Consider the following 51,982-nt stretch of genomic DNA (forward strand, 5'->3'; position numbering starts at 1 on the left):
GAACATCAGGTCCCCTATGACCTGCCGGCCAACAAGACCCGCAGCGTGTTCAAGACGCTGAGCAGCCCCGGCGGCGACGGCTTCAACGAACTGCGCATCGAAGACAGAAAGGATCAGGAACAGATTTTCATCCACGCCCAGCGCGACTGGGAGCAGAACATCCAGCACAACCAGAGCATCCGCGTCGGCCACGAACGCCACGACCGCGTCGAAGCCAACAGCTATAGCGAACTGCTCGCCGAGGAACACCATACCACCCACAGCGACCGCCGCACCGAAATCAAAGCCGACGACCACCTGACCGTGGCTGGCAGTCAGCACGTCAAGCTCGGCCAGAGTCAGTTCATCGAAGCCGGACAGGAGATTCACCTGTCCAGCGGCATGAAGATAGTGCTCGAAGCCGGTAGTGAAATCACCTTCAAGGTCGGCGGCAGCTTTGTAAAACTCGATCCAAGCGGTGTGACCTTGGTTGGCCCGAGTGTGAAGATGAATTCGGGTGGGAGTGCGGGCAAGGGGAGTGGGGCGGCGCCGTTGTTGCCGGGACAGGCGGCACTGGCGGAGGCAGGTCAACCGGGCAAGCCGACTGAAGCACTCATCAAACAAAGCCTGGTGATGCGCCAGGCGGCAATCACTGGTCAAGGTATTTGCGAGGTCTGCGAAGCGACTAAGACCGTGGGGGCTAGCTGATGCGAACAGACGGATATCTGCTATACGATGGGTGCTGGGTGGAGCGAGCACTGCGCTGGCATTACACCAACTTACCAGACCACCAACCATTACCCGTTTTACTCGATACGGATTACCACGCACTGGCAGAACTGGGACCTGTATTGATTCAAGCCAGTGTCGGTGATGCGGCGGATCTACTGTGGCAGGGTCCGGGCAGCCCTATTCGTCATGGGGTGTGGCTGGAATCCCAGCTCTCTCCCTTGGCAGTGCTGGACTTCATTCAATCACGCCTGCAGGTATCCAACGCTCACAGGCAGGACTACTGGCTACGTCTTGCGGATAGCCGTCCCTTAAAACGGGTATTTGACTCTCACAACCGCTGGCCAGATGGTTTCTGGGACGGCATTGATGCTATTTGGCTCAATACTGATCAAGGGCCGAGTGAGGCCTGGCGGGCTCCGCCAGAGCGCCTCGATAAAATACCGAACCAGAAAAGCCTCGGGCGCATCACTTCATTCTTCACGCTGGGGCAGCACCTTCTGGACAGCTTGGCTGGCACGGACAAGGAGAGTCAGGCATGAATGCACCAGTAAACCCGATGCAAACATACCCCTATCCAGCACAAGGAGCCGTGTGCCCCCTCCTAGTCGCAGTCTGGCCTTTACGCTACGCAATCGGTGCTGACCGGGGTGTTGATGCTGGCGCTCTTGGCCTGCCTGCCCTGACTGGTACCTTTCCGACGCTGGAATCTGGTGTGCCGTCTGGTAGACCCATGCAATACAGCCAACGTTTACTGAGAGATGGCTGGTTATATCTTTGGCTGGAGAACCAAGGGCGCCTGGCGGAGTACGGCGTAAACAATGCCAGCCTCGCAGAAACTGATCGGGGTGGACCGGTGATTGACGGGCGCAATCTGCCCTATTTCATCATCCCTGCGGGCGAGGGCGGAAAACTCGTATGGTCCCCGGTGCGCTGGACGGACACTCAATTTGATACTGCAAAAAGCCGCGCTGACGTTCGGAACAGAATCATGCGCAGCGTCACCCTCGGCGGTGCACCGAACAGTGACTTTATTACCCGGCAACCGGCGAATTTACTCATTGGTGATTATTCAAGTCCCGACGGCTATGGCTGGAGCACTGCGCCGGATACCGGGAGCCGTCCTGACATGGTTAGAACCATCTTCGCCATGAACCACTGCGAGCAACAGGCATGGGCGATAGTCGACGATCCTTGGGGGATCGTCCAGGACCTCGCCGCGCTGACCCGTCTTCGTCACCAAGCGCATGATGTTTATCTCAAGGACAACGCGGAAGACTGGGCTACTGCCGGGGTGTTGCGGAGCCTGGCTAAGAGCGATGATCAACTCGGCCAAAAGATGAACCGGATTGCCGATACTCGGCGATTGAATGAAGTGTGGCAGGCCATGGATACTGCAGAAGACGGCTACGCCGAGGAAATTGCCTCTCTCACAGGTTATTGGGCCGACTGGTTTATCACCGTACATGGGCAAGGGCCTTCCAGTCTGGATACCGCCTGTGGTCATTTCGATATCACCATAGCCGAACATCGTGATGCACTAGAAGATCATTTTGCAGCGGCTTGTCTTGGGCCATCAGACAAACCTGAAGGCATCGTTGCGGTTCGGAAAATCATGACGCTACCACCCGAACCACAGAAGCCGTGGTTACTGTGGTCATTGCTTGGGTTGAGAGAGCGTCTGGATGCAGGCAGCCTCGCTTCTATATTGGGGGTAGCGGAGAACATAGCGGATGCGACCCCAGAGATGGCGCAAGAAGCCACCCGCCTTACCCAGGCATTAACCTTGAGTGCTGCAATTAATTTGAGCGCAATCAAGATAAAAGAGTTAGGACCTACAGCTCCCAGGCAACACATGTTTGCTGCGATGGCTCCCGCAGCAGCTCTCTCCATGAGAAGCTGGCCTCAAGAGGCAGACTCACCAAGTAAAATCTTTATGGCTGCGGCATTGGCCCGGAGCGGGCAGCAATTGGAAGTCGTACCCGCCAGCCAGAAAGAAATTGGCATGTGGTTGGGTGAGATAACCGGCAGTAAAGCGCCGACCACTGCCAAGTTACCTTCAACCGGTGATGCAGCGATACCTCACTTCACGCTGAAAGCTTCTAGCACAGCCGTTACGCCTCCCAACCCGCTTTCGCCAGCGTCCCCGCAGGCATCAACGCCCTTGCCGGGACCAGCAGCGAATAGTGTTCAATCAATGCCGCGCAGCCCTCAGCTGTTGAATCTCAGCACAAGGGCGATCCAGGACGCTCCGGTCCGGAGTGCGATTGCTGTGTTGGCGGCAGTGAATTTGATTATTTCCACGGATCATCTATTAGAAGAAAGAAAAATAGGAACCTTAAGCCAGTTTGTGGGTGCCGGTTTTAGTTTCATCGCAGGGATGGCAGCTGTGGTGGAAAAGCTTTCGAACGTAGACTGGAAACAACAAGTTCAAATATCGGGAGTGCTAGGAGGAGCAACGAAGCGCCAGCTTGCTAATGCACTTACCGCCGCTGCATGGTCGCAAAGCTTCAGCGGTATCGTATCGGCCGCTAACATAGTGTTTTTTGGCACTGAGGCGGTTGATGCTTACCGCCATGGCGACCTGAATACAGCCGGGCTCGATGTCGGGTTGATGGTCGCATCAGCAGGCCAACTTGCCTTACAAGTCAAAGCTTATCGCACCTACCGCCTCGCACGAGCAGCAGTAATGTTAGGCCAGGTAACAGCGATCAGGACTGGCACTGCGGTACTCGGAGGACCACTTACTTTTGCGCTTACCAGTGTGGCAGCGTTGATCGTTAGTGGCGTGATCGTCCGTCAATATACTCAAAATACTCCCCTGGAACGCTGGGTAGCCAATACTCGGTATGGTGTTAAGCCAGAACCTTGGTCTGGCAGCCACAGAGGTGAAATGGAAAAGCTTTATGCGCTGTTGTACCCCGTTACCCTTAACCTCCAGCGCTACCCCGAGCTGAACCCGCGCACCGGAGCCCATATTGAGGTTACATGGTTAATCCTACGTCTCGAAGGCCAGAAAGGGATCCGTGACGGTATGCTTCGCTTTGAAGGCAAGGAAATTTGGAGTGGTACGGGCTGGTTCGACCGGTCACTCGAGCCTATAACTGTGAATTGGACAGAGTCGGACTTTGAAGTAGATGGGGGTACACGCAGGCCACAAGAGGCGGGTGTCACCCGATACCGGCGCGTATACCACCAGGAGCCTGACAAAGGACGCTTGGTTGAAGTGGAGGGCACACTTTTCTACTCACCTATCGAGGGGTTCGAATTGCCATCGGTTGAGATTAAGGACTCGGCATGGATTTAAAGGCAGCCACGTTACTGCGATCCCATGCTGCACAGCATAAGCTCAGTTTAATCCTGAGCTCATCAGACCAAGGCAAAGTTGCTCCGATGATGCCAATTGAGGTTCAGGAGCAAAACGAGAAGCTGTTATCGCTTCGGCCTAACGATGGAATGCTCAAAGGTATATGGACAGGTGCATTGGGAGGATATGGTGGGACGATGTGTTTGTTAATTACTGGCTATCTACTATTCGATGGAGACATCGAATTTGCTTGGCAAGTTTTCTTGGTAGCCATGGCTATGTTGATTGTTCCTTTCCTCTGGGAAGTATTAACTCCTTCTTCGGCTCCAATCCTCCTAAGTCGCCGAACCCGAGAGATCTATTTCCAGCATGAAGGAGAGCTCTACCACACCCCCTGGGACGACATCAGAGCCTTAGCTTACGAATATAAAATGGTGCACCAGAATATCGGTGCCATGACCAACAGCACGCTTGAGATACTGATGCAGCGCTTTGGCAAACCTGACGACCACATTTTTGTTGCCCTGGGCTTACCAATGGGTAAAACGCTGGAACTACAACAGCACGTCTGGGCTTACCTGCAGTCTTATATGGATCGTGGTCCGTGGCTTGATGAGCAGGGCAACACCACAAGCTCACCTGAATATGTGAAACAGCAGATCAAGCTTAACCAACATCATCGGCGAGATGACATAAAGCTTCCATGGAGAAGTTTCAAAGAAACGCGCAGTGCAGGTCATCTGTTCCAGGTCTGTTTTTATATCATTCTCTATCCTGCTTCTGCCCTCTGGGACTTTACCCGCGACACCGCTATCAAGCGCAGCCACCATACCTGGCCTGACGAAGTACTGGAGCGCTTGAAGCCGGACGGTCCAACCAGCCGGCTGATTGATATCGAGAGCGAGCTAGTGCAGTCGAGCAGCTCAGGGGACACGCGCTAAGTTTGGCAGAGCAATTCGGATGGGATATTTGCGTCGGGATTTCCTGCCGGTTCCCTATGAGACGAGCTGCAAACGTCTTTCTCTTGCTTTGGCGGTTTATTAGCTAACATCCATAATTTATGCGCGCGCCTAGCGCAATCACCCAATCTCCCCCGCATCCTCCGTAATCTCCCCACGCGGCCTGGGAAATCCGGCAATAATCGCCACGATGGCAACAGCGCCCAATAGCCAGCAGTAATACACCTGACCCGCCAGAATCAGCGGCGATACGCCGGCAAGGGAGCCTGCCAGGAGAATTTGAGCGCCGTAGGGAATCAAGCCCTGGACTACGCAGGAAAATATATCCAGCAGACTGGCGCTGCGGCGGCGGTCGACGTTGTAGTGGCCGGCCAGGTCGCGGGCGACGCTGCCGCTGACGATGATGGCGACGGTGTTGTTGGCGACGAACAGGTTGGCCAGACTCACCAGCGCGGCTATGGCAGCTTCGCCACTGCGGCGGCCGGCATGGCCCAGTTTTGCGGTTATGTTCTGAATGCTCTGACGCAGCCAGGCGAGGCCACCTTCACGCTTCATGACGGCAGATAGCCCACCGATGAACATCGACAGCACAGCAATTTCCAGCATGCCTTCGAAGCCTTTATAGATATCGTTGCCCCAGCTGGCGACGGAATACGCATCGCCCAGGAACATGCCGGTGAATCCCGAAAGCACGATTCCGGTCATCAAGACGGCGAATACGTTCAACCCACTCAACGCCAGAACCAGTACCGCGATATAGGGCAGCACGAGCATGAACTGGTAGTCGGCCAGCGCAGGCTCGGTGGCTGTGTCTCCGAGTATGAACAGCAATATCAGGGTCAACACTGCAGCGGGCAGCGCGATCAGCAAGTTGAGTTTGAATTTGTCCCGCATGGCGACGCCCTGGGTGCGGGTGGCAGCAATGGTGGTGTCGGAGATGATCGACAGGTTGTCGCCGGCCATGGCGCCGCCTATTACCGCGCCCATGGCCAGCGGAATGGAGATGCCGGTGGCTTCTGCAAAGCCTAGCGCAACGGGGGCGACCGCACCGATGGTCCCCATGGAGGTGCCCATGGCAGTGGAAATGAACGCAGCAATCAGGAACAGACCGGGCAGCACGAAAGCCGGCGGTATGAAGCTCAGACCCATGTTCACTGTTGCCGTCACGCCACCAATCGCACCGGTAACAGTGGCGAAGGCGCCAGCGAGGAAAAAGACCAGCACCATGGTGATGATGTTGCTGTTGCCGATGCCAGAGATGAAGGTATCCAGGCTGCGATTAAGTCCCTCTCGCCCGAGCAGAATCGCCAGTACGATGGCTGGCAATATCGCGACGGGTGCCTTGATCTGGTAGAACGCGAACTCGGTCCCGATCAGCGAATAGTAGGTCCCGCTGCCAAGAAAGATCAGCAGAAACAGCAGTAACGGGAGCAGGGCGATGGCGCGGGGCTGGGGACGTTCTTTCATGTGGATTCCGTCGGGACGCAAAGGACGCAAGTGTAAGCAGCATTGTGCGTATAGGCCAGTGTTGCGGACCCTGGCGCAGCGCAGGCGCACTACACCCCCGGGGGAGAACTGCCTGTGATTTGAAAGTAAGAAAAAGCTGAAGGGGGGTGGCCGCCCCGGAGCCGGGGCGGCCAGAAGTACGTTACTCAGCCATCGCCATGCTTGTGAGGGCGGGGGTCATTACGATCTCGACGCGACGGTTCTTGTGGCGGCCGGTTTCGGTGCTGTTGTCTGCACGGGGTTCTTCTTCGCCCATGCTACTGAGCTGCAGGCGCTTGCGGCTGACACCGCCTAACATAAGGACATTGGCGACGGCCTGAGCACGCTCAAGGCTTTGATCTTCGTTCAGCTCCTCTGCGCCGGCGCTGTCGCTATGGCCGATCACGGAGAAAAAGGTTTCTTCGTCGTCCCGGATCGCCTGGGCAATCTTGCTCAAGGGAACCAGACCTGAAGGTAGCAGAAGGGTACGCTTGGGATGGAAATTGCCATCCACCGGAATGATCAGGCGAATCTGCTCGCCTTCGCGTTCTATTTCATAACCCTGAGATTCGGCTACTTTGGTGAGATGCTCCACGCGGGGCTCAGCCCACGGCTTGGCAACGACGGCAACAGGTACTGGGGCCTTGGAAGAACAGGCTGTCATGGCGAAGCTGAAGGCGAAAACGGCAACGACTTTTATGGTTTTCATGCACGCGTCCAAAAATCAAGAGCTTGGGAGAAACAACTGGAGTTTAATCTAGACTCCACATTGCCGAAGGGTAGCATTCTGGCGCAACTCTGTGACCAATTGTAGCCAGTCTTTTCCTAGATGAAAGCGTTATTAGAGAAGGGGTTCACATATGCGTCCTGGTTTAAGGGCTGTTTGCCTTGCGTTGTGCGGCAGTTCTGTTTTGCTGTCCGGCTGTTCATCGTTGCCCTGGTCGTCCGGGGAGAGTGAGAGGGTGGTCGGGCTTCTCGAAAAAAACGGGGATAGCTGGACGATCGAGCGATGCCGCGAGGGTTCCCGCGTTGGCCTGGAAGAGGCGAGCGCTCTGGATCAGTTGTTCCAGCGCGTAGCGCAACCGGGACAGCTCGCTATCTTTGCCGATATTGAGGGCAGCGTTCGTGGCGAGGGTAGGCTGCACCCCACTCAGGTACTGCGTATGCAGTCCAGTGGCCGCGGCTGCGCTGAGGAACCGCAGAGTGGCCAGTGGATAGCACGGGGGCTTGATGAGTCCTGGCGTCTGGTAGTGGATCAGCAGGGTATCCGCTTCGACGGCCTGGAGGATCAGGACTCCGGGCCTGTGCGGATAATCGCCGAAAGCCTGCCGGATGGCTCAATGAGCTTTCGAGGCGCGGAGGATACGGATCTCGAACTGTGGCTGTACCCGCAGGCCTGCTTCGACAACAGTGGCGACTACCGCCACCTGAAGGCAACGCTGTCGTTTAATGGAAAACGTCTGAACGGCTGTGCCTATAAGGGTACCGACGCGGCGCCATGATCAGCCGCCCAGATAGGCGCTGCGCACTTGCGGGTTGGCGAGTAGTGCCTCGCCGGAATCCTCCAGCACAATGTGGCCATGCTCCATGACGTAGCCGCGGTCGGCGAGCTTGAGCGCCTGATTGGCGTTCTGCTCAACCAGGAAGATGGTCACGCCGTTGCGCCGCAGCTGCTCGATGATCTCGAATATCTGCTGGATGATGATAGGCGCAAGCCCCAGCGACGGCTCGTCCAGCAAGAGTAGCCGGGGTTTACTCATCAGCGCGCGACCTATCGCCAACATTTGCTGTTCGCCACCTGACATGGTGCCGGCGCGCTGCTGGAAGCGTTCCTTGAGGCGCGGAAACAGCTCCAGGGTATTCTCGAGTTGCTCAGCGAACGCATCGCCCCGGGTGAAATAGCCGCCCATGGACAGATTCTCCTCGACTGTCAGCCGCGAAAATACCCGTCGGCCCTCCGGGACGATGGCGATGTCCTTGCGCATGATCTGCGCGGTGGTCAGGCAGGTCAGCTCCTGGTCCTCATAACGAATGCTGCCGCTGGTGGCGCGCGGGTCGCCGCATAGCGTCATGAGCAGCGTGGTCTTGCCGGCACCGTTGGCACCGATCAACGTGACGATTTCGCCGGATTGCACCTGGATATTGATGTCGTGCAGCGCCTGGATCTTGCCGTAGTGGGTCGAAACGTTTTCAAAGTAGAGCATGCAGCGTCCTCAGGTTTCGCCCAGGTAGGCCTTGATCACATCGGGGTTTAGCCGGATTTCCTCCGGTGTGCCCTCGGCGAGTGGGCAGCCCTGATTGATCACTACGATGCGATCGGAAATGCTCATGACCAGTTTCATGTCGTGCTCGATCAGCAGAATGGTCAGATTATGTGCGCTGCGTAGCTCGGCGATCAGCTCCTTCAGGTCCTCGGTTTCGCGCGGATTGAGCCCGGCCGCGGGTTCATCCAGCATCAACAGCGTGGGCTGGGTGACCATGCAGCGGGCAATCTCCAGTCGCCTTTGTTGCCCATACGCCAGGGTATTGGCCTTGCGATTGGCGAATTCGAGCAGATTGACGCGCTCCAGCCAGTAGGCCGCACGCTCCATGGCCTCCTTCTCGCTGCGCCTGAAAGCTGGAGTCTTGAACAGTCCGGCGAGCATATTGGTGTTCATGTTGTGGTGCTGGGCGACCAGCAGGTTCTCGGCTACCGACATTTCCTTGAACAGTCGCACGTGCTGGAAGGTACGGACCATGCCCTTGCGCGCGACCTTGAAGCCCGGCAGCCCCTGAATATCTTCTCCGCGGAACAGGATGCGCCCGGCGCTGGGCTTGTAGAACCCGGTCAGGCAGTTGAATACCGTGGTCTTGCCCGCGCCGTTAGGGCCGATCATGGAGACGATCTCCTGCGGCATGATTTTCAGCGCAACGCCGTCGACCGCCAGCAGGCCGCCGAAGCGCATGGTCAGGCTGGTTACATCGAGCAAGGGTTGAATGGCGCTCACGTCCGTAACTCCATGTGCGGGCGTTTCATCGGCAAAAGTCCCTGCGGGCGCCAGATCATCATCAGCACCATCAGCAGGCCGAACAGCAGCATGCGGTACTCCTCGAACTGGCGGGCCACTTCCGGCAGGAGCGTCATGATGATTGCCGCCAGAATGACCCCCACCTGCGACCCCATACCGCCCAACACAACGATGGACAGAATGATCGCCGACTCAATGAAGGTGAAGGATTCCGGACTGATGAAGCCCTGGCGCGACGCGAAGAAACAGCCGGCGAACCCGGCAAAGGTGGCGCCGATGGTGAAGGCGTTGAGTTTGATGGCCGTGGGATTGATGCCCAGCGATCGGCAGGCGATCTCATCTTCGCGCAGCGCTTCCCAGGCGCGACCCACTGGCATACGCAACAGCCGGTTGATCACATAAAGCGTGATCAGCACCAGCACCAGAGCCAGAAAATACACAAACATCACCCGGTGCACCGAGCTGTACTCGATGCCGAAAAATTCATGAAACGTCTGCATGCCGTCACCGGCGCGGCGGCTGAATTCCAGACCGAACAGGGTCGGCTTGGGAATCCCGCCTATCCCGTTCGGACCGTTGGTCAGCCAAGTCATGTTGTTCAAAAGGATACGGATGATCTCGCCAAAGCCGAGCGTCACGATCGCCAGATAGTCGCCGCGCAGCCGCAGGACCGGAAAGCCCAGCAGGAATCCGAACAGCGCCGCCATCGCGCCGGCGGCAAACAGCCCTGGCCAGAAGCCGATGTCGAAATACATCGCCAGCAGGGCATAGGTATAGGCGCCGACCGCGTAGAAGCCGACATAACCCAGATCCAGCAGGCCGGCCAGACCCACGACGATGTTCAGACCCAGCCCCAGCATGATGTAGATCAGCACCAGGGTCGCCAGATCGGTGCCGCCTCGATCAGCGTAGAAGGGCCAGATCAAGGCCGCGGCAATGAGAAAACACCAGAACAGTCTGCGCATGACCGGCTTTTCGGTTACCGCCGTCAGCCCGGCGGGACTTTTGGGCATGCCGGGCAAGGCTCGCCACAGCGCATTCAGCTGATTGCGGAACAGGTTGAACAGAAACATGAACAGCGCAGCGGCGGCGATCTTCCAGTACACGTCCGGCCCGGCACCGGTGATGATCAGACCACCGCCGGACTGACCGAGGCGCACACCCATGAGCAGACCAGTGAGCGCAACCACGACGCCCGCAGAGATAATTGCTGCTTTCAGGTTATAGCGGCTCATACCTTTTCTACCTCCGGCCGACCGAGAATGCCGCTGGGGCGAAACAACAGCACCAGTATCAGCAGGCTGAAGGCGACCACATCCTTGTATTCGCTGCTGAAATAGCCCGCAGTCATGGCCTCGGTTACGCCGAGCAACAAGCCGCCCAGCACCGCACCGGGGATACTGCCGATTCCGCCGAGGACCGCAGCAGTAAAGGCCTTGAGTCCGGCCATGAAACCGATATGCGGATTCACCACCCCGTAATACATACCCAGCAGCACGCCAGCCACCGCCGCCAGCGCAGCGCCGATGATGAAGTTCAGCGCGATGATGCCATTGGTGTTGATGCCCAGCAGATTGGTCATCTTCAGGTCTTCGGCGCAGGCGCGACAGGCGCGGCCCATGCGCGAGCGGGTAATGAACAGCGTCAACAGCGTCATGGATATCAGCGTGACCGCGAAGATGATCATCTGCATGTAGGAGAGCGTCGCGCTGAAGCCCTCCTGCGGCCCGATATTGATGCCGCCGGGGATGAGGTTCGGCATGGCAATATCACGCGAGCCCTGTGCCAGGCGCACGACGTTCTGCAGGAAAATGGACATGCCGATGGCGGAGATAAGCGGAATCAACCGGTTGCCGCCGCGCAATGGACGGTAGGCGACGCGTTCGATGCTATAGCCGTAGGCGCTGGTCACTATCATGCTGATGAGAAAGGTGCCGATGATCATCAGCGGCAGGAAGTCGATACCGAACATCGCCAGCGCTGCGATCGAGATGAAGGCGATATAGCTGCCGATCATGTACACCTCGCCGTGGGCGAAGTTGATCATCCCAATGATGCCGTAGACCATGGTGTAGCCGATCGCGATCAACGCGTAGGTGCTGCCGACGGTCAGCCCGTTCAGCAGTTGCTGGATGAAGTAATAAAGCGAATCGGGCATGGCCACAACACCTGGAAAGGGACAGGACGGTCAATGCGGGTAGCGCTATGTGCACACAAGACAGGCCCGGATAGCGGGCCTGTCAGGTTTTGCATGTTACTCGGAGAGTGCCGTTTTGCTGGAGTCGGCGTGCCACTCGTAGACCACAAAATTGAAGTCCTTGAGATCTCCCTTTTCATCGAAGCTCAGCGTGCCGGTGGGGGTCTCGAAGCTGTTTGAGCGCAGCGCCTCGGCTACATCGAACGGGTCAGTGCTGCCCGCCAGCTTGATGCCATCAGCAATTACCTGCACTGCGGCGTAGGCGGGGAAGACGAATGCGCCGGAGGGGTCTTCGTTCTTGTCCTTGAAGGCTTGCACCAGATCAGCGTTCTTCGGATCTTCATCGAATGCCTTGGGTAACGTGACCAGCATGCCTTCGGAGGCTTCGCCGGCAATCGCTGAAATATCGGTATTACCCACGCCTTCGGGTCCCATGAACTTCGCCTTCAAGCCCTGCTCTCTGGCCTGACGCAGAATCAGCCCCAGCTCCGGGTGATAGCCGCCGTAATACACGAAGTCGACATCGGCCTGACGCAGTCTGGAGATCAGTGCGGAGAAGTCCTTGTCCCCGGCGGTGATGCCTTCAAACAAGGCTACTTCTATATCGTTCTCGCGCAGTACATCGCGCACAGCCGTCGCAATGCCTTCGCCGTACTGCTGCTTGTCATGCACCACAGCCACCTTCTTCGGCTTGACCTGTTCGGCAATGTACTCGCCGGCGGTCGGGCCCTGCAGGCTGTCCAGGCCGATGGTGCGGAAGATCAGTTCATAGCCGCGTTCGGTGATTTCCGGGCTGGTGGAGGCCGCGGTGATCATCAGGATGCCTTCGTCTTCATAGATATCGGAGGCGGGCTGGGTAGAGCTGGAGCAGAGATGGCCGACCACAAACTGGATGTCGTCGTTGACGATACGGTTGGCTACGGCGACCGCCTGTTTCGGATCGCAGGCGTCATCGAATATCACGCCCTCGAGCTGGCTGCCATTGACCCCGCCAGCGGCATTGATCCGCTCGATGGCCATTTTCGCGCCCACAAACTGCATGTCACCATACTGCGCGACAGGCCCGGTCACCGGCCCGGCCAGAGCGATCTTGATGTTATCGGCGGCCATGGCAAAACCAGAGGCGCCGGCCATGGCGGCAACTGCAATAATCCGGGAAAGCGCTTTGCTGTATGGTTTTTTCATTGTTCTGCTCACTGTTATCCGTACGATTGAAGGGGCCTGCAGGCTGTCGCAACGCAATGTTATGTGTGAACTCGTTAGCAGCAGTCTAGCAACGGCTTGCGCAGCTGGGAAACCGAGCGGCGAAAAAGTCGCCAAGTGCCAGCAACAGTAGCGCGGACCGCGCGTGAACGCCTGCGAAATAACATCAATATACTGGCGCGCTCTGAATAGCTGGCGGCAACGATCGGGCAAGCTCGTCTTCGCCGCGCCAGAACGTTAATATGCGCGGCACATTTTCCGCCGGAGAAGCCCATGACCGAACCCACTGATACCTACGCAGCCATTCTCGGCGCCACCGCCAGAATCGAATGGAAGACGCTGGAGCCGCATTTTGCTCGCGGCCAGGTGTTGTGGGCGGCAACGGAGCTCGATCTGGTCGAGGTCGCGCAGGCGCTGATCAAGGATGACAGTGCGGCGGTTAAAGGCTGGATGGATCAGAACCTGGTCGCGCTGGCGACGGATGCGCAGGCGCAGGATTGGCACGAGCGTGATCCGGATAATTTGTGGGCGGTGGTGGTGCGGCCATGGGTGGTGGTGCAGGAACGCAACTAGCGCGAGACTGGGCAGGAACGAAGTTCACCGCAACTTCCGCGTTGTCGGTTAGCTTGGTACGAGCTGGTGCTCGGACCTCCCAGAAACCAGGTTAGCCGAGTCGCGCTCGCAGCCAGGCGCTCAAGGCATCCACCAGCAATACCATGATGATCATCGCCAGGATGACGGTCATCGCCCGCGACTGCTGAAACAGACTGAGCGTCACATACAGCATCTGCCCCAGCCCGCCAGCGCCTACGAACCCGAGCACCGCCGCCATACGGATGTTGTTCTCCCACCGATACAGGCTGTACGCGACCCATTGCGGCATCACGTTGGGGAGGGTGCCGTAGCAGAATGCGGCAACCGGGCCGGCTCCCGCGTCGCGCAGCGCCTGCGCAGGTTCAACGGGTGCGTTTTCCAATGCTTCGGCAAACAATCGCCCCAGTACGCCAGCGGTGTGTAGCGCGATGGCCAGCGTGCCGGCAAAGGGGCCAAGCCCCGCGGCCAATACCATCAACGCCGCCCACACCAGGTCGGGCACCGAGCGCAGGGTGTTGAGCAGCAGGCGCGACAGGCTCTTGGTAATGCGCCCAAGCCGGCCAGCCGCGAACAGACTTAACACCGCGCCCGCCAACGCCGCCAATAAGGTGCCGATAGCGGAAATCGCCAGGGTTTCCAGAGCACCGCGCGCGATTTTTGATAGCCAGTCCGGGGCGGTCTCCGGCGGAAAAAATGACTGCGCGTAGCTGAGCATCTGCTCCGGGCTGTCGCCACGAAACAGACCCAGCAGATCCATGCCCAGGTAGCTAAATGAGGCGATCAGCGCTGCGATTATGGCGCTGACCCAGAGCAGCGCTTCGAGCCGCCGACTCATGCCAGCCTCCGGCGCAGCAGCGTGCTCAGTTGATCGGCCAGCAACACCAGCACCAGGAAGGTAAGCAGGATGCTGACCACCTCACCGCCGGCAAACATGCGGATCGACAGGTCAATCATCTGCCCCAGACCGCCGGCGCCAACAAATCCCATAATCACCGAAGCGCGCACGGCGCATTCCCAGCGGTAAATGGTGTAGGACATTAGCTCCTGCGCGGCAGCTGGCACTACACCGTAAAAGAATGCGGCCAAGCGGGAGCTGCCAGCCTGCATCAATGCGCGCGCCGGGCGCTGGTCGACCGACTCGTAAATTTCCGCATACACCTTGCCGAGCATGCCGCTATAGGTAATGGTGATTGCCAACACGCCGGCGGTGGGGCCGAGCCCGACCGCCCGCACAAACAACAGCGCCCAGACGATTTCCGGAATACTGCGCAGCAGAATCAGCAACAAACGCACCGGATAGCGTGCCGCGCTGGCCCAGCGTGAAGGGCGACCGGTCAGCAGGGCGGAAACAGACAATGCACGGCTGGCCAGCAGGCTGAGCGGAATCGCCAATAGCAGCGCCAGCGCCAGGCCGGCAGTTGCCATGGCCAGGGTTTCCAGCGTCGCCTTGCCGAGCATGGCGAGAAATTCCGGGGAGGTGTTGGGCGGCCAGAACCCGGCGAGAAAGTGGCTGAAAACGTCCAGATTGCGTGGATCAACCAGGGCGGCGGGAGCAAATTCAGTGATTACCAGACCGGGCCAAAGCAGTGCGATAGCCAGCACGGTAATAAGCAGGCGGGGCAGGGCGGCCGGGTCGCGATGGGACTGCGCCGATGACGTCAGAAGCATCGCGGCGCTGTCCGGATTAGGTTTTCCTGTAGGGCCGCGATGGTTGGCGCGGATTCGCTAGCGGCGCCTAGCAGGCTGTCGTTTGCATACAGGCCGTTCAGGTCGTTGTCGGTTACATCACTAGCAGCGCAGTCGAACAGGATTTTGCCATCCCGCAGACCGATCACCCGCGGAAAATGCCGCAACGCCAGATCCACTGCATGCAGGCTGGCAACCAGGGTAATCCCGCGTTCATCAGCGATGCGGTTGAGTAGCGCGAGGGTATGGTCCGCCAGCACCGGGTCCATGGCGGATACCGGCTCATCGGCCAACAGCAAATCAGCGCCCTGATACAACACCCGGGCAATTCCCACCCGCTGCAGTTGGCCGCCGGAGAGTTGATCGCAACGGGCATAGAGTTTGTCCGCCAGATCCAGCGGCTCAAGCGCTGCGCGTGCGCCTTCTGCGTCCAGTGGATAACACAGCGATGCGAGGGCACGCGGTAGCGACCATTGTCCGAGTCGTCCGGCCAATACTGCCGTTACCACCCTCTGGCGCGGCGGCAGCGGCGGGCTCTGGTGAATCAAGCCGATACGCGTGCGCAGCGTGCGCAATGTGCGGCCACGCAGCTGCGTCGGATCGTTATCCAACAGACTCAGGCGGCCGGCGCTGGGATTCAGGCCGGTGCCCAACAAGCGTAATAGCGTGGTTTTGCCGGCACCGGACGGGCCGATAATCGCCACCCGTTCACCGGCGGCGATTGTCAGATCAAGCTTTTCAAGTGCCCGAAAACCACCGGGATGGGTCAGACCCACCCCGTCGAGACGGATGCTCACTCAAGCAGGCCGGCAGCGCGTGCAGCTTCCTCGATGCCCTTGTAGTTCTCGGCATTGGTTTCGATAAAGCGCGAGGCGCGTTGCAGGTCGAGGATCTCTTTATGCTCGAGATTTGCCGGGTCCAGCTTGAGGAAGGCTTGCTTGATCTTCTCGGTTAGCTCTTCGCCCAGATCGCCACGCACGGTCCAGTTGTAGTCGAAATAGGTCGGCGTGCGGTTATATACCCGTACCTTGTCGGTATCGACCTTGCCATCTTCAACCAGCTTGTCCCACACCGATGCGTTGAGCACGCCCGCATCCACACGGCCGGATTCAACCCAGGCGACGGTGGCGTCATGCGCGCCGGAGAAGGCGACGCGGCTGAAAAAGTCGTCCGGAGCGATACCGTCCTGCTGCATGAAATAGCGCGGCATCAGGTGGCCTGAGGTAGAAGAAACCGAACCGAACGCGAAGCTCTTGCCTTCTAGGTCAGTGTGCTGGGTAATGGTTTTATCGGCGGTAATAAAGGTGCTGGTGAACACCTCATCCTGCTCGCGCTGTACCAGCGGGATCGCATCGCCGGTGCGTAAACGTGCCTGCACAAAGGTAAAACCGCCCAACCAGGCCATATCCAGCCGCTTGGAACCTAGCGCCTCAACCACGCCCGCGTAATCGGATACTGGCTGGAATTTCACTTCCATGCCCAGCTCTTGCTCGAGGTATTTTCCCAGCGGCTCGAACTTGCGCAGCAGCTCAGTGGGTGCCTCATCAGGAATAGCGGAAACGCGCAAAACCTCGGTATCGGCAGCGTGGGCAACAGGGAAAATGGAAGCAACAGACAGGCACAAACCAGCCATCACGGCCAGCGGACGTTTAATCATCGACATGTATTTCTCCGGTTCAATAGCGGAAGACTCCTGACCGGGTGTCGAGGCCAGCCAGGGCGTGGCGCAAGTTTACTGCATCGCGGAAGGGAGGCAAGCGGTGTGAAAGGCTGAAGACCAAGCCCGTAGACTGAACCTGGAGCATCGTGGCTATCTAACGGTAGGAGCGTCGACCCCGGCGCGACGGCGGCCGAAGGACGCCCCGGGTTAGTACAAACCAGCTGGCCTTAGGGCCAGCATCGCCGCGGGTCGCGCCTCCCACGGGTGAGGGCCAAATCTTTGGGTGTGGTTGGGGTATGAACGTGGTCCGCTATTGATCTCAGTCGTCTGGCTTACGAAGGCGTTAGTCGCGAGGTATCGAAGGATTACAAGGTTAGCAAACCCACTTCACGCCAACCCGTGGGAGGCGCGAGCCGCGGCGATTGCTTTTGACCTTCAAACCCCAGGCCCACACCTCAACACCCTGGCACTGGCCAACGACTCCCCACTGGGCGCTTCCAACCAGCCCACAGTCGACCAGCCCAGCTGATTCACCACCAGCCGATACTCATAACCCGCCTCAAAGCCATCATAATAAACACTCAAAATACAGCTACGCCGCTGGATATCACCCAGCAACCCACTGGCAGAGGCGCGGGCCGAACTCTCATAGCGAAAGCGCACCTGCAGCTCATGCTTCCCCGGTGGAATGTCATCAAATTGCAGGCCACGCACCAGCTCCCCATCAAGCCGATAAGCACTGAGGTGATCGCCGGGGCGCATGGTGTCCAGATTGATGCGCACGACATCCGCTGGCACCGGCTCATACGGTTGAGAGACGCAGCCAGCCAGCAGTAGTGTTAATAAGAGAAACGCACGCATCGCAGTCTCCAAATTTCGCGCGGTGGAGCAGGGCTCGGTTTACCAGAGTTCGATCAATACGCGACCGCCCAGCAAGCATCAATCCAAAAGCACATCCGGGCAATAAGTCATGCTGCTAAAGCTCAATCAACCAGGCGCATAGCAGTAGCCGCCACCGGAACGGCAGGGCATTCTCTCACACCAAATTCGATCAACTGCGCTTTGAATCGTTCAGAGCCCCGTGACAGGAGATTTCACATGCAGGATTTCAAAGGCAAGGTTGCGGTAATCACCGGCGGGGGCAGCGGCCTGGGTCGTGAGCTGGCGCTGTGCTGCGCTGCCCGTGGTATGAACCTGGTGCTGGGCGATGTCGATGAACAGGGCATGCAGGAAACCCTGCGCCTGGTAGAAGAAAAGGCACCCGGCACCGAGTCGGCCACCATGCGTTTGGACGTCTCCAAACTCGAACAGGTGCAGGAATTTGCCGCGCTGGCCAAAAGCCGCTTCGGCGGCGCGCATATCCTGTTCAACAACGCCGGCGTCAGCGTTGGCGGGCCGGTGTGGATGAACACCCAGGCCGATTGGGAATGGGTGATGGGTGTAAACCTCTATGGTGTGGTGTGGGGCATCAAGGCCTTTACCCCGATGATGATCGAGCAGGGCGAAGGCCATATCGTCAATACCGCCTCCGCGGCAGGCTGGCTGAACGGCCCGAGCATGGCGGTGTATAACGCCAGCAAGCATTCGGTAGTTGCTTTGTCGGAAACCCTGGCGCTGGATCTGCACGATGCCGGTGCCGACCACGTCGGCGTCACCGTACTCTGCCCGGCGTTTTTCCCCACTGCCATCCATGAGTCTGCGCGCAACCGTCCGGCTGATATGGCTGACACCATCGAGCGCAATGAGATCGCCGCCGAACGCACCGCCGCAATTAAGTCCGCGGTCGCCAAAGGCCGTATCAAGGCAGAAGATATTGCCGAGATGACGCTCAAGGCGGTTGAGGATGACCAGTTCTACGTCTTCCCACACCGCAAGATCAAGGACCTGATCAGGCTGCGCGCCGAAGCAGCGGGTGCTGAAAAGACCGTATTTGATTCGATGAATCCCTAAGCAGTAACAACCCCGGCGTCGCTTCAATCGGTGCGGCGCTGGGGGCAGTACCTCTCAGCCAACCGAAGCTACCCGTCTGAACGGCACCACGTTCTGCTGCTCTGTCACCGGTGCCGGTTGCTGGACGGGTGTCGGCTTGGGTTTGGTCAGCAGGAATCCCTCAACCGCGCGACGAACTTCCCACCAGGCGGTGCGATGTTCCATCTCCAGAAAGTGCCCGCAATGGCGAATGGTCAGGAACTCCGACTGCGGTGCTAACTCACCAAACTGCCGCGCATCCTCCGGGCTGGTGTACTGGTCCCATTCGCCGTTGATAAATAGCAGCGGCACGTCGATGTTGCCCACACAACGCATATAGTTATCCGCCGTCAGACTCTTGATCTGCCGCACGTGATAGAGCATCTGCTCATATTCGTGGTCGCCCAGCGTACTGACGTGACGGAAATTGCAGCGCTTGAATAGCGGCGGCAGGTACTCGCCAATGGTGCGGTTGATCAGATGGCCGACTTCCTCGCGGTCCAGTGCAGCCAGACAATCCTCAGCCGAGGCCAGGTAATCATGCATGGGCGCGTTGAGTACCGGCGAGAATGAGCTGATCACCGCCTGTTTGATCCGCTCCGGCCGCTGGGCCAATGCCAGCAACGTCGCCACGCCGCCCCAGGAAAACGACATCACCCGGTCGGCTTCGAAATGTTCGATCAGGTCCAGCAGAATAAGCGCCTCGTCTTCCTTGCCGATCAAAGGCGGGCAGGGGTTATACGGGCGCGATTGACCGGCATAGGGCATGTCGAACAGCACCACGTTGAACAGCGGTTGCAGATACCGCAGCGTCTGGCCAAAGGATGCGCTGGTCGCCAGCGAGCCGTTCACCAGAATAATCGTGCTGGTCGCCCCCGCGCAGGGATAGTAGCTGGTGTGCACCTGCAGGTCGCGGTGCACGCGAACGACCGCCTTGTTAGCATTCATGAAGCACCTCCGTCCGGGCGCGACCGTCTGCCGCGCCAATTGAGATGCTCCTAGTTAACGCAATCGGGATGACAGTGGCGTTGCAGAGCGGTCCCGCTGGTCGAACTTCATCTGGCTGTCATATAAGGCGATTGTTTTAAGGTGCGAACAACTCATCCACCAGCTCAACAATCTTCGGCTGCACCTGCACATACTTCTCCGGATGCCCACGCCCCTTGCGCGCATCGTAAATCGCGTGCCCCGCCGGCGTGCCGCCGCGAACTACCTGTATCGCCGCGTAGGACATATAACTGCCCAGATCGACAGACCACCGCGCATCGTAGGTCAGCGCCCAATCACAGGCCTGCGCCGCCGACCTGTTATGCACCAGACGGTAATTCACATCTCTAGACGATAAGGTCAGCAACAAGCTATCCAGCACACCGCTGCGCACGCCGGGATTGTTCACCACGCACAAGGGCGCATCTAGCCGCTTACGTACAGGCTCGATCTGTTGCTGAATGGAACAGCCGAGGAGGGGGAGGGTTAGCGCGAATACAACAAACAGCTTTCCGTGCATCGTAAATCCGTTTCAGACATGGCGGCCGGCCATGATGACGGTGCGGGGGAGGTTTGCCAAGGTTGGTAGGCCCTGTCCTGCCAGTGCGCCCATCGAGCTGGTGCTCGACGTTCCCAGCAAACCAGCAAACCAGCAAACCAGCAAACCAGCAAACAAAGAAGCACATGACCACGCACCGGGTTTCGCTCCTGGGAAGTTCGAGCACCAGCTCGTACTGATTCTTCCCCCAATTAAAGCTTTCCCACCCCCAACCGATGACCCTCCCATCGGCGCGGCGTACGTTTCTTGCTGTACAACCCTTTGTCAAGCCAGCAAAAAATGTTTTTTCAGGAAAAGCCTAAAGCTCTTGGCCACCACGCCGATACAGTAACTGAACGCGAACATAATGGGTGCCTGGAATAGCCGGCCCATGAGTCGCATCAGGCATACCTTTTCGCTCTAATGGAGAATTACCCATGGCACTTACAGTAAACACCAACGTAGCTTCGCTTAACGCCCAGCGTAACCTGGGTACTTCTTCCAGCAACCTGCAGACTTCCCTTGAGCGTCTGTCTTCTGGTTCGCGTATCAATAGTGCCAAGGATGATGCTGCTGGCCTGCAGATCTCCAACCGGTTGACCAGCCAGATCAATGGCCTGGGCGTCGCGGTCAAAAACGCTAATGACGGTATCTCCATCGCCCAGACTGCTGAAGGCGCGATGCAGGAATCGACCAGCATTCTGCAGCGTATGCGTGATCTGGCTTTGCAGTCAGCGAATGGCTCGAATGATGCTAAAGACCGCGAGTCACTGAATAAAGAAGTTGTTCAGCTGCAGGAAGAACTGGATCGCATAAGCACAACCACTTCCTTCGGCGGCCAGAAGCTTCTCAACGGAGACTTCGGCACCAAAGATTTCCAGGTTGGCTCTAACGCCAATGAGACCATCTCGCTGACGGTCGGACAGATGGATACCGCCTCGCTGCAGGGCGATGTGATAACTACTGAGGCCAGCGTGGGCGCTACGTTTACTTCGGCCTTTGCTGCAGTGACTGTAGATGGTGCTGCAACCATTACTTTGGGCTCGAATGACCCTATTACAGTCGACCTGGTTCAGGCTGACGATATCGATACTACGCTTGCTAAAATTAACACGGCAATTACCGATAGCGGCGTTACTGGCCTGAGCGCAGAGAAGAATGGGACGGATATTGTATTCACTTCGTCCCTAGCCGAAGGTACTACAACAACTGACGCAAGTATAACTGTAGCCACTACAGCAACTGGCGGTATCACTGCTGGGACGCAAGCAGGCGCAGATATCGATGAAGTTTCAGAACCCAAATCCGTAAACGCCATCGATATTACTACTCAAGACGGAGCGCAAGAAGCTGTTCAGATTATTGACGGCGCGATTGGGATGATCGACAGCCAGCGAGCTGACCTCGGTGCAATTCAAAACCGCTTCGAGTCGACCATCAGCAATTTGCAGAACATCTCCGAAAACGTATCAGCTGCACGCAGTCGCATCATTGATACTGACTACGCCGCTGAATCTGCCAACATGACCAAGAACCAGATCATGCAGCAGGCCGGTACTGCGATGCTGTCCCAGGCGAACCAGCTGCCACAGGCTGTTCTTAGCCTGCTGGGCTAAGGCAACAGGCGGTAACGATGCGGGGAGAGGGGTGACCTTCTCTCCGCTTTTTCCTATGCGAGGTGAGTACCATGGATATGGGCACTTTCAAACCGTTGGAAATCAACCGTAGCGGCATCAGTGCTGCGCCGGTCGAGGCGGGCCTCAACAGCCGTACGCAGAATCGATCGATGGAAGCGGCGCAGCTCAAATCGGCAATGTTGCCGGTTGGGACGCAATCTCCAACTGCAGTAGAGCAATCCGGTCAAGTTGATCGCAATGCGCTGGATTCGGCCGTGATCGATATTCAGGATTTTACGCAGTCGGTCAGTCGTGATATCGATTTCCAGCTGGATGATTCCACGGGGCAGGTCGTCATCAATGTCACCGAGCGTTCGAGCGGTAACGTGATTCGCCAGATCCCCTCTGAAGACGCGTTGCGTCTAGCAGAGAGTATTTCCGAAATCCGCAGTTTGTTGTTCAAGGCGGAAGCCTGATTTTCTAGCCGGTTTTGCTGGCATGTAACTTGCTGTGTGACCGGTAACGCTGTTCGGATTCAATATCCGTCAAAATTTTGGTCGGAAGGATATCAACATGGCTATTACAGGAATCGGTTCGGGCATGGACATTCAGGGCATGGTCAATGCCCTGGTCAATGCCGAGGCTGCGCCGAAGACCGCGCAGCTCAATCGTCTGGAAAAGGCGACCACCGCTAAGTTTTCCGGACTCGGGCAATTTCGTAGCGCCATGGCTGATTTCCAGTCCGTCGTGAAGGACCTGAACAGTGCCGCGCTGTTCGAGAAGCGTACTGCTACCTCCGGCAAACCCGATGTATTCAGCGTAAGCGCTGACAGCAAGGCGGTTGCCGGTAATTACAGCGTGCAGGTATTCAATGTCGCGCAGACCAGCAAGGTTGCGCTGAAGGGCGTGGATGACCCGGCTGCGTCGCTAGGTTCAGGCAAGCTCAATATCAGCGTGGGTGAACAGAGTCTGGCTGTCGATATTGCCGAAGGCAGTAGCAGCCTGACCGACATCCGCGACGCAATCAATGCTGCCGGTAAGGAGCAGGGGCTCAGCGCGACCATCGTGACCGATCCGGGTGGTACGGGTGGCTCTCGTCTGGTGCTCAGTTCCACCAAGTCGGGCACAGGTAACGACATTTCAGTCGTTGCGAGCGATTACAGCGGAACGCTAAACGACCTTGCTTTTACGCCACCGGCTCCGGACGCAACCTTTACGCCGCCCGACGTTACCGATCCGCGAGCGCCCAAGGTCATCAGTTACGCTCGTGATGCCAATCTGGCCGTGGACGGCATAACGATAAGCAGCCAAAGCAATACCGTTTCTGATGCAATCGACGGCGTAACCCTGACGCTGCAGTCAGCGCAATCTAAGGAAGAAATCGATAAGGCCACTACCGTCAGCTTGACAGTTGGTGAGGATCGCGCGGCGGTAAAGTCTTCGCTGAAGAAGTTCGTTGACGGTTATAACAAATTGATGAGTACGGTCGGCTCGTTGACCAAAGTGACTGCAGTCGGGGGAGATGACGGCACGCCTCTTACGGGGGCACTGGTTGGCGATGCCTCGGTCCGTTCATTCATGTCGAGCATTCGAAGCGATCTAGGTAACCCAGCTGGTACCAGCGAGATGAAGATCCTCGCGGACCTCGGCATCTCAACCCAGCGCGACGGTACTTTGAAGATCGATGACACCCGGCTGGACAAGGCGCTCGATGAAAACCTCAGTCAGCTATCCGGTTTTCTGACCGGCGAAAGCGGATTGATGTCACGACTCGAAAACACCGTTAAGCCTTATACCCAGACGGACGGGATTCTCGAAAGCCGCACCAAGGGGTTACAAAACACACTTAGCAGCGTGGACGACCAGCGTGAGTCTCTTACCCGTCGAGTCGGAAAACTTGAAGCGCGTCTGCTGGCCCAGTTCAACAAGATGGATTCGCTGCTCGGGCAGATGGGCCAGACCAGCGATTTCCTGGTAGGCGCGCTCGCCAACCTGCCTGGCGTTGTCAAAAAGGATAAATAAATGGCAAGCCCGATCGACATCTACAAACAAGTCAATATCGCCCAGGAAGTTTCCCAGTACCGCGCCGTGCAGTTACTGCTTAACGGCGCCATCGAGCGAGTAAAGCTCGCCCGCCATGCCCAGGCTACGGGTAACCTCGAACGTCGTGGTACCGCGGTCAGCAGCACCATCAGTATCATTGGTGCGCTGCAAGGCGCGCTCGACAAGGATATGGGTGGGGAGATTGTCGAGAATCTGGATTCGCTGTACGACTACATGACCCGCAAGCTGGCCGGCGTGGCGCTGGATGGTACGCCCAGGTCGCTGGATGAAGTGCAGGGGTTGCTGGAGGAGATCAAGGAAGGTTGGGACTGGATTGAGCCTAAGTAGGGCTCTGAGTGTTGCTGGAATGTCGAACCCCGGCTTATAGGCCGGGGTTTATTGTTTTTGGAGGGCAATATTTGTGGTGTGGTGCTCCGGGCTGCGTTCGAGCGCGCCGGCGGGGTTTGGTGTGGTTTGCGAGCTCGGCGTAGCGCAGGCGCACTACACCCCCAGGGCGTTCCCATGCTGCAAGGCGGGACGCCAGGTGGCTATGTGGTTGTTCCGGGTTTGAGAGTTGGGAGTGGCTGTGAGCTTGATCGCCGCGGGTCGCGCCTCCCACGGGTTGGTGCCGTGCCGATTTCGAATTCATTGCTGCTTTTCGAACAGCGTCGCCCCTAGAGTTCTGGTTTGACTGTATCTACCCGCAACAAACATCCGAAATACCCTTCAAGTTTTCCCCGTTCTGCCGATATATCAAGCATCTTCAATACACTCCAGGATATTTCGTGATGAACGCTTACGCCGCCATGAAGCAGTACCAGACCGTCAACGTTAACGCCCAGGTGACTGAGGCTGATCCGCATCGTTTGATTCAGATGTTGTTCGAAGGCGGGCTGCAGCGTATTGCTCAGGCCAAGGGCGCGATGCAGTATGGCAATGTTGCGCTGAAGGGTGAGCTGATTGGTAAATCCATTGGTATCGTCAGCGGGCTGCGTGAGTCGCTTGATATCAAGAAGGGTGGCGAGATGGCGGCTAACCTGGATAATCTCTATGCTTTCATGATTCAGCGCTTGAGCCAGGCCAATCTGAAGAATGATCCGGCCGTGCTTGATGAAGTGGCTAATCTGTTGCGCGAAATCAAAGAAGGCTGGGATTCGATCCAGGCCTGAGGAGACGGACATGGCTGTTGCAGTCAAGCAGTTGGAAGAGGCGCACGTAGCGCTGATCGCCGCGGTGCGAGGCGGAGATTGGGACCAGGTCGGTGAGCTGGATGCCCTGTGCCGGTTGCTGGTTGGCCAGGCGATGGAGCAGCCGGACCGCAACGAGCAGGCGCTGGCCGAGACGCTGTCTTCGTTATCCGAGACCTATAAAGAAGTGATTGCGCTGTGCCAAACGGTACAGGGCAAGTTGGCGGACGAGCTGCATGGGCTGCAACGCAGCAAGCAGAGCGCCAGGGTTTATCAGATGTTCAGCTGAAATACCTGTCCTGAAGCGCATACAGGCATTTGGCTTCTATGTCATTCTGGTTGCGCCAACTATTTGACTCCCATCACAAATCTGGCTATCTTTGACCAATATTTCAGAAGGCGTGGCAATTAGCCATCAAGCCAGCGGTCGGCTGCCTGTGAACAGGACTAGTGCACTCCCTTATGCTGCCTAACAATCACATTCTATTGATCGAAGACTGCCCGGAAAGCCGGCGTGACCTGCAGGTCATTCTCGAATTCCTGGGCGAAGACGCGGTTATTACCTGTTCCGAAACATGGCAGGTGGATGTCGAGGCGGTGCTCGACAGCCCCGCCGCGGCGCGCTGTGTCATTGTCGGACGTTGCGACCATGCTCAAGGCACCCAGGGATTGCTGACCCAGCTCGACAAGTGGGACGCTAACCTGCCGGTTATTCTGTTCGATGGGCATGAATCATCGCCCTGGCCCGAGCATCTGCGCCAACGCTTGTTGGCAGTGCTGACGCCTCCGCTGAGCTACAACCAGTTGCTGGATTCGCTGCACCGCGCCCAGGTGTATCGCGAGGTGCTGGATTCGCGGAACAAGCGCGGCAGTCAGCGCGAGCCCAATCTGTTCCGCAGTCTGGTGGGCACCAGCCGCAGCATTCAGTCAGTCAGGCTGATGATGCAGCAAGTTGCCAATACCGAGGCGACGGTGTTGATTCTGGGGGAGTCAGGCACTGGCAAGGAAGTGGTCGCGCGCAACCTGCATTACCATTCCTCCCGTAGAGAAGCGCCCTTTGTTCCGATCAACTGCGGTGCGATTCCGGCTGAGTTGCTGGAAAGCGAGCTGTTTGGTCACGAGAAAGGCGCCTTTACCGGTGCAATTACCACCCGCGCCGGACGCTTTGAACTGGCTCAAGGCGGCACGCTGTTTCTCGACGAGATCGGCGACATGCCATTGCCGATGCAGGTCAAACTGTTGCGGGTATTGCAGGAGCGGACCTTTGAGCGCGTCGGCAGCAACAGGGTGCAGACTGCCGATGTGCGGATAATCGCCGCGACGCACAAGAATCTCGAAGACATGATCGAGCAGGGCAGCTTCCGCGAGGATCTGTTCTACCGCCTCAACGTGTTCCCGATCGAGATGCCGGCGATGCGCGAGCGGGTGGAGGATCTGCCCGTGTTGCTCAACGAACTCATCACCCGTCTGGAACGCGAGAAGCGTGGTTCGATTCGCTTCAGCACCTCGGCAATTCTGTCGCTGTGTCAGCATGATTGGCCGGGTAACGTCCGGGAGCTGGCCAATCTGGTCGAGCGCATGGCGATCATGCATCCCCACGGCGTGATCGGCGTGAACGAGCTGCCGCGCAAGTTCCGTTATGTCGAAGACGATCACGATGACCTGCGTGGTCAGCATCAGAATTCAGAAGACGATGAGCGCGGTGACGCCTTCAACGGACTGGTCGGACTTAACAGTCCTGCCTTCCTGCCCCCTGAAGGGCTGGACCTCAAGGAGTACCTCGGCGGGCTGGAGCAGACGCTGATTCAGCAGGCGCTGGATGAGTGCTCGGGAGTCGTCGCCCGTGCTGCGGAGCGCTTGCGTATTCGGCGTACCACGCTGGTCGAAAAGATGCGCAAATACGGTCTGAACCGTGCTGCCGAAGTGACTGAAGACTGACAGAAGAATGACGCCTCCCTGTGCGGATGGTGTGTAACTAACTGATTTACAAGGATTCACGTCTGCTGGCATAGGCCTTGCTATATCCCCTGTTGAAGCACTATTTCGTCACCAGGGGATTTACATGGTCGTACCTGCTCAGCACTTGGCTCAAGACAATGGATTGCCCGCCGGCAGCGCTGACGCTGAAACCCGGGACGGCGCCAGCCTTGAACAGGCTTACCGGCAGTTCAGCAACCTCTCTGGTCAGCTTACCGAATCCTATGCCCTGCTCGAACAGCAGGTCACGACGCTCAAATCCCAACTCGCCGATGTCAGTCAGCAGCGTACCCGCGAGCTGGCCGAAAAGGCGCGCCTGGCCGGTCGGCTACAGAATCTGCTCGATCTGCTGCCCGGCGGCGTGGTGGTGCTGGACGGTCGTGGTGTGGTACGTGAGGTCAATCCCGCTGCCCGCGAATTGCTCGGCGAACCTATCGAGGGCATGCTCTGGCGCGATCTTATCCGTGAGCGCTTTGCCCCGCGGGAGGACGATTACCACGAGGTCTCACTGCGTAGCGGTCGCCGCGTATCCATGGCGACGCGCTCATTGGTCGGCGAGCCGGGGCAGTTGATCCTGCTTACCGATCTGACCGAAACCCGCCAGTTGCAAACGCAGCTGGCGCGGCACGAGCGGTTGTCGGCACTGGGCCGCATGGTCGCCTCGCTGGCGCATCAGATTCGCACGCCACTGTCTGCAGCGCTGCTGTATGCCAGCCATCTGACTGATCCCGCGCTGGTCGAGAGTAATCGCCAGCGCTTCAGCGAGCGCTTGAAGGGTCGCCTGGAAACCATTGAGCATCAGGTGCGCGACATGCTGCTGTTCGCCAAGGGCGATCTGCCCCTGGACGACCGCCTGAGCGTCAGCGAGCTGTTCGCTGCGTTACGTCAGCAGGCCGAGCCGTTGATGGAGCAGGGCGGTGCAGTGTGTCGGTGGGATAACCGTTGCCCTGATCATCTGCAATTGCGCTGCAACCGCGAGACGCTGGTCGGTGCAGTGAACAATCTTATCGAGAATGCCATCCAGGCCGGCACACCCGCCGCACGGCTGAAGGTCTGCGCGCGTCTGATCGAACATCAGCTGAGTCTCAGCGTGGTGGACGCGGGAGCCGGCATGACCGATGCACAACTCTCCCGCATCGGTGAACCCTTTCATACCACCCGCGCGCAGGGCACAGGGCTCGGTGTTTCGGTGGTCAAGTCCGTTGCCCAGGCGCATGGCGGCGCGTTTTATATGCGCAGCAAGGCCGGGTGGGGCACCTGCGCCGAGATACTCTTGCCCTTCGCCCGACCAGCGCAGGGCGCTGCGTTGTCTGGGGAGGACAGTCAGTGACGCCCCGCATATTGCTGGTAGAGGACGATCGCGGTCTGCGTGAGGCGCTTTCCGATACGCTGATGCTGGGTGGTTATCAGTATCTGGAAGCGGAAAATGCCGAAACCGCACTGAAGTTGCTGGAGCGCGAAGCTGTTTCAATGGTGGTCAGCGACGAGAACATGCCGGGGATGGATGGGCATGATCTGCTGCGCATCCTGAACCAGCGGTATCCGCAACTGCCGGTCTTGCTGATGACAGCTTATGGAACTGTGCAGCAGGCGGTCGTTGCCATGCGCGACGGCGCCGTGGACTATCTGGTAAAACCCTTTGCGCCCAAGGCCCTGCTCGATCTGATTGCCCAACATAGCCAGGGTCGCTTGCAGCCGCTCGATGATAACGGGCCGGTAGCGGTCGAGCCTGCCAGTCAGCAGTTGTTACAGCTGGCTGCGCGGGTAGCAGCCAGTGATTCCACTGTGCTGATTTCCGGCGAGTCTGGAACAGGCAAGGAAGTGCTGGCCCGGTTCATCCACCAGCATTCCCCCCGCGCAGACCAGCCCTTTATCGCCATCAATTGCGCTGCCATTCCGGAGAACATGCTGGAGGCCACTTTGTTCGGCCACGAAAAAGGCTCCTTTACCGGCGCCATTGCCGCGGCACCGGGCAAGTTCGAGCAGGCCAATGGCGGCTCGTTGTTGCTCGATGAAATTTCCGAAATGCCGCTGGCGCTGCAGGCCAAGCTGCTGCGGGTGTTACAGGAGCGGGAGGTCGAGCGAGTCGGCGGGCGCAAGCTGATCAAACTGGATATCCGCGTTATCGCCACCACCAACCGCGACATGCTCGCTGAGGTGGCTGCCGGACGGTTCCGTGAGGATCTGTATTACCGGCTTGGTGTATTCCCGCTGCAATGGGAGCCGCTGCGCAGCCGGCCCGGCGATATATTGCCGATAGCCGAGCGTCTGCTAAATAAACATATGCGCAAGATGAATCAGGCGCGCGTGCAGTTCGCTGATGATGCGCGTCAGGCGTTGCGACAGCATCCCTGGCCAGGCAACGTGCGCGAGCTGGATAATGCCGTGCAGCGCGCCATGATCCTGCAGCAGGGCGGGGTGATTCGGGCGCAGGATTTGTGTCTGGGGATGGTGCCGGGCGGGGCGATTCCGGCTCAGCCGTCTATGCCATCGCATGCCGCGTCCACGCCCTCCGCGTTTGTTGCGGCACCTGTTGCCGGTGATCTGGAGTCGGGCGTCAAAGAGCGGGAGTATCAGATGATTCTGGAGGTGCTGCGTGCGGAACGTGGCCGCCGGAAGGAGGCCGCCGAGCGTCTTGGGATTAGTCCGAGGACGTTGCGGTACAAGCTGGCCAGAATGCGCGATGCCGGGTTTGTGGTTGAGGGGGGTGGGGTTTAATTCGGCGGACTGTTTTGTGTTTTGGTTAAAGCTTTTTTATTGCTGTGTGTCACATCGCCGCGGGTCGCGCCTCCCACGGGTTGGTTGGTGCATTAGATGAGGGCGGGGTTTGGTACAGCTCCATTGTCAATTCAAAGCACGAACCCGCAATCAGCACGCTACCAACCCGTGGGAGGCGCGACCCGCGGCGATTGGGCCTGGCAGCCAATACTTAGCCAGTACCTATCTCAAATCCTAGCAGCATCCCCGCAGAGTTCACGAACCCAACATGAACTCATTTGCACGAGGCACGATCGGATCGCCGCACCGTCGCGGCGATTGGGCCTGGCAGCCAATATTTAGCCAGTACCCAATTCAAAGCCAAGCAGCATCCCAGTGCGGATAATCCCCTACCGTTTCCACCAGTCCGGCACGAACCGGGTTCGCTATGACATATCTCGCCATAGCTTTGAGATTCTCTTCACCTCTAACAGCCCGATCATGAAACCCATCCTGCCAGACACGCTTGCCAAGTTGGGCTGACGCTACACGTTTCACCCTTCGTATCGTTTCCGAAAGACTGGTCTCTTCCAGCTGCAGCAGCCAGTGAAAATGGTCTGGCATGACAACAAAAGCCCAGGTTTGCGCCTGATTTCGGAGTGAGGCTTCTCTCAATATCCTGATAAGCAGCCGAGCAGACTCTAGGTCTTTGAAGATCGGTTGGCGATTAAGCGTGACGGCGGTTACGAGGTAGTAGTGGCCGGGCTCGGATCGTCGGCCTTTGCGTAGGGATTGGGAGTGGGGGTTGGGGGTCATGGGGGGGTGGGCATGTGGGCTGTGAGCTGGTCCAATGGCTCCGGACACCTCGATAGGTGAAACTACACCTATCGAGGAATACACATGACTAAAAAATATAGAAAATTCGACACCAGCTTCAAGCTGGAGGTCGTCAAGATGATCCTGGACCAGGACTTGAGTGTGGCTCAGGTTTGCCGCGATATGGGGTTGGGCGAGACGGCGGTTCGTCGCTGGGTTCAGCAGTACGAAGCTGAGCAACTGGGTGGCTCAGGCATCGGTAAGCCGTTAACGACGGAACAGCAGCGTATCCGTCAGCTTGAGCAGCAAGTGCGCGAGCTGAAGATGGATAACGATATATTAAAAAAAGCTACGGCCTTCTTTGCCCGCGAATTGAAGTAATCCACGAGGTGGTTCATCAATTACGAAGAAAGGCCTACCCGGTGATGCGCTTGTGCCGGGTGTTGCGGGTCAGTCGATCAGGATTCTATGAGTCTCGGCGCCAACGGCAAAGGCCCTCAATTGTCTGCGCGGTTGCAGTCAAGCTTAAGGCTATTTTTTCTGCGACAGATGACTGCTACGGTAGCCGACGTTTACTCAAGGCGCTGCGCACGAGCGGGGTTTCAATTGGACGGTTCAAGGTGCGCCGTTTGATGAAGGAGAATGGACTGCGAGCTGTCTGGAAACGCAAGTTCGTTCACACGACGGACAGCAATCATAATCTCCCGGTGGCGCAGAATCTGCTCAATCGCCAGTTCAATCCTGAGAGGATTAATCATTCCTGGGTGGCAGACATCACTTACATCCGAACGGGTAGCGGATGGCTCTATCTGGCGGCGGTCATGGACTTGTGCTCTCGCAAGATTGTGGGCTGGGCCATGGCACCACATATGCGCTCAGAGCTGGTCTATAGCGCAATGCAAATGGCAATCGCACAGAGGCAGCCCGGCCCCGGTTTGATTGCCCATTCAGATAGAGGCAGCCAATACGCAAGCTTGTCCTATCGTCAGCTTCTAACGAAACACGCCATGCGCTGCAGCATGAGTCGGAAAGGTAACTGTTGGGATAATGCAGTCATGGAGCGATTCTTCTTGAACCTAAAGATGGAGCGCGTCTGGAGAGGCAATTACGCGAACCACGCTGAGGCCACCAAGGACATTACCGACTACATCGTACGCTTCTACAACGACGAGCGACTGCACTCAACGCTAGGCTATTTGCCGCCCAACGGATATGAGCAGCAAGCCGCTTAAAACCACCTATTGAGGTGTCCGAAATCATTTGACCAGTACACTGGGCTTTATTTGATCAGGTTCGGCTTTGCTAGTTGGGTGGTATGGCTCGGGTTTGTGATGTGGGTCTAGGGCAGGTGGCTGTGGTTGCGGAGGCTGTGAAGTGGTTTGGCTTTTTAGGGGGGGCTAGTCCCAATCGCCGCGGGTCGCGCCTCCCACGGGTTAGTTTGTGCTGTGTTGGTAGCGGGTAGTTTCAATCTTGCTTCCGAGTATAGGTCCTAACGGCAACAGTCATCTGGCACCAATATTGCTTCAGTAATCCCAAAGCCGAAAGCGCCGTCAAAATTCTTACGGCTACGGAGAGTGCTATGACTCAGGGTGTTGAGATGAATCGTCTGATGTTGCAGATGCGCAGCATGCAGCTGGAAGCCATGGGCAAGCCCCAGGCGCCGCAGCAGGTTGAGAAGGCCGCCGACGGCCCGGCATTTGACGACATGCTCAAGATGGCATTCAACAAGGTCAGCGAACTCCAGAAGACTACCGGTGATCTGCAGAGCGGTTACGAGCGCGGCGTGCCGGGCATTGATTTGACTGAGGTGATGATCGCTTCGCAGAAATCCAGCGTCGCGTTTCAGGCAATGACGCAGGTGCGCAACAAGATGATCAGCGCCTACGAAGACATCATGAAGATGCCGATCTGACCCTATTCCTGTCACCGTCTGCCGTTGATTGATCGAGGAAAGTTTTCATGGATGCTACGCCTAATACTCCTGCCACGCGCAACGCGCCGGACTCTGCTCCGGATCGTAAGCCCCTGCTGGGTATGGCTTTTCTGGATAACTTGTCGGCGCTGCCGATGCTGCGGCAGTTTGGTTTGCTGGTCGGGCTGGCGGCGAGTGTAGCGGTCGGATTCGCCGTAGTCTTGTGGTCGCAGGAGCCGGATTACCGGCCGCTGTACGGCAGCATGGATAATTTTGATTCGGCTCAGGTGCTTGAAGTGCTGCAGCAGAGCCGCATCGAGTACAAGGTCGAGCCCAACAGCGGTGCTTTGCTGGTGCGCAGTGAAGATTATGCCGACGCGCGTATGCGTCTGGCCAGTTCAGGCGTGACGTCGACTGACCGTAACCTTGGTTTCGAAATCATGGATCGCGAGCAGGGCCTGGGCTCCAGTCAGTTCATGGAGACCACCCGCTATCGCCGCGGCCTGGAAGGCGAGATGGCGCGGACCATTTCCAGTCTGTACAACGTCAAGGCGGCGCGGGTGCATATCGCGATGCCGCGCTCGACGGTGTTTGTGCGCGATGACCGCAAACCCAGCGCGTCGGTACTGTTGGAAATGTACTCAGGTCGCAGTCTCGATCCGTCCCAGGTGATGGCCATCGTCAATCTGGTGGCGACCAGCATCCCCGAGCTGAGCAAGGATCAGGTCACTATTGTCGACCAGAACGGCAATCTGCTTTCTGATCAGGCCGAGCTGAACGAGCTGACCATGGCTGGCCGCCAGTTCGATCATGCGCGGCGCCTGGAGGACACCTATACCCGCCGCGTGCACAATATTCTGCAACCGGTGCTGGGCGATGGCCGTTACAAGGCCGAGGTCTCGGCGGACGTGGACTTCAGCGCGGTGGAATCCACCTCCGAAAGTTTCAATCCTGAGTCATCCATACGCAGTGAGCAGATTCTCAATGAGCAACGTGCCAGTGGCGCGGCGGGTCCGCAGGGCATTCCCGGTGCGCTGAGCAATCAACCCCCGGGCACGGTGAGCGTGCCTGAGCAGGTGTTCGATCCGGAAACCGGCGCGCCGATTATCGCAGCGACGCCGAAGGATATCCGCGAGCAATCGACGCGCAACTACGAACTCGATCGCGAGATCAGCTACACCCGCCAGCAACAGGGCAGGTTGCGTCGGCTTTCCGTCGCGGTAGTGGTGGATGACACCCTGCAGCTGGATCCGCAGACCGGTGAGTCGGTGCGGGTTCCGCTTGCTGAGGCCGACATCCAGCAACTGACCCGCCTGGTTCAGGATGCTGTGGGCTTTAATGAAGCCCGTGGCGACAGCGTGAGTGTGATCAACAGCCGCTTCGTGCCAGTGGGCCAGCCGGAACTGATCGCCGAGCCGCCGTTCTGGACGCAGCCCTGGATCTGGGACCTGGCCAAGCAGTTCCTGGGTATCCTGTTTGTACTGATCCTGGTGTTCGGTGTGCTGCGCCCCGTGCTGAAGAATCTGACCGCCAACAACCGCAGCCCGGCTACCGCCGGGGGGTATCCCGCGACAATGGACGACCTGGGCGGCATGGATGATGACCTGCGCGATGACCGGGTCAGCCTTACCGGATCGAGCTCGCCGACGCCGGCGTTATTGCCTCCTCCCGGCGCCGGTTACGAACAGCAGCTCAATGCAATCAAGGGGCTGTTGGCGGAAGATCCGGGCCGTGTTGCCCAGGTAGTCAAAGAGTGGATAAACGACGATGAGTGATGATGCCAAGCGCCCGCAAAAGCTGAGCAAGCTCGACAAGGCGGCTATATTTCTGCTGAGCCTGGGCGAGTCCGATGCGGCGGCGGTGCTCAAGCATATGGGACCCAAGGAAGTGCAGCGCGTGGGCACTGCCATGGCCGGTCTGCGCACCGTCCAGCGTGAGCACGTGCAGCAGGTGATGGGCGACTTTATCAGTGTGGTCGGCGATCAGACCGGGCTTGGCGTCGGCGCCGACGGCTATATCCGCACCATGCTCACCCAGGCGTTGGGTGAAGATAAGGCCAACAATCTGGTCGACCGGATTCTCCTGGGTGGCAGCACCTCGGGCCTGGACAGTCTGAAATGGATGGAGCCGCGTGCGGTGGCGGATGTGATTCGCTTTGAGCATCCGCAGATCCAGGCCATTGTGGTGGCCTATCTCGATCCTGATATGGCGGCCGAGGTGATTGGCTACTTCGATCACAAGGTGCGTCTGGATGTGCTGCTGCGGGTGGCTTCATTGAACACCGTACAACCCTCTGCATTAAAGGAATTGAACGAGATTCTCGAGAAGCAGTTCGCCGGGAACTCTAGCACCATCCGCGCCAATATGGGCGGCGTGAAGCGCACCGCGGACATCATGAACTTCCTGGAAACCACCACCGAAACGCAATTGATCGATGCCATACGCGATATTGATCAGGACCTTTCGGTCAAGATTGAGGACTTGATGTTCGTCTTCGATAACCTCTCGGACGTAGACGATCGCGGCATCCAGGCATTGTTGCGCGAAATCTCAACGGAGATTCTTATCGTGGCGCTCAAAGGTGCGGATGAAGCGATCAAGGACAAGATCCTGCGCAATATGTCCAAGCGTGCGTCGGAGCTGTTGCTGGATGACCTGGAAGCCAAGGGCCCGGTACGCATCAGTGAAGTCGAGGCGGCGCAGAAGGAAATTCTGACCATCGCACGGCGCATGGCCGATGCCGGCGAAATCGTGCTTGGCACCAAGGGCGGCGAGGAAATGATTTGACGCCCGCGCGTGTCGACCTGAGTGTGCTTGGGCTCGGCAGCTGTTATCCGTCCAGAGGCTCTGCATGAAAAGCAAACAAGACAGTGACCTGATCCGTGGCAGCAAGCCGGAGGCCTTCAGTCTGTGGAATCTGCCGAGCTTTGACGAAGAGCCGAATCAGGTGCCGCTGGTTGTTGAGCCGGACGAGCCCGAGCTGGATAAATCGACGTTGATGGCTGAGCCTGAGGAAGAGATCGAGCAGGCCAAGCCCTTTACCGTCGAGGAACTCGAGCAGATCCGTGAAGAGGCCTACAACGAAGGTTTCTCGACTGGCGAGAAAGACGGCTTTCATTCCGGGCAGCTCAAGGCTCAGCAGGAAGCGCGCAGCAAAACCGACGCCCGCTTGCTCGAGCTGGAAGCCCTGATGGCTCAACTGATGGAGCCGATGAAGGATCAGGATGAGCAGGTCGAAGACATGCTGTTGAGCCTGGTGGAAACCATGGTCCGTCAGGTCATCCAGCGCGAACTCAAGACCGATTCCAGCCAGATTCTTCTGGTCCTGCGCGGCGCGCTCAAGGCTCTGCCGATGGGCGCAGGCAATATCCGTATCTATCTAAACCCTGTCGATTTTGATGCCGTCAAGGCGCTACGTGAGCGCCACGAAGAAACCTGGCGCCTGCTGGAAGATGACGCGCTGCTGCCCGGCGGTTGCCGTATCGAGACAGAGCACAGCCAGCTTGACGCGTCACTGGAGACGCGACTGAAGCTGATCGTGGAGCAACTGTTTGATGCCCGCCTCGAACAGCGCGCGCACCCACCCGAGGCGGATCTGGCGATTCCCGCTGCCTTGAAGGAAAGCCTGCCGGATGCCTGAACGTATCAGCTTTGCCCGCCGGCTGAGTCGTTATCAGCCGGTACTCAATCTCTCATCCGAACCTGTCGTCGAGGGACGGCTGATCCGCATGGTCGGCCTGACGCTGGAAGCCGAAGGCTGCAAGGCGCCAGTGGGCGGACGCTGCATGGTGATCAGCGAGACGCCCCAGGGCAGCACGCAGATTGAGGCCGAGGTGATGGGCTTCTCGGGTAGCAAGATCTATCTGATGCCGGTCGACAACATGCAGGGCCTGCAACCGGGCGCCCGCGTGGTGCCGTCTGCCGGCGGCGGCAAACTGCCGATGGGCTTTGGCATGCTCGGCCGGGTGGTGGACGGTATCGGTCGCCCACTGGATGGCAAGGGCATGTTCAAGGCCGATGATTGGGTCGACCTGAACGGCCCGGTCATTAACCCGCTGAAGCGCCACCCCATTGAGCAGACTCTCGACGTCGGCATCCGCTCGATCAACAGTTTATTGACGGTTGGGCGGGGGCAGCGTCTTGGCCTGTTCGCCGGTAGCGGCGTGGGCAAGAGTATGTTGCTCGGCATGATGACGCGCTTTACTGATGCCGATATCACCATCGTTGGTCTGGTCGGCGAGCGAGGCCGGGAGGTCAAGGAATTCATCGAGCAGATTCTCGGCGAGGAGGGCATGGCGCGCTCGGTGGTGGTTGCTTCGCCGGCGGACGACGCGCCGTTGATGCGCCTGCGCGCCGCGATGTATTGCACGCGCATTGCCGAATATTTCCGCGATCAGGGCAAGAACGTGTTGCTGCTGATGGATTCACTGACGCGTTTTGCGCAGGCCCAGCGCGAAATTGCACTGGCGATTGGCGAGCCGCCAGCGACCAAGGGTTATCCGCCGTCAGTGTTTGCCAAACTGCCGCAGTTGGTGGAGCGCGCCGGTAACGCCGAAGAGGGCGGCGGCTCGATCACTGCTTTTTACACCGTGTTATCCGAGGGTGACGACCAGCAGGACCCGATCGCCGATGCGTCGCGGGCGATTCTTGATGGGCACATCGTGTTGTCGCGGCGCCTGGCCGAAGAGGGGCATTATCCGGCCATTGATATCGAAGCCTCGATCAGTCGGGCGATGCCGCAGATTGTCAGCCGCGAATACCTGCAGCGCGCACAGATGTTCAAGCAGATGTACGCGCGCTACCAGCAAAGCCGCGATCTGATCAGCGTGGGTGCCTATTCCGCCGGTTCAGATCCGCTGACCGATACGGCTATCGCTAGAATGCCGCAAATGCAGGGGTTTCTGCGCCAGGCGCTACATGAAAGCGTCAGCCTGCCGGATAGCCAGGCCGGCTTGGAGCAATTGGTGAGCCATGAGTGACAGTCGGGTACGCCGACTCGCGCCGGTGCTGGATATGGCGCTGGAAGACGAACGCAAGGCCGCCAAACAGCTTGGCGAGGCGCAGAAACAACTCGATACCGCCAGCGCGCGGCTGCAGGATCTGGAGTTCTACTGCGGCGAGTACGAAAAGGGCTGGATCCAGCGGGGCGAACAGGGCGTTGGCCGCGACTGGCTGTTGAATTACCAGCGCTTCATGGCGCAGATGCAGACGGCCATCGAGCAACAACAGAACACCGTGACCTGGCATCTTCGCGCGCTGGACCGCTCAAAGGAGCAGTGGCGTCAGCGCTATCAACGGCTGGAAGCCATGCGCAAGCTGATCGAGCGCTATCAACAGGAAGCGCGCGTCAAGGCCGACAAACAGGAACAAAAGCTGCTGGATGAACTCTCTCAAAGGGCCATCGGCATCCGCCGCGACGTTAGCTGATTGCTCCTGCTATGCTGAGGTTTACCTGTGAACAGCCGAGGAACCCAGTATGGCGATTCAGGCAAGTCATTCCACCGATGGTCAGGTGTTAACTATTCGTGTGAGCGGGCGCTTCGACTTTGGCGTCCATCAGGAATTTCGCGAGGCCTACGAGCGTAGCGGGCTGACGCCGCAACGGTACGTGGTTGACCTGCAGGACACCGACTATATCGATAGCTCCGCGCTGGGCATGCTGTTGTTGCTGCGCGATCATGCCGGCGGGGACGAGGCGCTTATCCAGATCGTGCACTGCAACCCCGACGTGCGGAAAGTGTTCAGTATTTCCAACTTCGAACAGCTCTTCAGCATCGAGTAACCTGTGTCGCTCCCTCTTCAGTCCCGCCAATCCGCCGAGTTGACGGTGCTGGTGGCTGATGACAATCCCGCTGACCGCATGATTCTCGGCCGGCTGGTGAGCCGCCTTGGCCATAGAGTCATCAGTGTCGAAAACGGTATGCAGGCGGTTGAGCAGTTCTCGGCGCGCCTGCCCGATCTGGTATTGCTCGACGCGCTGATGCCGGTGATGGATGGCTTTGCTGCTGCGCGGCGTATCAAGGAGCTGGCGGGCGAGGATCTGGTGCCGATCATTTTCCTGACCAGCCTGAGCGAATCCGATGCGCTGTTGAAATGCCTCGAAGCCGGCGGCGATGATTTTCTTTCCAAGCCCTATAACCCAGTGGTGTTGCAGGCCAAGATCAGTGCCTTCGGCCGCATGCATGAAATGCACAATACCTTGCGAGCCCAGCGCGATCTGATCACCAGCCAGCACCAACGGCTTGTCCGTGATCAGGAACTGGCGAAAACGGTGTTCGACCGCGTTGCGCATGCGGGATGTCTCTCGGCAAGTAATCTGCGCTATCTGCAATCGGCCTTCGCCATGTTCAACGGCGACATTCTGCTGGCGGCTTATAAGCCGTCCGGCGGAATGCATCTTCTGCTGGGGGACTTCACCGGGCATGGCCTGTCGGCGGCCATCGGTGCGATGCCGCTGGCTGAGGTGTTTTATGCAATGAGTGCGCGGGGGTTCAACCTGCGCGACATCATCATCGAGCTCAATGGCAAGCTTGCGCAGATCCTGCCGGTGGGTATCTTCTGTTGTGCGGTGCTGGCCGAAGTCAATCCCGCCAAGGGCCTGGTCGAGATCTGGAATGGCGGGTTGCCGGAGGTACTGATCATCGGGCGTCAGGCCGAGCTGCTACATCGGATTCCCTCTACGCATCTACCGCTGGGCGTCGCCCGGGTCGAGCGTTTCGATCCCAATCCGGTGGTGCTGGCGATGGATCCGGGTGACCGCTTGCTGTGCTGGACCGATGGCGTCATCGAGAGCCGCAATCATAGTGGCGAGCCCTTCGGCGAGCAGCGTGTGCTGCGCTTGCTGGAGGATTATGCTGGCCGGCCACAGCTGTTCTTTGATGGCTTGCTGCGCGCAATCGAAGCCTTCCACGGTGCGCCACAGGACGACATCAGCCTGTTGGAAATGGTGATGCTGGAGCCCGCTCAGCAGCGCCCCACAGCGTCTGCAATGGGCGGCCATGCGAAATCGGCGCAGGACTGGCAGTTGGCCTATACCTTCCGCGCCGCCTCGGTCAGGAATTTTAATCCGTTGCCCTTTCTGCTTGAGGCGCTGATGGATATCCCCGGCCTGCGTCCGCACATTGGCAGCGTTTTTGTCATCCTCAGCGAGCTGTACAGCAATGCCCTTGAGCATGGTCTGCTAAGCCTGGATTCCAAGCTGAAGCGCGACTCCATGGGCTTCGCCCGTTACTACGCTCAGCGCAGCCAGCAGCTCTCGACCCTGCGTGATGGCTGGATTCAGGTGGTGCTCGATCATTCGCCGACCGAGCGCGGCGGCGTGCTGCGAATCGAAGTCGGCGACAGCGGCAAGGGATTTGCCCCAGCGTTAGCCTTTCCCGAGAACGGCTATGCTGGCAGAGGTCTCGCATTGGTGACCGCATTGGCCGACGAGATCAAATACAATGCACAGGGCAACCGCGCCCGAGCTGTGTTTAGCTGGGGTGTCGAGCCCTAGGTTCTGCGGCCGCTTCCCAAACCATCCTCAAGGATCGCCTACCCATGCTGGAAAATCCGCCGGATCTGGACCCCTCTGTTCAGGCATCGCTCAAGGAGCTGATGCAGGACAACTATGAAGTACTGGTGGAGATCTTTCTTAGCGATACCGAGATGCGCCTTGGACTGCTGCGTAGCTATTTATTGACAGAAAACTGGCAGGACTACCGGCAGACTGCGCACAGTTTGCGCGGGAGCTGCGGGAATATCGGCGCGCCGGCTTTGCATCAGGCGGCGGCGCAGGCCGAGCAGGCGGGTGCCGAGGCGGATAGCCAGGCCGCACTGGTTGCCTTCGAGCGGCTTGTGCAGCTGTTCGAACGGGTCAAGCCGCAGCTTCAGCCCATCATTTCAGAATAATCTTCGCTTTGACCTTCATCTGGCCCGCTGTTTGCTTGTAACAGGCAACGGAGCAGTTTGCTCACACGCCATGGAGATCATTCAATGTCAGTTAGCCAAGCCCTGCTGGCGTTATCCCCGTCCGAAGTGCGCCCTGCGGGCAACATCCGCGGCGCCATGTCCTCTACGGCGGGCGACACAGAGGAAGTGGATTTCGCCAACCTGTTGGCCGAGCAGCAGCCGGAACGCCTCGATGCCTTGCTGAAGAGTCTTGAGCAGAGCGGGATGACGGCAATCGAAGACCTTGCACTTGCCGGGGACGGCAAGCCGTTGCCGGACGCCGTGCAGGATTGGCTCGGCCAGTTGGCCGATCTTGGCGATGCCCGCGATGCGTTGTCTGGGATGCCGCAGGACCAATTGCCTGCAGCGACAACGGCCGCGAAACCTGACGAATCCTTGACGGAATTATCCGAACGCTGGATGAAGTGGCTGAACGAGGCGCGCGGTTCCTTGACGCCATCGGAGCCGAAACAGCCCCTCGACAGCAAAGCCGCCCTGGCGTCGCTCGGTACCAAGCTTGAGACGCCGGTAACGGCACAGCTAGAATCGCTGCGCCAGCCGATCGACGCGGCGGTGCCCGTGCAGCGTACTGTCGCAGTTGCGCAGTCGGGTGACATGCAGGCCGCATTCGCCGGGAAACTGGCCGGGCAGCTTGATGCCAAGGCGCTGGGTAACGAGCCACTGCTGACCGATTCGGAGAGTGAGGACGGTCTCAGCCGGCCCGCGATGTCCACGCAGCCAGCTACGGCCCAGGCTGCATTGACTGCGCGACCGGTCAATGCGGCGGCCCAGGCACTCGGGGTACCCTTTGGGCAGCAAAGCTGGGGCGAGGCCGCAGTCGAAAAAGTCATGTGGATGTCCAGTCAGAACCTGCGCAGCGTGGAGATCAAGCTGGATCCGGCAGAGCTGGGTCCGCTCGAAATCCATATCCAGAACCGTGGGCAGGAGCATCAGGTTCAGTTTGTCAGCCAGAATCCGTCGGTACGTGAAGCCCTCGAAGCGCAGATGTTCCGATTACGTGAAATGTTCAGCCAGCAGGGTATGGATCAGGTCAACGTGACGGTATCCGATGGCTCGGCAGGTCAGCAATCCGGACGCGAAGCGCACGCCGGCGCCTCCGGTGAAGGGCGACAGCAGGGCCAGGGCGGGCAGGGCGAAACCTCCGGCCAGTCCGAGTCGCTGTTAACCACCGCAGAGGCGGCAAGAGTGTCGGCCGAACGCCTGGTCGACTACTACGCCTGATTGATTATTGGCCGGGGGTTCCTGGGGCTGTAGCGCGCCTGCGCTACGGCAAGCTCCCAGACACCCTGGCCCGGCAATCCCGCGCCGAAACCCCAGCTTTAGACCTTCTCGAAAATCCGAATCCCCAAAGGCGTCGCGCCCAATTGGCATGCTCAATGCAAGCAATATCCGAAACAGTTGATTTCACGCATTACTGACGGAATATTGGCATGGCCCGACAACAGCCCGAACCTGCCCAAGTGGCGCCCGACAGCCCCCCGGCTAGTCGCAAGAAACTCTTCCTCCTCATAGGCGCTGGCCTGCTTGCGTTACTGCTGTCGGTCGGCGCAGCGGCCTACTTTCTGTTGGCCGGTGAGGACGAAGCCTCGGTGGAAACGCCCGTCGTGGCGACCGCTAAGCCAATGGCCGCCGTCTACCAATCCCTGGATCCGGCCTTTGTCGTCAACTACGTGCATAACGGTCGGCAACGCTATATGCAGGTCAACGTGGTGCTGATGGGCCGCGACCCGCAGCTCATGAGTCAGCTCAGCGCCCACTTGCCGCTGATTCGCAATGAACTGGTCATGCTGTTCAGCAGTGAAGAATTTGACGCGTTGTTCAGTCCTGAGGGCAAGGAAACTCTGCGTGAACGGGCCTCGCTTGCGGTGAAGGCGCTGATGGAAAAAGAACTCGGCAACCCGGTGATTGAGTCGGCGTTGTTCACCAATATCGTTCTGCAATAGGAAACCCCATGGCCGTTCAGGATCTGCTCTCGCAAGACGAAATTGACGCGCTGTTACATGGCGTCGATGACGGCGCGATTGATATGGAAGACGATGCCGAACCGGGCACAGTCAAAAGCTATGACCTGACCAGCCAGGACCGCATTGTCCGCGGTCGTATGCCCACGCTGGAAATGATCAACGAGCGCTTCGCGCGCTACACCCGTATCAGCATGTTCAACCTGTTACGCCGTTCGGCGGACGTGGCGGTGGGCGGCGTACAGGTAATGAAGTTCGGAGAGTACGTGCATTCGCTGTATGTGCCGACCAGTCTCAACCTGGTGAAAATGAAGCCGCTACGTGGCACCGCACTCTTTATTCTGGATGCACGACTGGTGTTCAAGCTGGTCGACAACTTCTTCGGCGGCGACGGCCGCCACGCCAAGATTGAAGGCCGTGAATTCACCCCGACCGAGTTGCGCGTGGTACGCATGGTGCTGGATCAGGCCTTTGCTGACATGAAGGAAGCCTGGCAAGCGGTGCAGGACGTGACCTTCGAGTACGTCAATTCCGAGGTTAACCCGGCGCTGGCCAATATCGTCAGCCCCAGCGAGGTGGTAGTGGTCTCGACCTTCCATATCGAGCTGGACGGCGGCGGCGGCGATCTGCATGTCACCTTTCCCTATTCGATGATCGAGCCGCTGCGTGAAGTGCTGGATTCGGGTGTGCAGTCCGATGTGGATGAGCATGACGAGCGCTGGGTGCGTGCGCTGCGTGAAGAGATTACCTGCGCCAAGGTGCCGCTGAGCGCCACCGTCGTGCGCCGCGAACTCAAGTTGAAGGATCTGCTCAGCATGCAGGCCGGCGACGTGATTCCGGTCGAGATGCCGGATCATATGGTGCTCTGCGCCAATGGTGTACCGACGTTCAAGGCCAAGTTGGGATCGGTGAAGGGCAACCTGGGTTTGCAAATTCTTGGCCCGATTGTGCGGCCGCGATAACCCAACGAATACGTAACGCTAATGTAGAGGAACGGCACGATGTCTGATGACAAGAATTCCAGCGAAATCAGTCCTGAAGAGCAGGCGCTGGCGGATGAGTGGGCTGCTGCGATGGAGGAGGCCGGCGATTCGAGCCAGGACGACATTGATGCCATGCTTGCCGGTAACAATGGCTCCAAACCCATGCCCATGGAAGAGTTTCCCAAGCCAGCCAGAACGTCCGACGATTTTTTCCAGGGCACCGATGGCCCCAATCTGGACGTCATTCTGGATATCCCGGTGACGATCTCGATGGAGGTCGGTGACACCGAAATTACCATTCGCAATCTGTTGCAGCTCAATCAGGGCTCAGTGGTCGAACTCGACCGGCTGGCCGGCGAGCCGCTCGACGTCAAGGTCAACGGAACGCTGATTGCCCACGGCGAGGTGGTGGTGGTGAACGAAAAGTTCGGTATTCGCCTGACCGATGTGATCAGCCCCTCCGAACGCATCAAGAAGTTGCGTTGATATGCGGGCGATCCTGGTTGCACTGCTGAGCGCATTGCCGGCAGGCGTCTTCGCCGCAGAGCCTGCTGCCTCGGCCACCACCAGTGCTGCGCAAACCTCGCTTATCGGGCAATTGACCCAGCTCGGCCTCGGTCTGGTGCTGGTCGTGGGGCTGATTTTTGTCATGGGGTATCTCATGCGCCGCGTCGGCCCTCTGTCGCCACAGGGCGCGCAGCATATCCGTGTAGTCAGCAGTCTGCCGCTGGGCCCCCGCGATCGGTTGATACTGGTGGATGTGGGCGGCAAGCAGATGCTACTGGGCGCCTCGCCGGGACGGATCGGCACCTTGCACGTGTTCGATGAGGCTGTGGCGGAGCTTCCGAGTGGCGCGGTCGACAGCGATTTCGCGCGCAAGCTGCAGTCTCTGCTTAAACGGGAGAACCGCCAGTGATGCGCTGGATGTTGCTGTTTCTGACATTATTGGCGCCGGCGGCGCTGGCCCAAACGGCCGGTGATCCGCTGAGCTTGCCTGCGGTCACCCTGAGCACCGATGCGGACGGCGAGCAGACCTACTCGGTGAGTCTGCAGATTCTGCTGCTGATGAGCTCGCTGACCTTCATTCCGGCGTTCGTCATGATGATGACCAGCTTCACTCGCATCATCATTGTGTTCTCCATACTCCGGCAGGCGCTCGGGCTGCAGCAGACGCCGTCGAGTCAGATTCTTGTTGGTCTGGCGCTGTTCCTGACTATTTTCATCATGGCGCCCATCTTCGAGCGCATCAACGAAACCGCATTGCAGCCTTATCTGGCCGAGGAGCTGGCGCCGCAACAGGCGTTGGAACAGGCCAGTATTCCGCTGCGTGAGTTCATGCTGGCGCAAACCCGGGAAACTGATCTCGAGCTGTTCGTACGGCTGGCGCGGCGTACCGACATAGCCACCCCGGAGGAAGTGCCTTTCCATATCATGGTCCCGGCGTTTGTTACCTCCGAGCTGAAGACCGCGTTCCAGATCGGCTTCATGATCTTCATTCCCTTTCTGATCATTGACCTGGTGGTCGCCAGCGTACTGATGGCGATGGGTATGATGATGCTGTCGCCGCTGATCATTTCGCTGCCGTTCAAGATCATGCTGTTCGTGCTGGTGGACGGTTGGGCGCTGATTATCGGCACCCTCGCGGCCAGCTTCGCCGTTACCTAGGGTCTGTTGCCGTTTCATCGCGGCCGCGACGGAGGCCCGTTTAATGAAGAGCAAGGCGCGAGGAGTGTAATTTGGTTGTTCCAAATGAGCGACGAGTAACGCCGTGCTGCGCTAAACGGGCCCTGTCCCTTCGGGTGGGGCCGCCTAGGTTGCGCGTCAAATGACGCCATGCGGCGTTGCAGGACTTGGCAAGGGAGTAACCATTACCTGCGTCCCGCGCCTTGCGGAACGCCGCCCGGCCTGGCGTCATTTGACACAGCAACGCGGCTCGCGATGAAACGGCAACAGACCCTAACCCAGGAGAAAACATGACGCCAGAAGTAGCGGTTGATCTGTTCCGCCAGGCCCTGTGGCTGACCACGGTCATGGTCGCGGTGATCGTGCTGCCAAGCCTGATGGTCGGCCTGGTGGTGGCGATGTTTCAGGCGGCCACCCAGATCAACGAGCAGACGTTGAGCTTTCTGCCGCGGCTGCTATTCACCTTCATCACCCTGATTGTGCTCGGCCCCTGGCTGGTCACGCAGGTGATCGACTTTACCGAAAACCTGTACCGGGCAATCCCCGGACTGATCGGCTGAATGTTCGAGTTTGCTGCCGCCGAGGTCAGCCGCTGGGTTGCCAGTTACATGTGGGTCCTCTTCCGGGTGGCCAGTGTGCTGATGACCATGCCGGTGTTCGGCACGCAAATGCTGCCGGTACGCATCCGCCTGTATCTCGCACTGATGATCGCCATGCTCATCACCCCCATGATTCCTCCGGTGCCCGCGTTCGAGGCGCTCTCCCTGGCGACCTGGCTGGTCATTGGTGAGCAGATCCTGATTGGCGCCGCCATGGGCTTCATGTTGCAGCTGTTGTTCCAGATCCACGTACTGGCCGGCCAGATTGTAGCGATGCAGATGGGTCTGGGCTTCGCCTCGATGAACGATCCGACCATGGGGATCTCCGTAGCGGTGGTGGCGCAGGTATTCACCATGCTGGTGACGCTGTTGTTTCTGGCAATGGACGGCCATCTGGTGGTGATCGAGGTGCTGGCCGAAAGCTTTATCACCTTGCCGATTGGCGAGGGCTTGCTGGCCACGGATTTCCATACTTTGGTGCTGCGGTTCTCCTGGGTGATGGCCGCTGCGCTGCTGATCGGTCTGCCAGCCATCACCGCGCTATTGATCGTCAACCTGTCGTTCGGCGTGATGATGCGCGCCGCGCCGCAATTGAATATCTTCTCGATCGGTTTCCCGCTGACACTGGTGTTTGGCCTGTTCATTCTCTGGGTCGTGCTGGGTGACGTCGGCACTCAATATCATTCATTGGCTACTGAGACCCTCGAGTGGCTGCGTGAAATGGTGCGGGTGCGCTGATGGCTGATCAACCGGACAGCGGCCAGGAAAAAACCGAAGAACCCACGGAGAAACGCCTCAAGGATTCCCGTGATAAAGGCCAGATCGCCCGCTCCAAGGAGCTGAACACCCTCGCCGTGGTCATGGTATCGGCAGTTGGTCTGTTGATGCTTGGCCCGGCGATGGTCGGCAAGTTGATGAACCTGATGGTCTTCAACTTCAGCCTGGACCGCGAAGTGCTGTATTCCACCGATACCATGGCGCTGCATCTGCTGGCCTCGGTGGAGCAGGGGTTCAGTGTGCTCGGCCCATTGTTCTTCATGGTGCTGATTGCTGCACTGGTGGGGCCGCTACTGCTGGGTGGCTGGCTGTTCAGCGCCAAATCGCTGGCACCCAAGTTCGAAAGGATGAATCCGCTCGCTGGCCTGAAACGGATGTTCTCGGTCAAGGCGCTGGTCGAGCTGCTCAAGGCGTTGGCCAAGTTCCTGGTGGTGCTCACCGTGGCGCTGTTGGTCCTCAACCTGCGCCAGGACGATCTGCTTTCCCTTTCCCGGCAACCCTTGCCTGACGCGATCGCTCATAGCGCCTGGGTGTTGGGTAGCTCACTGCTGATCCTGGCCTGCTCACTGATCCTGATTGCCACCGTGGATGTGCCCTTCCAGCTCTGGGACAACAAGAAAAAGCTGAAGATGACCAAGCAGGAAGTGCGCGATGAGTACAAGGATTCCGAAGGCAAGCCGGAAGTGAAATCGCGGATTCGTCAGCTGCAACGTGAGATGGCCGAGCGGCGCATGATGGACGAGGTGCCCAACGCCGACGTGGTCATCACCAACCCGACGCACTTTGCCGTGGCACTGAAGTACGACCCGATCAATTCCGGCGCCCCGGTGGTTGTGGCCAAGGGAGGAGACTTCCTGGCGCAGAAAATCCGTGAGATCGCTGGCGAGCACGACGTGGTAATCCTTGAGGCACCGCCATTAGCGCGGGCTGTGTTCTACAGCACCGAACTCAATCAACAAATTCCGGCGGGGCTTTATCTGGCCGTGGCCCAGGTGTTGGCCTACGTATTCCAGCTGCGACAGTACCGAGCAGGCGAGGGCAAGCGCCCCGGGCCTGTGCCGGATGTGCCTATTCCGGATGAATTGCGGCGGGACGAGTGAAAGCAAATAGCGAAACGCGAAAAGCAAATAGCGAAAAGCAAATAGCGAAAAGCAAATCCCCCCTAGCCCCCCTTTTTCAAAGAGGGGAATTGTCCGAGACACTGCTCGTGTAAGCGNAGGGGAATTGTCCGAGACACTGCTCGTGTAAGCGTCTGACGCGTGCCCTTGAGTTGTGAGGCTCTCGATGACCACCAGAATCACACCGACATAACCAATAACGCAGAACCGGTCCCCCCTTTGGCAAAGGGGGCTAGGGGGATTTGATTTTCAAGATTGCGAACTCGTAGATCAACCACCGATTTTCCCACAGCCAACTCGAGCTCTAAGTCACGCGGTAGCTCACACCTAAGCAAGACTCAGCCAAGCAACCGCTGCTTAGCCGCCAGATAGTCGCGCTTGAGTTCAGCAATGACCTTCGCAGTCGAAGTAATCTCGCCAATCCCGCCCACGCCTTGACCCGCGCCCCAGATATCCCGCCAGGCCTTACTTTTGTCGCTGCCGAAGGACATTGCGCTCTTGTCGGCTTCCGGAAGGTTGTCCGGATCCAGCCCTGATTTGGCGATACTGCCGCGCAGATAGTTGCCATGCACACCGGTAAACAGGTTGGAATAGATGACGTCGGTGGCGGCGCTGTCGACGATCATCTGCTTGTAGGCTTCGTCGGCGTTGGCTTCGTGGGTGGCGATGAAGCGGGTACCGATATACGCGAAATCCGCGCCCATCGCCTCGGCGGCAAGAATCTGTTTGCCCTGGGTAATGGAGCCGGACAGCGCAATCGGGCCGTCGTAGAATTTGCGAATCTCCGATACCAGCGCGAAGGGGCTGAGGGTGCCTGCGTGGCCGCCAGCACCGGCACAGACCAGAATCAGACCATCGACGCCGGCTTCGATCGCCTTCTCGGCGTGACGTACGCTGATGACGTCATGGAATACCTTGCCGCCATAACTGTGCGCGACTTTCACCGCCTCATGCGGCGCGCGCAGGCTGGTGATCATGATCGGCACCTGAAACTTCGCACAGGCCTCAAGATCGTGCTGGAGCCGATCGTTGGAATGATGGACGATCTGGTTCACAGCGAAGGGTGCGACCTTCTTGTCGGGGTTGGCGGCCTTGTACTCGGCCAGCTCGGTGGTCAGCTGCTGCAGCCATTGCTCCAGCACCTCGGCCGGGCGCGCATTGAGTGCGGGGAAGGAGCCGACGATGCCGTTCTTGCACTGCTCGGCCACCAGGAGCGGGTTGGAGATGATGAACATGGGAGATGCAATAACAGGTATCTCGAGCTGTGCCTTGAGTTCCTCAGCGAACGACATCGTGCCTTCCTCAGTGTGATCAACAGGGCAATCAGTCTAATCGGAACCGGGTCAGCACGACCAGCGACGAGGGCGGGTATCAGGCAATGCAATGGGCGGTCATCAGCAGTGCAGGCACCCGTATCGAGGCGCGCGGTCGCTTTGAAAAGTCCCGCCGTTGTACACTTACCTCCATTCATGTCACCGCTTACAAGTAGAACCACCTTCCAATGCAAAAGACTCGCGTACTCACCGGTATCACCACGACCGGCACTCCGCACCTCGGCAACTATGTCGGTGCCATCAAGCCCGCTATCGCTGCCAGCCAGGATCCCAACGTTCAGTCCTATTACTTCCTTGCCGACCTGCATGCCTTGATCAAATGCCAGGATCCAAAACGAGTTCAGGAGTCGCGCCTGGAAATTGCCGCTACCTGGCTGGCGCTGGGACTGGATACCGATAATGCGGTGTTCTATCGGCAGTCCGATGTGCCCGAGACCACTGAGCTGGCCTGGATGCTGTCGTGCGTCTGCGCCAAGGGTTTGATGAACCGCGCGCACGCTTACAAGGCATCGGTTGCCGAGAACGAAGCTGCCGGTCAGGCCGATCCTGACAAGGGCGTGACCATGGGGCTGTTCGGCTACCCGGTACTGATGGCGGCGGACATTCTCATGTTCAATGCCAACAAGGTGCCGGTGGGGCGCGATCAGATCCAGCACATCGAAATGGCGCGTGACATGGCAGGTCGCTTCAATCACCTGTTCAAGGGGCAGTATTTCACCCTGCCTGAAGCGGTAGTGGACCAAAGCGTAGAAGTGCTGCGCGGTCTGGATGGACGCAAGATGTCCAAGAGCTACGACAACACCATTCCGCTGTTCGCCCCTGAGAAGAAACTGCTCAAGCTGGTCCGCAAGATCAAGACCAATTCGCTGGAGCCGGGCGAGCCGAAGGACCCGGATACCTGCACCCTGTTTCAGATCTATTCCGCTTTCGCTACACCCGAAGAATCCCAGGCCATGCGCGCGCGTTATCTTGAAGGCATCGGCTGGGGCGAGGCCAAGGACGCGCTGTTCGAGTACCTGAACCTCTACCTGCGCGAGCCACGCGAACGATATCAGGCGCTGCTCGAAGACCCGGCGTATATTGAAGGCGTCCTGCAAAAAGGTGCCGAACGCGCCCGCGCTGAAGCCGGTGTGTTGATGGCCAAGGTACGTCAGGCGACCGGGCTGGGCTCCTTTTTATAAACGATATAAGCGCCTCGCGCGGTTACCCCGCTGGCGCGTGATGTCGAAGGCAGAACCAGATAGTCAATAAGAAGAAATGATAGGGAGAAGTCATCATGAGCAAGCCGGTAGTGAACGCAGTTACAGGCATTTTGGCCGCGTTGATCGTTGCTGCAGCGCTGGTGCTGATGGCGATGAGTCTGAAGAGCGGGCTGCTGCAGTTTGGCGGCGCGGACCGTGTGGTGAGCGTTAAAGGCCTCGCCGAACGTAACGTCGAGGCCGACCTGGCGCTGTGGCCGGTCAGCTTTTCGGTAGCGGATAACAGCCTCGACAGCCTGCAGGGCAAGATCGAGGAGCAGCAGGATCTGGTGCGTTCGTTCCTGCTGCTGCGGGGTTTCGTTGAAGACGATATCCAGCTATCCATGCCGAAGATTACCGATCAACACGCCAATACCTATGGCAACACGCTGCCGCCGGAACGCTATCGCGCCGAGGTCACGGTGCTGGTGCGTACCCAGGATATTGAAAGTGTGCAGAGCGGCATGCAGACCGTTGGCGAACTGGTTAAATCCGGCGTTGCGCTGACCCAGAATTACGATAGCCAACCGCGGTTTCTGTTTACCCGGCTGGAGTTGATCAAGGCCGACATGATCGCTGATGCAACGCGCGACGCCCGGGCTGCCGCCGATCAGTTTGCGCGGGATGCCGACGCTGAAGTGGGCAGCATACGCCGCGCTTCGCAGGGGTATTTTTCCATCGAAGATGTTGACCCTTACACGCCACAGGTCAAGCGCGTGAGAGTCGTTACCAGTATCGATTACAGCCTGCGCTGACAGGCAGCTGCGCCGGCTGAACAGCGCCGGCCATTACTTTTCGGGGACACCTTTATGACGCTGTTGCCCTGGGCACACGAAACGAGTGCCGGGTTTACATTGCGCGGCTGGCATACGCCGCCTAGCCACAAACCGCTGTTGCAGTTTTTGCACGGTAACGGGTTTTGCTGCAGAACCTACGAACCCTTTCTCGAACACCTTGCCGAGCATTTTGATCTGTGGCTTTGCGATCTGCAGGGGCACGGCGACAGCGATCACGGTGGACACTTTCTCGGCTGGAACCGCAATGCCGAGCTGGCTCTCGACGCCTTCAATGCAGGTAAGCAGCAATTCGGCGACGTGCCGCATTACGCCTGCGGGCATAGCTTTGGCGGCGTGCTCACCAGCCTGATGCTGGCCCAGCATCCAGGTATTTTCGAGAAGGCGGTGCTGCTTGATCCCGTGTTATTCCCCCAGCAGCAGCTGGTTCTGCGCGGAGCGCTGGGCTTGATCGGGCAGCGCGGCAATGCGTTATCGAAAAAGACACGCACCCGCCGGGATCAATGGCCCGACCGCGACGCCGCCTACAAGGCGCTACACAATCGCGGCATGTTTCGCGGATGGGAGGAGAGCGCCTTCCGTGCGCATATCGAGCACGGCTTGCGACAAGCTGAAAACGGCAGCGTAGAGCTGAAGTGTCAGCCCAGTCGGGAAGCGGAGGTGTTCGAAAGCTGGCCGAGTAAGCTCTGGTACTGGCTGCCCAGAATACACACGCCGACTCTGTTGCTGCACGGGGATGCGACCTATCCCTTTGTTAAGCAGGCCACGCGGCGGCTCACCCGTGTGAATCCGTGCGTGACCGCGCGGGAGTTGCCGGGTGGGCATTGTTTTATGCTGGAGGATTCGAAGCGGGCGGCGGGGGAGGTTGTGGGGTTTCTTGCTGCACCGGTCTCGGTCTGACGATTTGCCTGCGTTTTTTGAGTGTCTCTGATCGTGTTCGGAGTCAGGAGTGGGCCTTGGTGTGGCTGCAGAGATTGGCGTAGCGCAGGCGAGACTG

The 51,982-nt window shown here is 58.6% G+C and carries 53 protein-coding genes and 1 pseudogene; 38 read left to right on the top strand and 16 right to left on the bottom strand.

What is annotated here, in order from left to right; genetic code table 11:
* The 4 genes from FHK95_RS18265 to FHK95_RS18280 form a co-directional block, all read left to right on the top strand.
* Positions 1 to 687 (top strand): bacteriophage T4 gp5 trimerisation domain-containing protein (locus FHK95_RS18265; protein ID WP_408003646.1); only part of this gene is annotated, 687 nt, incomplete at its 5' end.
* On the top strand, positions 687 to 1,250 hold the full coding sequence (locus FHK95_RS18270) for a DUF4123 domain-containing protein (RefSeq protein ID WP_150306083.1): 564 nt from the start codon (positions 687 to 689) through the stop codon (positions 1,248 to 1,250). The genes FHK95_RS18265 and FHK95_RS18270, both read left to right, overlap by 1 nt.
* Before the next feature lie 17 nt (positions 1,251 to 1,267).
* Entirely contained in the window at positions 1,268 to 4,015 is a 2,748-nt protein-coding gene (locus tag FHK95_RS18275; protein ID WP_328592961.1) for a toxin VasX, read from the top strand.
* A complete protein-coding gene (locus tag FHK95_RS18280; RefSeq protein WP_150306085.1) occupies positions 4,006 to 4,956 on the top strand; it encodes a DUF6708 domain-containing protein in 951 nt (316 codons plus the stop codon). The genes FHK95_RS18275 and FHK95_RS18280 overlap by 10 nt, the downstream gene beginning before the upstream one ends.
* A gap of 138 nt (positions 4,957 to 5,094) precedes the next feature.
* On the opposite strand, the gene FHK95_RS18285 is transcribed toward FHK95_RS18280, so the two are convergent.
* Positions 5,095 to 6,441 (bottom strand): Na+/H+ antiporter NhaC family protein, encoded by a 1,347-nt coding sequence (locus tag FHK95_RS18285; RefSeq protein ID WP_150306086.1) that lies wholly within the window; start codon positions 6,439 to 6,441, stop codon positions 5,095 to 5,097.
* Between the two features lie 181 nt (positions 6,442 to 6,622).
* Positions 6,623 to 7,168, bottom strand: a complete 546-nt coding sequence (locus FHK95_RS18290) for an OmpA family protein (RefSeq protein WP_150306087.1) — start codon at positions 7,166 to 7,168, stop codon at positions 6,623 to 6,625.
* Positions 7,169 to 7,421: 253 nt separating this feature from the next.
* On the opposite strand from FHK95_RS18290, the gene FHK95_RS18295 reads away from it, so the two are divergent.
* Positions 7,422 to 7,961 (top strand): hypothetical protein, encoded by a 540-nt coding sequence (locus FHK95_RS18295; RefSeq protein WP_150306088.1) that lies wholly within the window; start codon positions 7,422 to 7,424, stop codon positions 7,959 to 7,961.
* Here FHK95_RS18295 and FHK95_RS18300 read toward each other — a convergent pair whose 3' ends face one another.
* From FHK95_RS18300 to FHK95_RS18320, 5 genes are all read right to left on the bottom strand, one after another.
* Positions 7,962 to 8,663 carry an ATP-binding cassette domain-containing protein gene (locus FHK95_RS18300; protein ID WP_150306089.1) on the bottom strand — a complete coding sequence of 234 codons (702 nt, stop codon included), beginning with the start codon at positions 8,661 to 8,663 and terminating at the stop codon, positions 7,962 to 7,964. It abuts the gene before it with no gap.
* A 9-nt stretch (positions 8,664 to 8,672) separates the two neighbouring features.
* On the bottom strand, positions 8,673 to 9,437 hold the full coding sequence (gene livG, locus FHK95_RS18305) for a high-affinity branched-chain amino acid ABC transporter ATP-binding protein LivG (RefSeq protein ID WP_150306133.1): 765 nt from the start codon (positions 9,435 to 9,437) through the stop codon (positions 8,673 to 8,675).
* A gap of 5 nt (positions 9,438 to 9,442) precedes the next feature.
* On the bottom strand, positions 9,443 to 10,702 hold the full coding sequence (locus tag FHK95_RS18310; protein ID WP_150306090.1) for a high-affinity branched-chain amino acid ABC transporter permease LivM: 1,260 nt from the start codon (positions 10,700 to 10,702) through the stop codon (positions 9,443 to 9,445).
* Positions 10,699 to 11,625, bottom strand: coding sequence for a high-affinity branched-chain amino acid ABC transporter permease LivH (gene livH / locus FHK95_RS18315; RefSeq protein ID WP_150306091.1), 927 nt, complete (start codon positions 11,623 to 11,625; stop codon positions 10,699 to 10,701). Before livH ends, FHK95_RS18310 begins: the two co-directional genes overlap by 4 nt.
* Positions 11,626 to 11,721: 96 nt before the next feature.
* Positions 11,722 to 12,849: a branched-chain amino acid ABC transporter substrate-binding protein gene (locus FHK95_RS18320; protein WP_150306092.1), complete on the bottom strand. Its 1,128-nt coding sequence runs from the start codon at positions 12,847 to 12,849 to the stop codon at positions 11,722 to 11,724.
* A gap of 291 nt (positions 12,850 to 13,140) precedes the next feature.
* Between FHK95_RS18320 and FHK95_RS18325 the strand changes: the two genes are divergently transcribed.
* Positions 13,141 to 13,440: a DUF2288 domain-containing protein gene (locus FHK95_RS18325; RefSeq protein ID WP_150306093.1), complete on the top strand. Its 300-nt coding sequence runs from the start codon at positions 13,141 to 13,143 to the stop codon at positions 13,438 to 13,440.
* A gap of 91 nt (positions 13,441 to 13,531) precedes the next feature.
* On the opposite strand, the gene phnE is transcribed toward FHK95_RS18325, so the two are convergent.
* From phnE to FHK95_RS18350, 5 genes are all read right to left on the bottom strand, one after another.
* Entirely contained in the window at positions 13,532 to 14,296 is a 765-nt protein-coding gene (gene phnE, locus FHK95_RS18330) for a phosphonate ABC transporter, permease protein PhnE (protein ID WP_150306094.1), read from the bottom strand.
* On the bottom strand, positions 14,293 to 15,129 hold the full coding sequence (locus FHK95_RS18335; protein WP_150306095.1) for a PhnE/PtxC family ABC transporter permease: 837 nt from the start codon (positions 15,127 to 15,129) through the stop codon (positions 14,293 to 14,295). Before FHK95_RS18335 ends, phnE begins: the two co-directional genes overlap by 4 nt.
* Entirely contained in the window at positions 15,120 to 15,944 is an 825-nt protein-coding gene (locus FHK95_RS18340) for a phosphonate ABC transporter ATP-binding protein (protein WP_150306096.1), read from the bottom strand. The genes FHK95_RS18335 and FHK95_RS18340 overlap by 10 nt, the downstream gene beginning before the upstream one ends.
* Entirely contained in the window at positions 15,941 to 16,804 is an 864-nt protein-coding gene (locus FHK95_RS18345; protein ID WP_150306134.1) for a putative selenate ABC transporter substrate-binding protein, read from the bottom strand. Before FHK95_RS18345 ends, FHK95_RS18340 begins: the two co-directional genes overlap by 4 nt.
* 438 nt (positions 16,805 to 17,242) lie before the next feature.
* Positions 17,243 to 17,668 carry a PA0061/PA0062 family lipoprotein gene (locus FHK95_RS18350; protein ID WP_150306097.1) on the bottom strand — a complete coding sequence of 142 codons (426 nt, stop codon included), beginning with the start codon at positions 17,666 to 17,668 and terminating at the stop codon, positions 17,243 to 17,245.
* A 237-nt stretch (positions 17,669 to 17,905) separates the two neighbouring features.
* Here FHK95_RS18350 and FHK95_RS18355 point away from each other — a divergent pair, with 237 nt between their 5' ends.
* Positions 17,906 to 18,757: an SDR family NAD(P)-dependent oxidoreductase gene (locus tag FHK95_RS18355; RefSeq protein WP_150306098.1), complete on the top strand. Its 852-nt coding sequence runs from the start codon at positions 17,906 to 17,908 to the stop codon at positions 18,755 to 18,757.
* A 54-nt stretch (positions 18,758 to 18,811) separates the two neighbouring features.
* Here FHK95_RS18355 and FHK95_RS18360 read toward each other — a convergent pair whose 3' ends face one another.
* Both FHK95_RS18360 and FHK95_RS18365 read right to left on the bottom strand, forming a co-directional pair.
* Entirely contained in the window at positions 18,812 to 19,723 is a 912-nt protein-coding gene (locus tag FHK95_RS18360) for an alpha/beta fold hydrolase (protein WP_150306099.1), read from the bottom strand.
* Between the two features lie 136 nt (positions 19,724 to 19,859).
* Positions 19,860 to 20,282: an Sbal_3080 family lipoprotein gene (locus tag FHK95_RS18365; protein ID WP_150306100.1), complete on the bottom strand. Its 423-nt coding sequence runs from the start codon at positions 20,280 to 20,282 to the stop codon at positions 19,860 to 19,862.
* 455 nt (positions 20,283 to 20,737) lie between these two features.
* Between FHK95_RS18365 and FHK95_RS18370 the strand changes: the two genes are divergently transcribed.
* The 9 genes from FHK95_RS18370 (at position 20,738) to FHK95_RS18410 (ending at position 29,841) form a co-directional block, all read left to right on the top strand.
* Positions 20,738 to 21,916, top strand: a complete 1,179-nt coding sequence (locus FHK95_RS18370; protein ID WP_150306101.1) for a flagellin — start codon at positions 20,738 to 20,740, stop codon at positions 21,914 to 21,916.
* Between the two features lie 71 nt (positions 21,917 to 21,987).
* Positions 21,988 to 22,392 carry a flagellar protein FlaG gene (locus FHK95_RS18375; protein WP_150306102.1) on the top strand — a complete coding sequence of 135 codons (405 nt, stop codon included), beginning with the start codon at positions 21,988 to 21,990 and terminating at the stop codon, positions 22,390 to 22,392.
* A gap of 97 nt (positions 22,393 to 22,489) precedes the next feature.
* A complete protein-coding gene (fliD, locus tag FHK95_RS18380) occupies positions 22,490 to 23,938 on the top strand; it encodes a flagellar filament capping protein FliD (protein WP_150306103.1) in 1,449 nt (482 codons plus the stop codon).
* Positions 23,939 to 24,307, top strand: a complete 369-nt coding sequence (gene fliS, locus FHK95_RS18385) for a flagellar export chaperone FliS (protein WP_150306104.1) — start codon at positions 23,939 to 23,941, stop codon at positions 24,305 to 24,307.
* A 440-nt stretch (positions 24,308 to 24,747) separates the two neighbouring features.
* A complete protein-coding gene (gene fliS, locus FHK95_RS18390; protein WP_150306105.1) occupies positions 24,748 to 25,128 on the top strand; it encodes a flagellar export chaperone FliS in 381 nt (126 codons plus the stop codon).
* A 10-nt stretch (positions 25,129 to 25,138) separates the two neighbouring features.
* Positions 25,139 to 25,435 (top strand): flagellar protein FliT, encoded by a 297-nt coding sequence (locus FHK95_RS18395; protein WP_178114846.1) that lies wholly within the window; start codon positions 25,139 to 25,141, stop codon positions 25,433 to 25,435.
* Positions 25,436 to 25,608: 173 nt separating this feature from the next.
* Positions 25,609 to 27,084, top strand: coding sequence for a sigma-54 dependent transcriptional regulator (locus FHK95_RS18400; protein WP_150306107.1), 1,476 nt, complete (start codon positions 25,609 to 25,611; stop codon positions 27,082 to 27,084).
* Between the two features lie 124 nt (positions 27,085 to 27,208).
* Positions 27,209 to 28,453 (top strand): sensor histidine kinase, encoded by a 1,245-nt coding sequence (locus tag FHK95_RS18405; RefSeq protein ID WP_150306108.1) that lies wholly within the window; start codon positions 27,209 to 27,211, stop codon positions 28,451 to 28,453.
* The gene (locus FHK95_RS18410) at positions 28,450 to 29,841 is read left to right on the top strand and encodes a sigma-54-dependent transcriptional regulator (protein ID WP_150306109.1); all 1,392 of its coding nucleotides are present in this window, start codon (positions 28,450 to 28,452) and stop codon (positions 29,839 to 29,841) included. Before FHK95_RS18405 ends, FHK95_RS18410 begins: the two co-directional genes overlap by 4 nt.
* 354 nt (positions 29,842 to 30,195) lie before the next feature.
* Here the strand turns inward: FHK95_RS18410 and FHK95_RS18415 are convergent, their stop codons facing one another.
* Entirely contained in the window at positions 30,196 to 30,636 is a 441-nt protein-coding gene (locus tag FHK95_RS18415; RefSeq protein ID WP_150306110.1) for an REP-associated tyrosine transposase, read from the bottom strand.
* Between the two features lie 84 nt (positions 30,637 to 30,720).
* Between FHK95_RS18415 and FHK95_RS18420 the strand changes: the two genes are divergently transcribed.
* From FHK95_RS18420 to flhB, 19 genes are all read left to right on the top strand, one after another.
* A protein-coding gene (locus FHK95_RS18420; protein WP_150306111.1) for an IS3 family transposase occupies positions 30,721 to 31,868 on the top strand; the annotation gives its coding sequence in 2 pieces (ribosomal slippage) (positions 30,721 to 30,976 and positions 30,976 to 31,868; 1,149 coding nt in all).
* Between the two features lie 347 nt (positions 31,869 to 32,215).
* A complete protein-coding gene (gene fliE, locus FHK95_RS18425) occupies positions 32,216 to 32,548 on the top strand; it encodes a flagellar hook-basal body complex protein FliE (RefSeq protein WP_150306112.1) in 333 nt (110 codons plus the stop codon).
* 47 nt (positions 32,549 to 32,595) lie between these two features.
* Positions 32,596 to 34,323 carry a flagellar basal-body MS-ring/collar protein FliF gene (gene fliF / locus FHK95_RS18430; RefSeq protein WP_150306113.1) on the top strand — a complete coding sequence of 576 codons (1,728 nt, stop codon included), beginning with the start codon at positions 32,596 to 32,598 and terminating at the stop codon, positions 34,321 to 34,323.
* On the top strand, positions 34,316 to 35,335 hold the full coding sequence (gene fliG, locus FHK95_RS18435) for a flagellar motor switch protein FliG (protein ID WP_150306114.1): 1,020 nt from the start codon (positions 34,316 to 34,318) through the stop codon (positions 35,333 to 35,335). The genes fliF and fliG overlap by 8 nt, the downstream gene beginning before the upstream one ends.
* 64 nt (positions 35,336 to 35,399) lie before the next feature.
* Positions 35,400 to 36,188 carry a flagellar assembly protein FliH gene (fliH, locus tag FHK95_RS18440; protein ID WP_150306115.1) on the top strand — a complete coding sequence of 263 codons (789 nt, stop codon included), beginning with the start codon at positions 35,400 to 35,402 and terminating at the stop codon, positions 36,186 to 36,188.
* Entirely contained in the window at positions 36,181 to 37,527 is a 1,347-nt protein-coding gene (gene fliI / locus FHK95_RS18445) for a flagellar protein export ATPase FliI (RefSeq protein ID WP_150306116.1), read from the top strand. The genes fliH and fliI overlap by 8 nt, the downstream gene beginning before the upstream one ends.
* On the top strand, positions 37,520 to 37,975 hold the full coding sequence (fliJ, locus tag FHK95_RS18450; protein WP_150306117.1) for a flagellar export protein FliJ: 456 nt from the start codon (positions 37,520 to 37,522) through the stop codon (positions 37,973 to 37,975). Before fliI ends, fliJ begins: the two co-directional genes overlap by 8 nt.
* Before the next feature lie 49 nt (positions 37,976 to 38,024).
* The gene (locus FHK95_RS18455; RefSeq protein WP_150306118.1) at positions 38,025 to 38,330 is read left to right on the top strand and encodes an STAS domain-containing protein; all 306 of its coding nucleotides are present in this window, start codon (positions 38,025 to 38,027) and stop codon (positions 38,328 to 38,330) included.
* Positions 38,331 to 38,333: 3 nt separating this feature from the next.
* The gene (locus tag FHK95_RS18460; RefSeq protein ID WP_268977575.1) at positions 38,334 to 40,043 is read left to right on the top strand and encodes a fused response regulator/phosphatase; all 1,710 of its coding nucleotides are present in this window, start codon (positions 38,334 to 38,336) and stop codon (positions 40,041 to 40,043) included.
* Positions 40,044 to 40,087: 44 nt separating this feature from the next.
* On the top strand, positions 40,088 to 40,438 hold the full coding sequence (locus FHK95_RS18465; RefSeq protein ID WP_150306119.1) for an Hpt domain-containing protein: 351 nt from the start codon (positions 40,088 to 40,090) through the stop codon (positions 40,436 to 40,438).
* A gap of 84 nt (positions 40,439 to 40,522) precedes the next feature.
* Positions 40,523 to 41,719: a flagellar hook-length control protein FliK gene (locus FHK95_RS18470; RefSeq protein WP_150306120.1), complete on the top strand. Its 1,197-nt coding sequence runs from the start codon at positions 40,523 to 40,525 to the stop codon at positions 41,717 to 41,719.
* A 209-nt stretch (positions 41,720 to 41,928) separates the two neighbouring features.
* Positions 41,929 to 42,441, top strand: a complete 513-nt coding sequence (locus FHK95_RS18475; RefSeq protein WP_150306121.1) for a flagellar basal body-associated FliL family protein — start codon at positions 41,929 to 41,931, stop codon at positions 42,439 to 42,441.
* Positions 42,442 to 42,449: 8 nt separating this feature from the next.
* Positions 42,450 to 43,421, top strand: coding sequence for a flagellar motor switch protein FliM (fliM, locus tag FHK95_RS18480; RefSeq protein ID WP_150306122.1), 972 nt, complete (start codon positions 42,450 to 42,452; stop codon positions 43,419 to 43,421).
* A 39-nt stretch (positions 43,422 to 43,460) separates the two neighbouring features.
* Positions 43,461 to 43,928 (top strand): flagellar motor switch protein FliN, encoded by a 468-nt coding sequence (fliN, locus tag FHK95_RS18485; RefSeq protein WP_150306123.1) that lies wholly within the window; start codon positions 43,461 to 43,463, stop codon positions 43,926 to 43,928.
* 1 nt (position 43,929) lies between these two features.
* Entirely contained in the window at positions 43,930 to 44,358 is a 429-nt protein-coding gene (gene fliO / locus FHK95_RS18490; RefSeq protein ID WP_150306124.1) for a flagellar biosynthetic protein FliO, read from the top strand.
* On the top strand, positions 44,358 to 45,107 hold the full coding sequence (gene fliP / locus FHK95_RS18495) for a flagellar type III secretion system pore protein FliP (RefSeq protein ID WP_150306136.1): 750 nt from the start codon (positions 44,358 to 44,360) through the stop codon (positions 45,105 to 45,107). Before fliO ends, fliP begins: the two co-directional genes overlap by 1 nt.
* A gap of 308 nt (positions 45,108 to 45,415) precedes the next feature.
* Entirely contained in the window at positions 45,416 to 45,685 is a 270-nt protein-coding gene (gene fliQ / locus FHK95_RS18500) for a flagellar biosynthesis protein FliQ (RefSeq protein ID WP_150306125.1), read from the top strand.
* On the top strand, positions 45,686 to 46,462 hold the full coding sequence (gene fliR / locus FHK95_RS18505; protein WP_150306126.1) for a flagellar biosynthetic protein FliR: 777 nt from the start codon (positions 45,686 to 45,688) through the stop codon (positions 46,460 to 46,462).
* A complete protein-coding gene (gene flhB / locus FHK95_RS18510; RefSeq protein WP_150306127.1) occupies positions 46,462 to 47,601 on the top strand; it encodes a flagellar biosynthesis protein FlhB in 1,140 nt (379 codons plus the stop codon). Before fliR ends, flhB begins: the two co-directional genes overlap by 1 nt.
* 356 nt (positions 47,602 to 47,957) lie before the next feature.
* Here flhB and FHK95_RS18515 read toward each other — a convergent pair whose 3' ends face one another.
* Positions 47,958 to 48,911 carry an NAD(P)H-dependent flavin oxidoreductase gene (locus FHK95_RS18515; protein ID WP_150306128.1) on the bottom strand — a complete coding sequence of 318 codons (954 nt, stop codon included), beginning with the start codon at positions 48,909 to 48,911 and terminating at the stop codon, positions 47,958 to 47,960.
* A gap of 209 nt (positions 48,912 to 49,120) precedes the next feature.
* Between FHK95_RS18515 and FHK95_RS18520 the strand changes: the two are divergent.
* The 3 genes and pseudogenes from FHK95_RS18520 to FHK95_RS18530 form a co-directional block, all read left to right on the top strand.
* A pseudogene (locus tag FHK95_RS18520) lies at positions 49,121 to 50,131 on the top strand (tryptophan--tRNA ligase); the annotation flags it as partial.
* A gap of 98 nt (positions 50,132 to 50,229) precedes the next feature.
* Positions 50,230 to 50,946 (top strand): SIMPL domain-containing protein, encoded by a 717-nt coding sequence (locus tag FHK95_RS18525; RefSeq protein WP_150306130.1) that lies wholly within the window; start codon positions 50,230 to 50,232, stop codon positions 50,944 to 50,946.
* A gap of 54 nt (positions 50,947 to 51,000) precedes the next feature.
* The gene (locus FHK95_RS18530; protein WP_150306131.1) at positions 51,001 to 51,885 is read left to right on the top strand and encodes an alpha/beta fold hydrolase; all 885 of its coding nucleotides are present in this window, start codon (positions 51,001 to 51,003) and stop codon (positions 51,883 to 51,885) included.
* The last annotated feature ends 97 nt before the right edge of the window (positions 51,886 to 51,982 follow it).

Origin of the sequence: Pseudomonas saliphila (assembly GCF_008638345.1) — a bacterium.
GTDB lineage: Bacteria > Pseudomonadota > Gammaproteobacteria > Pseudomonadales > Pseudomonadaceae > Halopseudomonas > Halopseudomonas saliphila.

Bases quoted from the DNA above. Each gene is read 5' to 3' on its own strand.
- fliF (WP_150306113.1), top strand. From the start codon at position 32,596: ATGGATGCTACGCCTAATACTCCTGCCACGCGCAACGCGCCGGACTCT.
- FHK95_RS18475 (WP_150306121.1), top strand. From the start codon at position 41,929: ATGGCCCGACAACAGCCCGAACCTGCCCAAGTGGCGCCCGACAGCCCC.
- FHK95_RS18395 (WP_178114846.1), top strand. From the start codon at position 25,139: ATGGCTGTTGCAGTCAAGCAGTTGGAAGAGGCGCACGTAGCGCTGATC.
- fliR (WP_150306126.1), top strand. From the start codon at position 45,686: ATGTTCGAGTTTGCTGCCGCCGAGGTCAGCCGCTGGGTTGCCAGTTAC.
- FHK95_RS18355 (WP_150306098.1), top strand. From the start codon at position 17,906: ATGCAGGATTTCAAAGGCAAGGTTGCGGTAATCACCGGCGGGGGCAGC.
- FHK95_RS18300 (WP_150306089.1), bottom strand. From the start codon at position 8,663: ATGCTCTACTTTGAAAACGTTTCGACCCACTACGGCAAGATCCAGGCG.
- phnE (WP_150306094.1), bottom strand. From the start codon at position 14,296: ATGAGTCGGCGGCTCGAAGCGCTGCTCTGGGTCAGCGCCATAATCGCA.
- FHK95_RS18280 (WP_150306085.1), top strand. From the start codon at position 4,006: ATGGATTTAAAGGCAGCCACGTTACTGCGATCCCATGCTGCACAGCAT.
- FHK95_RS18405 (WP_150306108.1), top strand. From the start codon at position 27,209: ATGGTCGTACCTGCTCAGCACTTGGCTCAAGACAATGGATTGCCCGCC.
- fliO (WP_150306124.1), top strand. From the start codon at position 43,930: ATGCGGGCGATCCTGGTTGCACTGCTGAGCGCATTGCCGGCAGGCGTC.
- fliM (WP_150306122.1), top strand. From the start codon at position 42,450: ATGGCCGTTCAGGATCTGCTCTCGCAAGACGAAATTGACGCGCTGTTA.
- fliE (WP_150306112.1), top strand. From the start codon at position 32,216: ATGACTCAGGGTGTTGAGATGAATCGTCTGATGTTGCAGATGCGCAGC.
- flhB (WP_150306127.1), top strand. From the start codon at position 46,462: ATGGCTGATCAACCGGACAGCGGCCAGGAAAAAACCGAAGAACCCACG.
- fliD (WP_150306103.1), top strand. From the start codon at position 22,490: ATGGCTATTACAGGAATCGGTTCGGGCATGGACATTCAGGGCATGGTC.
- FHK95_RS18515 (WP_150306128.1), bottom strand. From the start codon at position 48,911: ATGTCGTTCGCTGAGGAACTCAAGGCACAGCTCGAGATACCTGTTATT.
- FHK95_RS18350 (WP_150306097.1), bottom strand. From the start codon at position 17,668: ATGCGTGCGTTTCTCTTATTAACACTACTGCTGGCTGGCTGCGTCTCT.
- FHK95_RS18415 (WP_150306110.1), bottom strand. From the start codon at position 30,636: ATGACCCCCAACCCCCACTCCCAATCCCTACGCAAAGGCCGACGATCC.
- fliS (WP_150306105.1), top strand. From the start codon at position 24,748: ATGAACGCTTACGCCGCCATGAAGCAGTACCAGACCGTCAACGTTAAC.
- FHK95_RS18275 (WP_328592961.1), top strand. From the start codon at position 1,268: ATGCAAACATACCCCTATCCAGCACAAGGAGCCGTGTGCCCCCTCCTA.
- FHK95_RS18400 (WP_150306107.1), top strand. From the start codon at position 25,609: ATGCTGCCTAACAATCACATTCTATTGATCGAAGACTGCCCGGAAAGC.
- fliS (WP_150306104.1), top strand. From the start codon at position 23,939: ATGGCAAGCCCGATCGACATCTACAAACAAGTCAATATCGCCCAGGAA.
- livH (WP_150306091.1), bottom strand. From the start codon at position 11,625: ATGCCCGATTCGCTTTATTACTTCATCCAGCAACTGCTGAACGGGCTG.
- fliH (WP_150306115.1), top strand. From the start codon at position 35,400: ATGAAAAGCAAACAAGACAGTGACCTGATCCGTGGCAGCAAGCCGGAG.
- FHK95_RS18290 (WP_150306087.1), bottom strand. From the start codon at position 7,168: ATGAAAACCATAAAAGTCGTTGCCGTTTTCGCCTTCAGCTTCGCCATG.
- FHK95_RS18525 (WP_150306130.1), top strand. From the start codon at position 50,230: ATGAGCAAGCCGGTAGTGAACGCAGTTACAGGCATTTTGGCCGCGTTG.
- fliQ (WP_150306125.1), top strand. From the start codon at position 45,416: ATGACGCCAGAAGTAGCGGTTGATCTGTTCCGCCAGGCCCTGTGGCTG.
- FHK95_RS18455 (WP_150306118.1), top strand. From the start codon at position 38,025: ATGGCGATTCAGGCAAGTCATTCCACCGATGGTCAGGTGTTAACTATT.
- FHK95_RS18285 (WP_150306086.1), bottom strand. From the start codon at position 6,441: ATGAAAGAACGTCCCCAGCCCCGCGCCATCGCCCTGCTCCCGTTACTG.
- FHK95_RS18325 (WP_150306093.1), top strand. From the start codon at position 13,141: ATGACCGAACCCACTGATACCTACGCAGCCATTCTCGGCGCCACCGCC.
- FHK95_RS18360 (WP_150306099.1), bottom strand. From the start codon at position 19,723: ATGAATGCTAACAAGGCGGTCGTTCGCGTGCACCGCGACCTGCAGGTG.
- fliP (WP_150306136.1), top strand. From the start codon at position 44,358: ATGCGCTGGATGTTGCTGTTTCTGACATTATTGGCGCCGGCGGCGCTG.
- fliI (WP_150306116.1), top strand. From the start codon at position 36,181: ATGCCTGAACGTATCAGCTTTGCCCGCCGGCTGAGTCGTTATCAGCCG.
- FHK95_RS18345 (WP_150306134.1), bottom strand. From the start codon at position 16,804: ATGATTAAACGTCCGCTGGCCGTGATGGCTGGTTTGTGCCTGTCTGTT.
- FHK95_RS18370 (WP_150306101.1), top strand. From the start codon at position 20,738: ATGGCACTTACAGTAAACACCAACGTAGCTTCGCTTAACGCCCAGCGT.
- FHK95_RS18470 (WP_150306120.1), top strand. From the start codon at position 40,523: ATGTCAGTTAGCCAAGCCCTGCTGGCGTTATCCCCGTCCGAAGTGCGC.
- FHK95_RS18270 (WP_150306083.1), top strand. From the start codon at position 687: ATGCGAACAGACGGATATCTGCTATACGATGGGTGCTGGGTGGAGCGA.
- FHK95_RS18375 (WP_150306102.1), top strand. From the start codon at position 21,988: ATGGATATGGGCACTTTCAAACCGTTGGAAATCAACCGTAGCGGCATC.
- FHK95_RS18310 (WP_150306090.1), bottom strand. From the start codon at position 10,702: ATGAGCCGCTATAACCTGAAAGCAGCAATTATCTCTGCGGGCGTCGTG.
- FHK95_RS18530 (WP_150306131.1), top strand. From the start codon at position 51,001: ATGACGCTGTTGCCCTGGGCACACGAAACGAGTGCCGGGTTTACATTG.
- fliG (WP_150306114.1), top strand. From the start codon at position 34,316: ATGAGTGATGATGCCAAGCGCCCGCAAAAGCTGAGCAAGCTCGACAAG.
- FHK95_RS18365 (WP_150306100.1), bottom strand. From the start codon at position 20,282: ATGCACGGAAAGCTGTTTGTTGTATTCGCGCTAACCCTCCCCCTCCTC.
- FHK95_RS18335 (WP_150306095.1), bottom strand. From the start codon at position 15,129: ATGCTTCTGACGTCATCGGCGCAGTCCCATCGCGACCCGGCCGCCCTG.
- FHK95_RS18465 (WP_150306119.1), top strand. From the start codon at position 40,088: ATGCTGGAAAATCCGCCGGATCTGGACCCCTCTGTTCAGGCATCGCTC.
- fliN (WP_150306123.1), top strand. From the start codon at position 43,461: ATGTCTGATGACAAGAATTCCAGCGAAATCAGTCCTGAAGAGCAGGCG.
- FHK95_RS18320 (WP_150306092.1), bottom strand. From the start codon at position 12,849: ATGAAAAAACCATACAGCAAAGCGCTTTCCCGGATTATTGCAGTTGCC.
- fliJ (WP_150306117.1), top strand. From the start codon at position 37,520: ATGAGTGACAGTCGGGTACGCCGACTCGCGCCGGTGCTGGATATGGCG.